At 69.7% G+C, this 55,476-nt stretch carries 53 protein-coding genes and 1 pseudogene (1 of these 54 cut by a window edge); 21 read left to right on the forward strand and 33 right to left on the reverse strand.

The window, feature by feature from the left end:
* Positions 1-169 precede the first annotated feature (169 nt).
* The 3 genes from ACFV9C_RS29010 to gcvT form a co-directional block, all read right to left on the reverse strand.
* Positions 170-1,930, reverse strand: a complete 1,761-nt coding sequence (locus tag ACFV9C_RS29010; protein ID WP_380198634.1) for an ABC transporter substrate-binding protein — start codon at positions 1,928-1,930, stop codon at positions 170-172.
* A gap of 41 nt (positions 1,931-1,971) precedes the next feature.
* Positions 1,972-2,979 (reverse strand): ABC transporter permease, encoded by a 1,008-nt coding sequence (locus ACFV9C_RS29015; protein WP_380198636.1) that lies wholly within the window; start codon positions 2,977-2,979, stop codon positions 1,972-1,974.
* Positions 2,980-3,340: 361 nt separating this feature from the next.
* The gene (gene gcvT, locus ACFV9C_RS29020) at positions 3,341-4,453 is read right to left on the reverse strand and encodes a glycine cleavage system aminomethyltransferase GcvT (protein WP_380198638.1); all 1,113 of its coding nucleotides are present in this window, start codon (positions 4,451-4,453) and stop codon (positions 3,341-3,343) included.
* Between the two features lie 98 nt (positions 4,454-4,551).
* On the opposite strand from gcvT, the gene ACFV9C_RS29025 reads away from it, so the two are divergent.
* Positions 4,552-6,054, forward strand: a complete 1,503-nt coding sequence (locus tag ACFV9C_RS29025; RefSeq protein WP_380198640.1) for a leucyl aminopeptidase — start codon at positions 4,552-4,554, stop codon at positions 6,052-6,054.
* Here the strand turns inward: ACFV9C_RS29025 and ACFV9C_RS29030 are convergent.
* Both ACFV9C_RS29030 and ACFV9C_RS29035 read right to left on the reverse strand, forming a co-directional pair.
* Positions 6,048-6,368, reverse strand: coding sequence for a cupin domain-containing protein (locus ACFV9C_RS29030; protein ID WP_380198642.1), 321 nt, complete (start codon positions 6,366-6,368; stop codon positions 6,048-6,050). The two genes, ACFV9C_RS29025 and ACFV9C_RS29030, sit on opposite strands and share 7 nt — an antisense overlap.
* A 1-nt stretch (position 6,369) precedes the next feature.
* Positions 6,370-7,035, reverse strand: coding sequence for a DUF2848 domain-containing protein (locus ACFV9C_RS29035; protein ID WP_380198645.1), 666 nt, complete (start codon positions 7,033-7,035; stop codon positions 6,370-6,372).
* A 77-nt stretch (positions 7,036-7,112) separates the two neighbouring features.
* Here ACFV9C_RS29035 and ACFV9C_RS29040 point away from each other — a divergent pair, with 77 nt between their 5' ends.
* A complete protein-coding gene (locus tag ACFV9C_RS29040; protein WP_380198647.1) occupies positions 7,113-8,411 on the forward strand; it encodes an MFS transporter in 1,299 nt (432 codons plus the stop codon).
* On the opposite strand, the gene ACFV9C_RS29045 is transcribed toward ACFV9C_RS29040, so the two are convergent.
* The gene (locus ACFV9C_RS29045) at positions 8,398-9,036 is read right to left on the reverse strand and encodes a GntR family transcriptional regulator (RefSeq protein WP_380198649.1); all 639 of its coding nucleotides are present in this window, start codon (positions 9,034-9,036) and stop codon (positions 8,398-8,400) included. The genes ACFV9C_RS29040 and ACFV9C_RS29045 overlap by 14 nt on opposite strands.
* A gap of 29 nt (positions 9,037-9,065) precedes the next feature.
* On the opposite strand from ACFV9C_RS29045, the gene ACFV9C_RS29050 reads away from it, so the two are divergent.
* Positions 9,066-9,836 (forward strand): carbon-nitrogen hydrolase family protein, encoded by a 771-nt coding sequence (locus ACFV9C_RS29050; protein WP_380198651.1) that lies wholly within the window; start codon positions 9,066-9,068, stop codon positions 9,834-9,836.
* Here the strand turns inward: ACFV9C_RS29050 and ACFV9C_RS29055 are convergent.
* Entirely contained in the window at positions 9,833-10,147 is a 315-nt protein-coding gene (locus ACFV9C_RS29055) for a hypothetical protein (protein WP_380198653.1), read from the reverse strand. The two genes, ACFV9C_RS29050 and ACFV9C_RS29055, sit on opposite strands and share 4 nt — an antisense overlap.
* A 183-nt stretch (positions 10,148-10,330) precedes the next feature.
* On the opposite strand from ACFV9C_RS29055, the gene lpdA reads away from it, so the two are divergent.
* The 3 genes from lpdA to ACFV9C_RS29070 all read left to right on the forward strand — a co-directional run bounded on the left by lpdA (position 10,331) and on the right by ACFV9C_RS29070 (position 14,797).
* Positions 10,331-11,710 carry a dihydrolipoyl dehydrogenase gene (gene lpdA, locus ACFV9C_RS29060; RefSeq protein WP_380198655.1) on the forward strand — a complete coding sequence of 460 codons (1,380 nt, stop codon included), beginning with the start codon at positions 10,331-10,333 and terminating at the stop codon, positions 11,708-11,710.
* A gap of 128 nt (positions 11,711-11,838) precedes the next feature.
* Positions 11,839-13,821: a 2-oxoglutarate dehydrogenase, E2 component, dihydrolipoamide succinyltransferase gene (sucB, locus tag ACFV9C_RS29065; protein WP_380198657.1), complete on the forward strand. Its 1,983-nt coding sequence runs from the start codon at positions 11,839-11,841 to the stop codon at positions 13,819-13,821.
* An 88-nt stretch (positions 13,822-13,909) separates the two neighbouring features.
* Complete coding sequence (locus ACFV9C_RS29070; protein WP_380198659.1) at positions 13,910-14,797, forward strand: TIGR01777 family oxidoreductase; 888 nt, start codon at positions 13,910-13,912, stop codon at positions 14,795-14,797.
* A 32-nt stretch (positions 14,798-14,829) separates the two neighbouring features.
* On the opposite strand, the gene ACFV9C_RS29075 is transcribed toward ACFV9C_RS29070, so the two are convergent.
* The 3 genes and pseudogenes from ACFV9C_RS29075 to ACFV9C_RS29085 all read right to left on the reverse strand — a co-directional run.
* The gene (locus ACFV9C_RS29075; RefSeq protein WP_380198788.1) at positions 14,830-15,108 is read right to left on the reverse strand and encodes a hypothetical protein; all 279 of its coding nucleotides are present in this window, start codon (positions 15,106-15,108) and stop codon (positions 14,830-14,832) included.
* Between the two features lie 401 nt (positions 15,109-15,509).
* Complete coding sequence (locus ACFV9C_RS29080) at positions 15,510-15,818, reverse strand: hypothetical protein (RefSeq protein ID WP_380198789.1); 309 nt, start codon at positions 15,816-15,818, stop codon at positions 15,510-15,512.
* Positions 15,819-17,076: 1,258 nt separating this feature from the next.
* Positions 17,077-17,490, reverse strand: a pseudogene (locus ACFV9C_RS29085) (protein kinase); the annotation flags it as partial.
* Between the two features lie 107 nt (positions 17,491-17,597).
* Between ACFV9C_RS29085 and lipB the strand changes: the two are divergent.
* Positions 17,598-18,314 carry a lipoyl(octanoyl) transferase LipB gene (lipB, locus tag ACFV9C_RS29090; protein ID WP_380198661.1) on the forward strand — a complete coding sequence of 239 codons (717 nt, stop codon included), beginning with the start codon at positions 17,598-17,600 and terminating at the stop codon, positions 18,312-18,314.
* On the opposite strand, the gene ACFV9C_RS29095 is transcribed toward lipB, so the two are convergent.
* Positions 18,296-19,669 (reverse strand): sulfatase, encoded by a 1,374-nt coding sequence (locus ACFV9C_RS29095; RefSeq protein WP_380198664.1) that lies wholly within the window; start codon positions 19,667-19,669, stop codon positions 18,296-18,298. The genes lipB and ACFV9C_RS29095 overlap by 19 nt on opposite strands.
* 244 nt (positions 19,670-19,913) lie before the next feature.
* On the opposite strand from ACFV9C_RS29095, the gene ACFV9C_RS29100 reads away from it, so the two are divergent.
* A complete protein-coding gene (locus tag ACFV9C_RS29100) occupies positions 19,914-21,461 on the forward strand; it encodes a hypothetical protein (protein WP_380198666.1) in 1,548 nt (515 codons plus the stop codon).
* Between the two features lie 6 nt (positions 21,462-21,467).
* Here the strand turns inward: ACFV9C_RS29100 and ACFV9C_RS29105 are convergent, their stop codons facing one another.
* The 5 genes from ACFV9C_RS29105 to ACFV9C_RS29125 form a co-directional block, all read right to left on the reverse strand.
* Positions 21,468-22,430, reverse strand: coding sequence for a LysR family transcriptional regulator (locus ACFV9C_RS29105; RefSeq protein WP_380198669.1), 963 nt, complete (start codon positions 22,428-22,430; stop codon positions 21,468-21,470).
* Positions 22,431-22,539: 109 nt separating this feature from the next.
* Positions 22,540-23,706, reverse strand: coding sequence for an ABC transporter permease (locus ACFV9C_RS29110; RefSeq protein ID WP_380198671.1), 1,167 nt, complete (start codon positions 23,704-23,706; stop codon positions 22,540-22,542).
* Complete coding sequence (locus ACFV9C_RS29115; RefSeq protein ID WP_380198673.1) at positions 23,703-24,584, reverse strand: ABC transporter ATP-binding protein; 882 nt, start codon at positions 24,582-24,584, stop codon at positions 23,703-23,705. Before ACFV9C_RS29115 ends, ACFV9C_RS29110 begins: the two co-directional genes overlap by 4 nt.
* Before the next feature lie 130 nt (positions 24,585-24,714).
* Entirely contained in the window at positions 24,715-25,374 is a 660-nt protein-coding gene (locus ACFV9C_RS29120) for a response regulator (protein WP_380198782.1), read from the reverse strand.
* Between the two features lie 4 nt (positions 25,375-25,378).
* Positions 25,379-26,716 carry a sensor histidine kinase gene (locus ACFV9C_RS29125; protein WP_380198675.1) on the reverse strand — a complete coding sequence of 446 codons (1,338 nt, stop codon included), beginning with the start codon at positions 26,714-26,716 and terminating at the stop codon, positions 25,379-25,381.
* A gap of 56 nt (positions 26,717-26,772) precedes the next feature.
* Between ACFV9C_RS29125 and lipA the strand changes: the two genes are divergently transcribed.
* The 3 genes from lipA (at position 26,773) to ACFV9C_RS29140 (ending at position 29,818) form a co-directional block, all read left to right on the forward strand.
* A complete protein-coding gene (lipA, locus tag ACFV9C_RS29130; protein WP_380198677.1) occupies positions 26,773-27,711 on the forward strand; it encodes a lipoyl synthase in 939 nt (312 codons plus the stop codon).
* Positions 27,712-27,728: 17 nt separating this feature from the next.
* Complete coding sequence (locus tag ACFV9C_RS29135) at positions 27,729-28,424, forward strand: DUF4191 domain-containing protein (protein ID WP_380198679.1); 696 nt, start codon at positions 27,729-27,731, stop codon at positions 28,422-28,424.
* A gap of 113 nt (positions 28,425-28,537) precedes the next feature.
* Positions 28,538-29,818, forward strand: a complete 1,281-nt coding sequence (locus ACFV9C_RS29140) for a class I SAM-dependent methyltransferase (protein ID WP_380198682.1) — start codon at positions 28,538-28,540, stop codon at positions 29,816-29,818.
* Here the strand turns inward: ACFV9C_RS29140 and ACFV9C_RS29145 are convergent.
* A complete protein-coding gene (locus ACFV9C_RS29145; RefSeq protein ID WP_380198685.1) occupies positions 29,815-30,276 on the reverse strand; it encodes an RDD family protein in 462 nt (153 codons plus the stop codon). The genes ACFV9C_RS29140 and ACFV9C_RS29145 overlap by 4 nt on opposite strands.
* A 189-nt stretch (positions 30,277-30,465) precedes the next feature.
* Between ACFV9C_RS29145 and glnA the strand changes: the two genes are divergently transcribed.
* Together glnA and ACFV9C_RS29155 are read left to right on the forward strand one after the other, a co-directional pair.
* Positions 30,466-31,890 carry a type I glutamate--ammonia ligase gene (gene glnA, locus ACFV9C_RS29150; protein ID WP_380198688.1) on the forward strand — a complete coding sequence of 475 codons (1,425 nt, stop codon included), beginning with the start codon at positions 30,466-30,468 and terminating at the stop codon, positions 31,888-31,890.
* Between the two features lie 99 nt (positions 31,891-31,989).
* Positions 31,990-32,517: a DUF2231 domain-containing protein gene (locus tag ACFV9C_RS29155; protein WP_380198691.1), complete on the forward strand. Its 528-nt coding sequence runs from the start codon at positions 31,990-31,992 to the stop codon at positions 32,515-32,517.
* Here the strand turns inward: ACFV9C_RS29155 and ACFV9C_RS29160 are convergent.
* Positions 32,514-33,386: an aldo/keto reductase gene (locus tag ACFV9C_RS29160; protein ID WP_380198694.1), complete on the reverse strand. Its 873-nt coding sequence runs from the start codon at positions 33,384-33,386 to the stop codon at positions 32,514-32,516. The two genes, ACFV9C_RS29155 and ACFV9C_RS29160, sit on opposite strands and share 4 nt — an antisense overlap.
* 85 nt (positions 33,387-33,471) lie before the next feature.
* Here ACFV9C_RS29160 and ACFV9C_RS29165 point away from each other — a divergent pair, with 85 nt between their 5' ends.
* From ACFV9C_RS29165 to ACFV9C_RS29180, 4 genes are all read left to right on the forward strand, one after another.
* The gene (locus ACFV9C_RS29165; protein WP_380198697.1) at positions 33,472-34,038 is read left to right on the forward strand and encodes a TetR/AcrR family transcriptional regulator; all 567 of its coding nucleotides are present in this window, start codon (positions 33,472-33,474) and stop codon (positions 34,036-34,038) included.
* Positions 34,039-34,071: 33 nt separating this feature from the next.
* Positions 34,072-35,043 (forward strand): AraC family transcriptional regulator, encoded by a 972-nt coding sequence (locus tag ACFV9C_RS29170; protein WP_380198699.1) that lies wholly within the window; start codon positions 34,072-34,074, stop codon positions 35,041-35,043.
* Between the two features lie 96 nt (positions 35,044-35,139).
* Positions 35,140-36,663, forward strand: coding sequence for a bifunctional 3-(3-hydroxy-phenyl)propionate/3-hydroxycinnamic acid hydroxylase (locus ACFV9C_RS29175; RefSeq protein ID WP_380198702.1), 1,524 nt, complete (start codon positions 35,140-35,142; stop codon positions 36,661-36,663).
* Positions 36,660-37,697: an alpha/beta hydrolase gene (locus ACFV9C_RS29180; RefSeq protein WP_380198705.1), complete on the forward strand. Its 1,038-nt coding sequence runs from the start codon at positions 36,660-36,662 to the stop codon at positions 37,695-37,697. Before ACFV9C_RS29175 ends, ACFV9C_RS29180 begins: the two co-directional genes overlap by 4 nt.
* A 3-nt stretch (positions 37,698-37,700) precedes the next feature.
* On the opposite strand, the gene ACFV9C_RS29185 is transcribed toward ACFV9C_RS29180, so the two are convergent.
* The 3 genes from ACFV9C_RS29185 to ACFV9C_RS29195 form a co-directional block, all read right to left on the reverse strand.
* The gene (locus tag ACFV9C_RS29185) at positions 37,701-39,572 is read right to left on the reverse strand and encodes a glycoside hydrolase family 76 protein (protein ID WP_380198708.1); all 1,872 of its coding nucleotides are present in this window, start codon (positions 39,570-39,572) and stop codon (positions 37,701-37,703) included.
* Positions 39,573-39,659: 87 nt separating this feature from the next.
* Positions 39,660-40,610 carry an aldo/keto reductase gene (locus tag ACFV9C_RS29190; RefSeq protein WP_380198710.1) on the reverse strand — a complete coding sequence of 317 codons (951 nt, stop codon included), beginning with the start codon at positions 40,608-40,610 and terminating at the stop codon, positions 39,660-39,662.
* A 100-nt stretch (positions 40,611-40,710) separates the two neighbouring features.
* Positions 40,711-42,105, reverse strand: a complete 1,395-nt coding sequence (locus tag ACFV9C_RS29195; protein WP_380198712.1) for a DUF2252 domain-containing protein — start codon at positions 42,103-42,105, stop codon at positions 40,711-40,713.
* Positions 42,106-42,182: 77 nt separating this feature from the next.
* Here ACFV9C_RS29195 and ACFV9C_RS29200 point away from each other — a divergent pair, with 77 nt between their 5' ends.
* From ACFV9C_RS29200 to ACFV9C_RS29210, 3 genes are all read left to right on the forward strand, one after another.
* Complete coding sequence (locus ACFV9C_RS29200) at positions 42,183-43,232, forward strand: LLM class flavin-dependent oxidoreductase (RefSeq protein WP_380198714.1); 1,050 nt, start codon at positions 42,183-42,185, stop codon at positions 43,230-43,232.
* An 88-nt stretch (positions 43,233-43,320) separates the two neighbouring features.
* Positions 43,321-44,178 carry a peptidoglycan recognition family protein gene (locus ACFV9C_RS29205; RefSeq protein ID WP_380198716.1) on the forward strand — a complete coding sequence of 286 codons (858 nt, stop codon included), beginning with the start codon at positions 43,321-43,323 and terminating at the stop codon, positions 44,176-44,178.
* Between the two features lie 56 nt (positions 44,179-44,234).
* Complete coding sequence (locus tag ACFV9C_RS29210) at positions 44,235-44,540, forward strand: pyrophosphatase (protein WP_380198717.1); 306 nt, start codon at positions 44,235-44,237, stop codon at positions 44,538-44,540.
* On the opposite strand, the gene ACFV9C_RS29215 is transcribed toward ACFV9C_RS29210, so the two are convergent.
* From ACFV9C_RS29215 to ACFV9C_RS29235, 5 genes are all read right to left on the reverse strand, one after another.
* Positions 44,528-45,088 carry an HAAS signaling domain-containing protein gene (locus ACFV9C_RS29215; protein WP_380198718.1) on the reverse strand — a complete coding sequence of 187 codons (561 nt, stop codon included), beginning with the start codon at positions 45,086-45,088 and terminating at the stop codon, positions 44,528-44,530. The genes ACFV9C_RS29210 and ACFV9C_RS29215 overlap by 13 nt on opposite strands.
* On the reverse strand, positions 45,085-45,426 hold the full coding sequence (locus ACFV9C_RS29220) for a PadR family transcriptional regulator (RefSeq protein WP_344198099.1): 342 nt from the start codon (positions 45,424-45,426) through the stop codon (positions 45,085-45,087). Before ACFV9C_RS29220 ends, ACFV9C_RS29215 begins: the two co-directional genes overlap by 4 nt.
* A gap of 51 nt (positions 45,427-45,477) precedes the next feature.
* The gene (locus ACFV9C_RS29225) at positions 45,478-46,983 is read right to left on the reverse strand and encodes a DUF6297 family protein (protein WP_380198719.1); all 1,506 of its coding nucleotides are present in this window, start codon (positions 46,981-46,983) and stop codon (positions 45,478-45,480) included.
* A 91-nt stretch (positions 46,984-47,074) separates the two neighbouring features.
* A complete protein-coding gene (ccmA, locus tag ACFV9C_RS29230; RefSeq protein ID WP_380198720.1) occupies positions 47,075-47,719 on the reverse strand; it encodes a heme ABC exporter ATP-binding protein CcmA in 645 nt (214 codons plus the stop codon).
* Positions 47,716-48,351, reverse strand: coding sequence for an O-methyltransferase (locus ACFV9C_RS29235; RefSeq protein ID WP_380198721.1), 636 nt, complete (start codon positions 48,349-48,351; stop codon positions 47,716-47,718). The genes ccmA and ACFV9C_RS29235 overlap by 4 nt, the downstream gene beginning before the upstream one ends.
* A gap of 108 nt (positions 48,352-48,459) precedes the next feature.
* On the opposite strand from ACFV9C_RS29235, the gene ACFV9C_RS29240 reads away from it, so the two are divergent.
* A complete protein-coding gene (locus ACFV9C_RS29240) occupies positions 48,460-49,440 on the forward strand; it encodes a carbohydrate kinase family protein (protein ID WP_380198722.1) in 981 nt (326 codons plus the stop codon).
* Here ACFV9C_RS29240 and ACFV9C_RS29245 read toward each other — a convergent pair.
* The 7 genes in view from ACFV9C_RS29245 to ACFV9C_RS29275 are tightly spaced (at most 39 nt apart) and all read right to left on the reverse strand, a layout consistent with a single transcriptional unit that may run on beyond the window.
* Positions 49,437-50,111 carry a GntR family transcriptional regulator gene (locus ACFV9C_RS29245; RefSeq protein ID WP_380198724.1) on the reverse strand — a complete coding sequence of 225 codons (675 nt, stop codon included), beginning with the start codon at positions 50,109-50,111 and terminating at the stop codon, positions 49,437-49,439. The genes ACFV9C_RS29240 and ACFV9C_RS29245 overlap by 4 nt on opposite strands.
* Positions 50,112-50,150: 39 nt before the next feature.
* Positions 50,151-51,404: an alpha/beta fold hydrolase gene (locus tag ACFV9C_RS29250; protein WP_380198725.1), complete on the reverse strand. Its 1,254-nt coding sequence runs from the start codon at positions 51,402-51,404 to the stop codon at positions 50,151-50,153.
* A 20-nt stretch (positions 51,405-51,424) separates the two neighbouring features.
* Entirely contained in the window at positions 51,425-52,249 is an 825-nt protein-coding gene (locus tag ACFV9C_RS29255; RefSeq protein ID WP_380198726.1) for an ATP-binding cassette domain-containing protein, read from the reverse strand.
* The gene (locus tag ACFV9C_RS29260; protein WP_380198727.1) at positions 52,246-53,049 is read right to left on the reverse strand and encodes an ABC transporter ATP-binding protein; all 804 of its coding nucleotides are present in this window, start codon (positions 53,047-53,049) and stop codon (positions 52,246-52,248) included. Before ACFV9C_RS29260 ends, ACFV9C_RS29255 begins: the two co-directional genes overlap by 4 nt.
* A complete protein-coding gene (locus ACFV9C_RS29265; protein ID WP_380198729.1) occupies positions 53,046-54,029 on the reverse strand; it encodes an ABC transporter permease in 984 nt (327 codons plus the stop codon). The genes ACFV9C_RS29260 and ACFV9C_RS29265 overlap by 4 nt, the downstream gene beginning before the upstream one ends.
* On the reverse strand, positions 54,026-54,970 hold the full coding sequence (locus ACFV9C_RS29270) for an ABC transporter permease (RefSeq protein ID WP_380198731.1): 945 nt from the start codon (positions 54,968-54,970) through the stop codon (positions 54,026-54,028). Before ACFV9C_RS29270 ends, ACFV9C_RS29265 begins: the two co-directional genes overlap by 4 nt.
* Positions 54,967-55,476, reverse strand: partial view of an ABC transporter substrate-binding protein gene (locus ACFV9C_RS29275; protein ID WP_380198732.1) — the end only. Its footprint extends 1,185 nt past the window's final position; only the last 510 of its 1,695 coding nucleotides appear in the window; the start codon falls outside the window, past its right edge; it ends in the stop codon at positions 54,967-54,969. Before ACFV9C_RS29275 ends, ACFV9C_RS29270 begins: the two co-directional genes overlap by 4 nt.

Consider the following 55,476-nt stretch of genomic DNA (forward strand, 5'->3'; position numbering starts at 1 on the left):
TTGCGGCGATACATCCCGCCCTCCCCCCCCCTCCCGGCGGCCCCCGGGGGCGCCCCCCACAACTTCCCGCGGGTTTTTTACCCCCCCCGCCGGGGGGGGTCCCCTTATTTGTGGCCGGGCCACCACCCAGGTGTTCAGTGGATCGCTACTGCTTCAGAACGGGTTTGGATCAGGGCTGCTTCAGGAACATCGAGGTGAACTCGAACAGACCCTGTGTCGGGTCGTTGATCGCGTGCCCGATGTTCGTGCCGATCGGCATGTCGCTCTGGCTGTAGTACAGCGGCAGGACCGGGAGGTACTTCTCCAGGATGTCCTTGTCGACGTTCTTCCATTCCTTCAGCTGGTCGTTGGGGTCCTTCGCCGCGACCGCGTCGATCTCGGCGTCGAGGGCCTTGTCCTGCAGCTGGCCGACGCTGTTGCCCAGGCCGATCGCGTCCGACTTGAACAGCACCGGGAACCAGCTGGTGCCGCTCGGCCAGTCGGAGCACCAACCGGTCGGGGTCTTGCCGATGTTCACCGGAGCGTTCTGGTCACCGGTGAAGGTACGGATCTTGGCCTTCGGGACACCGATCGCCCGGACCTTGAAGCCCGCCTTCTCGAACATCTGCTTGCGGAACTGCGTGACCTGCGTCGAGATCTTGTCGTCGATCGAGTAGTACCAGCTGAGCTCGAAGTTCGACTTGCCCAGCTTGGCCAGCTCGGACTTGACCTCGGCGGCGACCGCGTCGTCCTCGGCGCCCTTACCGGTACCGTTCAGGCCCGGCAGCTCGTACTTGTCGAAGCCCGGCACGGCCGGCGGCAGGATCGTCGAGGCCGCCGGGTCGTCGCTCGGGTTCAGGCCGGCCACCTTGCGCCACCCGTCGTACGGGTGTGCCTTGGCGATCAGCTTGCGGACCTCCAACGGAATCTTCCGGGTGTCCATCGTGTACATGATCGTGCACGGCGACGGGCCCTTGACGAGCTGCGACTGGTCCTTGACCTCAGGCAGCAGCGAGACGTCGAGGTTCGAGTAGTTCACCGCGTTCGCGTCCGGACCGGAGCTGGCGAGCACCTGGCGCTGGACCTTGATGGTGTCCTGGGCGAACTTGAAGTCCCAGCCGTCGACGTACTGGTGCCGCACCGGGTCGCTGTTCGGGTCCCAGTTCGGGTTCTTCGTCAGCTTGAGCTCGGTGCCCGGCTGGTACGACGCGACCTGGTACGGGCCGGTCGTCATCGGCTTCTGCTCGTAGTTCTTCTGCGTGTCCTTCGCCTGCGGGATCGGCGTGAACATCGGGAACGCGGCGTAGTACGGCAGGTCGTCGAACTTCTTCGCCAGGTGGATGACCAGGGTGTGGTCGTCCGGCGTCTCGACACCCTTGTAGTCGGCGGCCGCGCCGGCGCCGTACGGGCCCTTGTACTTGTCGCCGTCCAGGAAGAACTGCTGCTGGTACGTCGGTCCGGCGTCGTACAGGTCGTGCGCGAAGGAGCGCTTGATCGCGTACGCGAAGTCGGCTGCCTTGACCGGCGAGCCGTCCATGTACTTGATGCCCTGCTTCAGCTTGAACGTCCAGGTGAGACCGTCCTCCGACTTGGTGCCGAGGTCCTCCGCGAGGTCCGGAACCAGGACCGGCTTGTGGTCCGGGCCGTCCAGCCGGTACTGCGTCAGCGTCCGGAAGAAGAGCTTCTCGATCTGGTTACCGTCGGTGTAGTACGTCGCGGTCGGGTCGAAGGTGTCCGGCGTCACGTCGGACAGGACGGTGATGGTACCGCCCTTCTTCGCGCCGTCGACGTCCGCGGCCGGGCCCTTCGCAGTGGCGTCGGTTGCCTTGACCTGGGCGCCCCCCACGTTGTTGGTGCCGCCCTTGTTGCCGCTGTTCGAGGAAGGGCTGCCACAGGCCACGGCGGCCAGCATGACCGTCGCCGCGACTGCGGTTATCCGTTTCCACTGCATGGTCGGGTTTCTCCTTTTCTGCCGCTGGGGCAATCGCCGAACTACCGGCGAGTCTTGGGGTCGAAGGCGTCCCGGACCGCGTCTCCGAGCAGCGCGAGGGCGAGCACCAGAGCGGTGATCCCGAGCACGGGCAGCCAGAGGTAGAGCGGGTCAGCCTTGAACCAGTTCGTGGCGACGGAGATCGTCTGACCCCAGGAGGGGATCGGTTCGACCAGTCCGACACCGAGGAAGGAAAGACCGGCTTCCGCGGTCACGTACGACGGGACCGCGAGGGAGGCCGAGATGACGATCGGGGCCACCAGGTTCGGCAGCAGTTCCTTGAACAGGACCTTCGAGGTCGGTACGCCGATGGCCTTGGCGGCCAGCACGAACTCGCGTTCGCGCAGCGACAGCACCTCACCCCGGATGATCCGGGCCAGGCCGGCCCAGCCGAAGAACGAGAGCACGAAGATCAGTACGTAGAACCGGATCGACGCCTGCTGGTCCGGAGTCAGGTTGAACGAGCCGCCGCGCATCGACTCCACGATCGGCACCAGCGCGATCGCGAACAGCAGGAACGGCAGGCTCAGCACGAAGTCGATCAGCCAGGAGATGACCCGGTCGGTCCAGCCGCCGAGGAAGCCGGCCAGCAGGCCCATCACGACGCCGATCGCGGTGCCGACCACAGTCGCGAGGAACGCGATGATCAGCGACGGGCGAGCGCCGTACACCCAGCGGGCGAAGTTGTCCCGGCCGGTCTTCGGCTCGACGCCCAGCCAGTGCTGGGCGTTCAGCCCGATCGTCGGGTAGCCGTACTCGTCGACCAGGTCGGTGTGGAAGGTGCCGAAGTCCTGGCCCTCGAGCTTGGCCAGCAACGGAGCAAGGATCGCGATCAGGATGAAGAACAGCACCACCGACGCGCAGATCACCGCGACGCGGTCCTTGCGCAGCCGGTCGAACGCGATCCGGCTCGGCGACTTGCCGTGCGGAGTAGCCGCCGTGCGGACCGGCTCTGCCGAGGCCGGGTGATCTTCGACTCCTACGCTCGAGTCGGGCGACCCAATACTCATTCGCACTCCGTCAGTTCGTCGGCCGGATTTCGGTCCGTTGATCCGGCACATATCGGTGGATAGCGTGCCGAGCCTTTGCTGTTGGGCGGGCTCGCGTCAAATCCCCTTGACACCCGAATACCTCGCAACCGCGCGCTAGCCTGCCTGAGACTGTGACACCAAACCAGCGGTGCCTGGCACCAGTGCACAAATCGTTACCGGAACGGGTACTCGAACGGAACATTTGCCCCGTTTCGTCACCCTTTGCAGTCAATCCTTCGCAAAACGCGTCGGCACAGTACCGACAGTGGCCATTTTGTGCCAGGTTCTTACGGAGGGTGACGATTTGACGCGTTCGGTGGCAGTGGGTGTCAAGTGACCTCTAACGCACGTGCACCGTCACGAACGGTGGTTTCACGACGTCGAAGATTTCCTGCCGGCCGCGGATGTCGACGGCCACCTGGTCGCCTTCTTTCACCGCCGCGTCGAGCAGTGCCAACGCAACGCCTTTCTTCAAGGTCGGAGAGAACGTGCCCGAAGTCACTTCGCCGAGAGTTGCCCCCGATTGGTCCAGAACGGTCATGTGCGGACGGGGAATACCGCGGCCGGCCGCGCGCAGGCCGCGGAGGATGCGGGCCGGGCCCTGTTCCTTCTCCGCGCGCAGGGCCGCGTCGCCCCAGAAGTGCTCCTTCTTCCAGCCGACGGCCCAGCCGGAGCGGGCCTGGACCGGCGTGATGTCCGGCGAGATGTCCTGGCCGTGCAGCGGGTAGCCCATCTCGGTCCGCAGCGTGTCCCGCGCGCCCAGTCCGGCCGGGACGATGCCGTACTGCTCGCCGGCCTTCAGCAGCGCGTCGAAGACCGCCACCGCGGCGGCGTTCGGTACGACGAGCTCGTACCCGCGCTCCCCGGTGTAACCGGTCCGGCAGACGACAACCGGCGTACCGCCGAAGTCGGCCGTCGCGAAAGCCATGTAGTCGTGACCGATCGGGAGGCCGACGGCGGAGACCACCTCGTCGCTGTTGGCGCCCTGGACCGCGAGGATCGCGTAGTCGTCGTGCACGTTGGTGACCTCGACACCGGCCGGCGCGTCCGCCTGCAGCAGCCGGACCACCTCCGCGGTGTTGGCGGCGTTCGGGATCAGGAACACGTCGTCGTCGGCGTGCAGGTACGCGATCAGGTCGTCGACCACTCCCCCGCGCTCGTTGCAGCACAGCGTGTACTGCGCCTGACCGGGCGCGATCTTGCCGAGGTCGTTGGTCAGGCACGCGTTCACGTACGCCGCGGCGCCCGGGCCCTTGACCGTGGCCTTGCCGAGGTGGCTGACGTCGAAGACACCGACCGACGTACGCACCGCGGTGTGCTCGGCCACGACGCCGCTGTACTCCAGGGGCATCTCCCAGCCGCCGAACTCGGCGAACTTCGCACCGAGGGCCAGATGGCGCTCGTGCAACGGGGACTTCTTCACATCGGTCGGCTGTGCAGGTGACGGGGTCATGGAGCGCAAACTACCCGACGCGTAGCATGCGGTGGCAGCTTGCACGTACCGTCACGACCGGCCATCTGAGTGCCTGGTCAAGGAGGACTGAGGATTTCGTGACCACCATCACCCTGAGCAAGTCCGATGCCGCCGGCGTCAAGACCGACGCCGTGGTCATCGGCGTGGTCAAACTCGGCGGCGGCGTCACCCTGCCGGCCGGCACCGAGTCGCTGAACGCCGCGTACGGCGGGAAGCTGGTGGAGGTGCTGACCGGCCTCGGTGCCACCGGGAAGGCCGGCGAGGTGACCAAGGTTCCCGGACCCGCGATGAACAAGCCGGGCAAGTCGGCGACGCTGATCGCGGTCGGTCTGGGCGCGGCGCCGGACGGTTCGCTGAAGACCGAGGACCTGCGGGCCGCGGCCGGCGCCGGCGTGCGGGCCGCGAAGGCCACCCAGTCGGTCGCGTTCGCGCTGCCGACGCCGGACGCCGACTGCGTGCGGGCCGTCGCCGAGGGCGCACTGCTCGGCCGCTACGCGTTCACGGCGTACAAGTCGTCGGACAAGGACGAGACGCCGGGCAGCCTGACCGTGATCACCGACCTCGCGCGGAACAAGGACGCCAGGGCCGCGCTCGAGCGGGCGCAGGTGACCGCCGAGTCCATCGCCCAGGTGCGCGACTGGGTGAACACCCCGCCGTCGGACCTGCACCCGGTCGAGTTCGCCGCGGACGCGGTCAGGCTCGGCAAGGAGTACGGCGTCAAGGTCGAGGTGCTCGACGAGAAGGCGCTCGCCAAGGGCGGGTACGGCGGCATCCTGGGCGTCGGCCAGGGCTCAGCGAACCCGCCGCGGCTGGTCCGGCTGACGTACACGCCGAAGAAGCCGGTGACGCACCTGGCGTTCGTCGGCAAGGGCATCACGTTCGACTCGGGCGGCCTGTCGCTGAAGACGTCGACCGGCATGGTGAGCATGAAGTCCGACATGGCCGGCGCGGCCGCGGTGATCGGCGCCACGCTCGCGATCGCGCGGCTCGGCCTGCCGGTGCGGGTGACGACGTACGCCGCGATGGCCGAGAACATGCCGTCGGGTTCGGCGGCCCGGCCGTCGGACGTACTGACGATGTACGGCGGCAAGACCGTCGAGGTGCTGAACACCGACGCCGAGGGCCGGCTGGTGCTGGGCGACGCGCTGGTCCGGGCGTCCGAGGACGAGCCCGACCTGATCGTCGACGTGGCCACCCTGACCGGCGCCTGTGTCGTTGCCCTGGGCACCAAGGTGGCCGGTGCGTTCGGGAACACCGACAGCGCCCGGGACCGGGTGGTGGACGCGGCGGTCGCGTCCGGCGAGGCGATGTGGCCGCTGCCGATCCCGGCCGAGATGCTGGACAAGCTGAAGTCGCACTCGAAGGTCGCCGACCTGGCGAACATCACCGGCGAGCCGTGGGGCGGCGCGCTGGCCGCGGCCGCGTTCCTCGGCGACTTCGTTGCCGACGGCATCGATTGGGTGCACCTGGACGTGGCCGGCCCGGCCTTCAACGACGGCGCCGCCGCCGGCTACACCCCGAACGGCGGCACCGGATACGCCGTCCGCACCCTGATCGAGCTGGCCGCCTCAGCTCAGTAGCGGATCTCCAGCATGGTGCAGCCGGTCCTGGTGGTGTACGGGCCGTGCGGCATCCCCGGCGGCCGGCACGCGTAGTCGCCGGCGCGGAACGTCTGCTGGAGGGTGAGATCGGTCAGCTCCCCCTCCAGCAGGTACACCTCCTCGACGTACTCGTGCCGGATCACCCCCGCATCCGTCGTCGTCCCGGGCGCCCATCGGGCCAGCCTGGTCAGCATCCCGTCCGGCCCGTGGCTCAGCACCCGCTCCGCCACGCCGCCGCCGGCATCCACCCACTCGTCGCGACCGCTCGGGAAGAACTCCCGCTCGTTCTTCATCTCAGTCCCAGGCCGGCGCGAGCTCTTCGACCCGGTACGCGATTCGGCTGCTCACCCCGCGCGGATCCGTCAGCTCCACCCGCCACCCGTCACCGAACTGGTCCACCCCCGCGATCATCGGGATCGTCCCGCTCAGCAACACGGTGCCCGGCACCAGCCGCTCCCCCAGCTCCTTGATCCAGTACGCCGGCGGCAGCAGCTGCCCGAGCGTCCCGTCCTGGATCAGCTCCTCACGCTCCCCATGCCGGACCCAGGCCCGCAGCGTGAACCTGTCGAGCTCGTCCTCCACCTCCGCGAGCCGCCACGCGACGTCGCCGAGCACGTCCGGCGCCGACTGCTTGCTCCAGGCAACACCGTGCACCTCGAGCGCCCGGTCGGTGTGGTCGCAGGCGACCGTCAGCAGGTAGTCGTCCGGCGTGACGACCAGCGCCCACTCCGCCTCTCCCGACGTCTGCCCGTGCGCGACCTGGACGGAATCGGGACGGCCGACCAGGGACGCGGACAGCGGGTAGAGCGTCGGCACCCGGTTCGGCGCCGGTACGCCGAGGGCCGCGAGCTCGTCGACGTGGTGCCGGACCTCCGCGGTGTCGCGGCCGGCGTACCCGGCGTTCAGTGCGTAGCGCACCGCGACCTCCCGTGCGGTCCCGTCCGGTAGCTCGAATCGCATGGATTCCTCCTCAGGCCTTGCGTGAACACGTTGTATACAGCGAGTATGTAGCAATTCGATCTGGAGGTCCACCCCCGATGCCTACTGCTGACCCTGACCGCCGCGGGCTCGTGAAGGCGTTCGCCGCGAGCCTGTCCGGCACCTCGCTGGAGTGGTACGACTTCGCCGTCTACTCCTCGGCCGCCGCGCTCGTCTTCGGCGACCTCTTCTTCCCGGGCAGCGATCCGCTCACCGGGACCCTGCAGGCGTTCGCGACGTACGCCGTCGGGTACGTCGCCCGGCCGCTCGGCGGCATCTTCTTCGGCCGGCTCGGCGACGTGATCGGCCGCAAGCGCGTACTGGTCGCGACACTGCTGCTGATCGGCGTCGCCACGTTCGGCATCGGCCTGCTGCCGACCCACGCCCAGGCCGGGGCGATCGCGCCGACCCTGCTGGTCGCGCTCCGGTTCGCCCAGGGCGTCGGCGTGGGCGGCGAATGGGGTGGGGCGGTGCTGCTGAGCAGCGAGTTCAGCAAGCCGGATCAGCGCGGTTTCTGGGCGTCCGCCGCGCAGGTCGGGCCGCCGCTCGGGACACTGCTCGCCAACGGAGTGCTGGGCGTGCTGGCCGGCGTGCTGTCCGAGGACGCGTTCCTGAGCTGGGGCTGGCGGGTCGCGTTCCTGCTGTCCGCCGTACTGGTTGCCTTCGGCCTGCTGATCCGGACGAAGCTCGAGGAGACACCGGTGTTCCGCGAACTGCAGGCACGTGGCGAGCGGCCTGCGGCGCCCGTGTCCGAGGTACTGCGGAACGAGACGCGGCCGCTGGTCGCCGCGATCCTGGCACGGGTCGGGCCGGACGTGCTGTACGCGATGTTTGCGGTCTTCGTCCTTACTTATGCGACCAAGGACCTCGGTATGAGCCGCGGCGAGGCCGTTGCCGCCGTACTGGTCGGCTCCGGTTGTCAGGTCGTGCTGATTCCGCTGGCCGGGTGGCTTTCCGACCGGTACGGACGTCGTACCGTCTATGCGATCGGTGCTGTCGGTGGGGCGGTCTGGAGTGTGGTGTTCTTCGCCATGGCGTCGTCGCTGGCGACCCTGCTGCCCGGTGTGGTGATCGGGCTGCTGTTCCATTCCCTTATGTACGGGCCGCAGGCAGCCTTCGTGTCGGAGCAGTTCACGGCACGGCTGCGCTATACGGGCAGTTCGCTCGCCTACACGTTCGCCGGCGTCATCGGTGGTGCACTGGCGCCGCTGGCGTTCACGTACTTCCTGGCGACAACAGGCTCCGGCTACGCGATCGCGACGTACATCGTGGTGGCTTGTGTGATCACACTGGTCGGGCTGCGGCTCGGCCGGGCTGTGCAGGACGAGCCGCAGGACCTGGTTGTCAGCCGTGCATGAGCAGCGCGCCCGTGGAGTCCAGGTGGCTGAGGATCGCCTTCTCGACCACGTTGGGCTTGCCGGCCGCGAGACCGTCGACGATCGCCTGATGCTCGGCGACCACCTCTTGTCTTCTGGTCGCACTGCGTTGCAGGGCAACCAGACCCAGTACGACGTGCTTGGCGCGCAGGTTGTCGTACAGCCGGCCGAGCACCGAGTTTCCGGCCGCCTCGACCAGCAGCGCGTGGAACTGGCTGTCCAGCTCGATGAACTGCTTCGCGTCGCCGTCACCGACGATCGCTCGCTGCTGGTCGAGGACGGCGGACATCGCGTCGACCGGGGTGTTCCCGGCGGCCAGCGCGGTCGTCGCGGCCCAGCACTCGATCACGCCGCGGGCCTGCATCATCTCCGCGATCTCCCGGCCCGGCACCGGCGCCACGAACGCGCCGCGGTGCGGGACCAGTTGCACCAGGTCCTCGGCGGCGAGCATCAGCAGCGCCTCCCGGACCGGCGTCCGCGAGATCCCCACCTCGGTCGCGACCGCTTGCTCGTTGATGAACGTCCCCGACACGGCCGGGTCACTCAGCACGACCGCCCGCAGGTGCTGATACGCGCGATCCCGGCCGGAATCCCCACTCAATTGCATACGTCATGTATACAGTCTCGGAGGTCCTGATGACAGTCCTACGCGTGGCGGCGGCCCAGCTCAGCACCGGTCCCGATCCGGTCGCCAACCTCGCCACGGCGACCGAGGCAGTACGGCGTGCGGCCGCCGCCGGAGCCGAGCTGGTCGCGCTCCCCGAGGCCACGTCAGCCTGCTTCGGCACCGACCTCGCGACCGTGGCCGAACCGCTCGACGGCCCGTTCGCGACCGGGCTGCGGAAGGTGGCCGCTGACCTGGGGATCGTCGTGGTCGCGGGACTGTTCGAGCCGGCCAACGACGGGCGCGTGCACAACACGTTGCTCGCCACCGGCCCGGGCGTCGAGGCGACGTACCGGAAGATCCATCTGTACGACGCGTTCGGGTCGCGCGAGTCCGACACGGTTGCTCCGGGCAACAGCCTGGTCAGCTTCGGGTGGCGCGGGCTGACCGTCGGGCTGGCGACCTGCTACGACCTGCGGTTCGCCGGCCAGTTCACGGAGCTCGGGCGGCTCGGGGCGGAGCTGGTCGTCGTACCGGCGTCGTGGGGTGCGGGGCCGGGCAAGGAAGAACAGTGGGACCTGCTCACCCGGGCACGGGCCGCGGACGCGCAGGCGTACCTGCTGGCCTGCGACCAGGCGTACGTGCCGCCGACGGGGACCGACCCGCTCGGGATCGGGCGGAGCAGCCTCACCGGACCGCTCGGGCAGACGCACGCGCGGCTGGACGGCGCCGCCGGGATCCTGCACGCGACGGTCGACACGGACGTGGTCGCGTCGGTCCGGGCCCGGGTACCAGTTCTTTAGCGGCCGTTCTTCTTCATGCGGGCGTTGTACTCGCGCATCCGGGGCGGGTAGCCGACCACGGCCGCGTCGTACGACGGGATGCCGAGGCGGTTCGCGAAATCGTGCGCCCACTTGACCGACGGGACCCGGCGGCGGGTCCACTCGCCGTCGAGCGCGACCAGCAGCAAGGTGTAGTCGGTGACCGCCGTCTTGGGCTCCACGAAGCCCTCGACGCCCTGGCGGCTCTGAGCGAACTCCCGCAGGTGCGCCTGATCCGGGCTGTCCGACCGGCGCATCGTTCCGGCCTTCCGCCGGCGACCGAACCACTTCATGACGCAAGTGTCCACTATGTGTGCAAGTCGGGGCCGGAATCCTGGATAACGGTTGACCCCGGTCGCGGTCGGCACGCCAGAACCGGCCCGGGCGTGGATCCGGCGGTTATCGGTGAAAGGATGGCGGCGGGCGGGGCCCGCGATCCGGGACCGCCTGCCTCGACCGGACCCACGGAGGAACCTGTGACTGACGCTGGTACGACGTACGACCTGGTGATTCTCGGCGGAGGCAGCGGGGGCTACGCCGCCGGACTGCGGGCCGCGACGCTCGGCCTGTCCGTGGCGCTGATCGAGAAGGACAAGGTCGGCGGCACCTGTCTGCACCGTGGCTGCATCCCGACCAAGGCGCTGCTGCACGCCGCGGAGGTCGCGGACTCGGCCCGCGAGGGCGAGCAGTTCGGGGTCCGGACGACGCTCGAGGGCGTCGACATGGGCGGCGTGAACAAGTACAAGGACGGCGTCGTCGAGCGATTGTTCAAGGGGCTGCAGGGCCAGTTGAAGGCCCGCGGCATCACCGTGATCGAGGGCGAAGGACGGTTGACGTCGGCGACGACCGTGCAGGTCGGCAACACGACGTACACCGGCCGCAACGTCATCCTTGCCTCCGGCTCCTACTCCAAGTCGCTGCCCGGGCTCGAGCTCGACGGTCAGCGGGTGATCGCGAGCGAGCACGCGCTGACGCTCGACCGGGTCCCGGAGTCCGCGGTGATCCTCGGCGGCGGCGTGATCGGCGTCGAGTTCGCGTCCGCGTGGACGTCGTTCGGCACCCGCGTGACGATCGTCGAGGCACTGCCGCGGCTGGTCCCGGCCGAGGACGCCGACTCCTCGAAGGCCCTGGAGCGGGCGTTCCGGAAGCGGAAGATCGCCTTCAAGACCGGTACGCCGTTCGAGTCCGTCACGGTGACCGATTCCGGCGTCCAGGTGCACGTCGCCGGCGGCGAGGTGATCGAGGCCGAAGTACTGCTGGTCGCGGTCGGCCGTGGGCCGAACACCGCCGGCCTCGGGTATGAAGAGGCCGGCGTCGCACTGGACCGCGGGTTCGTGACCGTCGACGCGACCCTGCAGACGAGCGTGCCGGGCGTGTACGCGGTCGGCGACATCGTTCCGGGGCTGCAGCTCGCGCACCGCGGGTTCCAGCAGGGCATCTTCGTCGCCGAGCACATCGCCGGCCTGTCGCCGACCCCGATCGACGAGACCGGGATCCCGCGGGTCACGTACTCCGAGCCCGAGGTCGCGTCGGTCGGACTGACCGAGGAGCAGGCGCGGGCGAAGTACGGCGAGGTCGACATCCTCAACTACCCGCTCGGCGGGAACGGGAAGTCGCAGATCCTCAAGACCTCCGGCTTCGTGAAGCTGGTCCGCGCCCGCGACGGCGCGGTCGTCGGCCTGCACCTGGTCGGCTCCCGCGTCGGCGAGCTGATCGGCGAGGCGCAGCTGATCTACAACTGGGAGGCGTACCCGGCCGACGTCGCGCCCTTGGTGCACGCCCACCCGACCCAGAACGAGGCCCTCGGCGAGGCGCATCTGGCACTCGCCGGGAAACCTTTGCACTTCCATGACTGACCCTGCTGGTTCACCCCAGTAGGTTGGGGCCGCAGGAGCGTACGGGACGGCCGTGACCCGGATCCCACGCGCTCCGGCGGCACCGTAGGCTGACACTCGACCGATCAGACGAAGGAGCAACGACCGTCATGCCGACCTCTGTATCCCTGCCGGCCCTCGGGGAGAGCGTCACCGAAGGAACCGTCACCCGCTGGCTCAAGCAGGTCGGTGACACGGTGGCCGTCGACGAGCCCCTGCTGGAGGTGTCGACCGACAAGGTGGACACCGAGATCCCGAGCCCTGTCGCCGGCACCCTGCTGGAGATCAAGGCCGCCGAAGACGAAACCGTAGAGGTAGGCGCCGAACTAGCCGTAATCGGCGACGCCGGCGAAGCCGCGGCCCCAGCCGCCGCTGCTCCCACCGAGGCCACCGCGGCTCCGGCCGCTCCCGCCGCCCCGGCCCCCGCTCCCGCCGCTGCCCCGGCCCCCGCCGCTCAGGCGCCCGCTGCCGCTGCACCCGCGGCACAAGCGCCCGCGTCCGCTCCGGCCGCTGCCCACGCCGCCCCGGCTCCCGCCGCTGCCCCGGCCTCCGCTCCCGCCGCTGCCCCGGCCCCCGCCGCCGCTCCGGCTGCTGCCACCCCTTCCGCGGCCGCCGTGAACTCGGCCCAGGCAGAGTCCCCGGCCGCTGCGGCAAACGCACCCCAGGCAGCATCCGGCACCTCCGTCACGCTCCCCGCCCTGGGTGAAAGCGTCACCGAGGGCACCGTCACCCGCTGGCTCAAGCAGGTAGGCGACGACGTAGCCGTGGACGAGCCGCTCCTCGAGGTCTCCACCGACAAGGTGGACACCGAGATCCCGTCCCCCGTCGCCGGCAAGCTCCTGGAAATCAAGGTCGCCGAAGACGAAACCGTAGAGGTAGGCGCCGAACTAGCCATCGTCGGCTCCGGCACCCCAGCCGCCGCCCCGGCTCCCGCAGCCCCGGCCCCAGCCGCCCCCGCCCCGGCTCCGGCCCCGGCCGCCGCACCCGCCCCGGCACCCGCCGCCGCACCGGTCCCCGCACCCGCCGCCGCCCCGGTGCCGGCCGCGGCGCCTGCCCCGGTTGCCGCTCCGGCCGCCGCCGCTCCGGCTCCGGCTCCGGTCGCCGCTCCGGCGCCTGCCGCTTCGGCTCCCGCCGTACCGGCCGCATCGCCGAACGGTGCCGCCACCGACGGACCGAACTACGTCACCCCGCTTGTCCGCAAGCTCGCGGCGGAGCACGCCGTCGACCTGAACGCAGTACAGGGAACCGGCGTCGGCGGCCGTATCCGCAAGCAGGACGTACTCGCCGCCGCCGAGGCCAAGAAGGCCGCCGCAGCCGCCGCACCGGCCGCCGCCCCCGCAGCCCCGGCCCCCGCCGCCGCCAAGGCGCCGGCGATCAGCCCGCTGCGCGGTACCACCGAGAAGATGAGCCGGATCCGCAAGGCGATCGCCGCGCACATGGTGAACAGCCTGAAGGTCTCCGCCCAGCTGACCACGGTCGTCGAGGTCGACGTCACCGAGATCGCCAAGCTGCGGAACAAGAAGAAGGCCGAGTTCGAGGCCCGCGAGGGCGTCAAGCTGTCCTTCCTGCCGTTCTTCGCCCTCGCCGCGGTCGACGCGCTGAAGCAGTACCCGAAGCTGAACGCCTCGATCGACGAGGAGAAGGGCGAGATCACGTACCACGCCGCCGAGCACCTCGGCATCGCGGTGGACGTGGAGCGCGGCCTGATGGTCCCGGTCGTGCACAACGCCGGCGACCTGAACATCGCCGGCCTGGCGAAGAAGATCGCCGACCTTGCCGACCGCACCCGCAACAACAAGGTGCTGCCGGACGAGATGGCGGGCGGCACGTTCACGATCACCAACACCGGTAGCCGGGGCGCGCTGTTCGACACCCCGATCCTGAACCAGCCGCAGGTCGGCATGCTCGGGACCGGTGCCGTGGTGAAGCGCCCGGTCGTCATCACCCACCCGGAGCTCGGCGAGACGATCGCGATCCGGCAGATGGTGTACCTGGCGCTGACCTACGACCACCGCCTGGTCGACGGCGCCGACGCGGCCCGGTACCTGACGGCCGTGAAGCAGCGCCTCGAAGAGGCCCAGTTCGACGTCTGATCCGATCGACGACGGCGCCGGTGCCTGTCCTCCGCGCGGGGGACGGCCACCGGCGCCTTCGCGTTCACCCGACAGGGAGTAGTCCGCGATGAAATACGTACTGGCCGGCGCGTCCGGCTTCCTCGGCCGGGCCCTCGCCCGCGATCTGGTTGCCGACGGCCACCAAGTACTGCGGCTGGTACGGCGTACCCCGTCGGCGCCGGACGAACTCCGCTGGGATCCGGCCCGCGGCGACCTGGACCCAGCCGCCCTCGACGATCCCGACGTACTGGTCAACCTCGCCGGCGCGAACATCGGCCGCCCGTGGACACCGACGTACCGGATGACGATCCGCGAGAGCCGTGTCCGTACGACGGCGACCCTCGCGGCGGCCGCGACGCAACTCGAGCGCCCGCCCGTACTGATCACGCAGAGCGGGATCGGCGGGTACGGCACCGACCTCGGTGACCGCATCCTCACCGAGGACTCCGACCTCGGCGATGGCTTCCTCGCCGACGTCGTCCGCCTCTGGGAAGGCGCCCTCGAACCCGCTCGCGCAGCCGGCATCCGGGTGGCCGCCCTCCGCACCGGTGTCGTCCTGGGCCGCAAGGCTCCGGCGTTCCAGCTCCTTTCTGTCCCGTTCCGGCTCGGGCTGGGTGGCCGGCTCGGCTCAGGTACGCAGTACTTCCCGGTCGTCTCCCTCACCGACTGGAGCCGCGCTGTCCGCCACGTAGCCGAGAACGACACGGTGGATGGCCCGGTCAACATCGCGCTGCCGACGCCGGCCACCAACATCGAATTCACCGAGGCCTTGGCGACAGCACTGCACCGCCCGTCCTTCGTCCCTGTCCCGGCCGCCCTGATGCAGCTCGCGCTGGGCGAATTCGCGTGGGAACTCCTCGGCAGCAAACGAGCCCTACCGACTCGACTCCAATCCACCGGCTTCACCTTCCATCACCCCCAAGTAGCTACCGCCATCTCCGCCGCCCTCAGCTGATCGCGCGGGTTGGTGCTGAGGGCGCGGAGCTGTCAGGCTCGGGCGATCGTCGTGATGCGCCATGGCTGGCCGTTCGGGCTGTTCGGGCTGTTCGGGCTCGGAGGCACTGCGGTCAGGGTGATCAGCCGCGCTGACGGCTGACCTACCGGGAGCGGAGTCCTCGCGCCCAGCCGGTCGACGGCCTCCCCGCCAGTGAGGTGATCGACGGTGCGGAGCGTGATGGTGGTCGGCGTACGGGCTGCAATCGTCGTGCTTTCGATCGTGATCCGGAGACCCTGCACACGGACGTCCTGCTTTCGGTAGCTCGTCATCAACGCACGATCAGCAACCCAAGGCGAACTTCTTGGCAGATAGATCTGGTCAAGGGCAGCCAGATCAAGAGTCCAGAACGCCCGTGAACGCTGAGTATCAAGACCCTCCAACGTCCGCAACCAAGCCGCCGGGTCGACAGTCGCAATCGTCGGCTGACCATCCACCCCCTTTCCCTGTTCCGTCCGCTCCGTTCCCTGCGTCGGCTTCCCTGCATGTGTTGGCTGAGTACCGGGTGGCGTTGTGGTGTGCGTGGCGGTAGTCCGGTGTGAGGGTGACGGACTGGACGTGGGGCGCGTGGACGCGACCCCCGTGGTGGGTGGCTGCGTGGGTGTGGCCGGCGGCTGGAGCGGTTCGGGCTGTGCGGTTGTCGCGCTGTCGACGGTGCGGACGGCGGCGATACCTAGTACGAGTACGACGACAGCACCTGCTGCCACCGCCGCGAGTACGCCGTACGCCGGATGCGTGAACCGCCCAAACCGCCGCCCACCCACAACAGTCTGCCGGCCCCGCGGCCGACCAGGCCGATGTCCACTCCCACGCCGCAACTCCCGACCACCCCGAAGCACATCACGCGAGTCGGCATCACCACCGGTTGCGGCGCTGATGGTTGCCGCGCCGCCTGTCCCCGTGCCTCCCGGGCGCGTAGGGGTGGAGCCTGCAGCACCTGTTCCTGCACCGGCGGGGATTCCACCAGCCGGAACCGGGTCATCTGCGGGTGCGTCGCCGGCGGGTGCGCTGCCGTGGATCACACGGCGGTGAGGGGCGCCGTCCGCGAAATCACCTTCGCACGCAGGGTTCAGGATCACGTGACCGTCGGCTGCACCACGGGCGGGTTTGTCAGCCTGCGCTGTGCTGTCGGCGGATGTGTTGGCGCTCGACGTACGGCGGGCTGTGTCGGCGTGGGGAGCTGTGTGAGCAGCAACCGGGCTGCGAGCGGCGGTAGTACTGCGGGGCGCAGCATCACCACGATCAGCTGTTTCTGGGGGCGCGGCGTCGTGGGGTTCGTGGGCGAGGTGTTGGCGATCGAGTTCGAGCGGTTCCCCGGTTGCCGCCTGGTGGCTGGGGTGGGGTGTTCGGCTGGGGGACGTGCTGTGTGAGTGGAGGCGTGCGGAGCGGGTGGTGTGGATTGTGCGGCCGGAAGGGGTTCTGGTGCGGCGGCTTACGCGGGCGCGTTTGGGGTCTGCGGTGGTGGGGGTTGGGTGCTGCGGTTGGGATGGGTGGGTTGGCTCGGGTGTGGTGGGGGCGGGTGGCGGGGGTGCCAGCGGGTTGCGGGCGAGCGAGGGTACGCCGTCATCGTCGGGCGGGGCGGTCGGCGGGCTCGAGCGACGGTCGGCGCGGGTGGCGGGGTTGGATGCAGTACTGGAGTCGACCGGTTGCTGCGCGACGGCGGGCCCGGGGCCGGACGCGCGGTTTGGCGCGATCCGGGGGTTGGGCACTTGCTGCGCGGGGCTGGTCGCGGGGCTGGTCGCGGGGTTGGTCGCGGGGTTGGTCGCGGGGTTGGTCGCGGGGTTGGTCGCGGGGGCGGAGTTGGGCAGTTGCTGCGCGACGGTGGGTGCGGGGTTGGGCGCGGGGTTGGGCGCGGGGTTGGGCGCGGGGTTGGGCGGTGGCTGGGTGGGGTTGGGGGTCGCGTTGAGGGCGGGGGTGGTTGCGGGGGTTGGGTTGGGTTGGGGTGTGGGCAGGGGGGTGCAGGTGGGGTGGTGAGGGTCGGTGGGAGATGCGCGGTGTTGGGGTGGCGGGCTGGTTGGCAGGAGGCCTTCTGGGGGGATGGCTAGTTCTATGGGGTCGGGCTCGGAGAGGGTTAGGAGGCGGGTGGGGATGGAGCTCAGGGGTGGGGTGGTGAAGAGGGTGGGGGTGAAGAGGTGGGGGTCGGCGCCGACTTGGTCGGGCAGGTTCGACAGGGCTTTGGTGTCGGCTTCGGGGGTGGTGGGGCGGAGGGCTGGGTCGGTGAGGATGGGGCGGCCGTCGGCGTCGAACAGGATGTTGTTCGGGGTGATGGAGCCGTGGGTGAGGCCGTAGTCGTGGAGATAGGCGAGGGCTGAGGCCAGCGGGGTGAGCAGGGTGACCAACTCGCCTTTGGTGAGGGGGCCTCGGCGGGTGAGGAGGGCGGTCAGGGTGCCTGCCGCCAGGTGCTGGCTGATCAGGATCCAGCCGGTGTCGGTTTCGCGGAACTCCAGCAGGCGGGCGATGTGGGGGTGGCGGAGGCGGGTGAGATTGGTGAGGTCCGCGCGGAGGCGGTGGCTGTCAGCGAGGATGCCGGTGGGGATGTGTTTGAGTACGGCGTTGCGGCCGGTTGCGCGGTCCCGGACCTGCCAGACGGTGCCGGCGGATCCGGAGCCCAACTGCCGGCGCAGGCTGTAGCCGGCGAGGTCTGCGAGGTCCATGCCCAAGAGGATGCACCGATCGCGAACACCCCCGCGGAAGTTATCCACAGCCCTGCCCAGCCGTACCCCTCGGTTGGCGAGGGTGAGCGGCACCTACACTCGGAAGCGTGAGTGCGATCAGGTACGTGGAGGCTGGGTTCGGCGCGGAAGCGGTGGAGTACGAGGCTGCTTGGGCTGAGCAGCGGCGATTGCACGCGCAGGTCGCCGAGGGTGCCGACTCCGGCACGGTGATTCTGCTGGAGCACCCGCCGGTCTACACCGCAGGCAAGCGCACCGAGCCGCACGAGCGGCCGCTGGACGGTACGCCGGTCGTTGATGTGGACCGCGGCGGCAAGATCACCTGGCACGGGCCCGGACAGTTGGTCGGGTATCCAATCGTGAAACTTGCCTCACACGTGTACGTCGTGGACTACGTCCGCCGGCTCGAAGAGGCGCTGATCGCGGTCTGCGCGGAGCTCGGTGTGCGGACCGGGCGGGTCAAGGGGCGCAGCGGTGTGTGGGTGGCTGCCGACGAGCGCGGTCGGGAGCGCAAGATCGCGGCGATCGGCATCCGGGTGGCGCAGGGCGTGACCATGCACGGGTTCGCGCTGAACTGCAACAACGACCTCGCCTGGTTCGACCGGATCGTGCCGTGCGGGATCTCCGACGCGGACGTGACCACGCTGTCCAAGGAACTCGGTCGTGAGGTGACGATCGCCGAGGTTCTCGAGCCGGTACGGCGGCAGCTCGACGAGCTCCTCGCGTGGAACGAGTACGAGCGCAGCCCGGACATCGACCATCACGAGGAGCCGCCGACCGCGATCACCTACGGGTTGACGGTCTGAAGCCCCACGGCTGCGCACCAGTCGGCGTGCAGCGCGCGCAACCGGGCCGCGATCTCCGGTTGCACTGACAGCTCGTTCTGCAGTTCGCCGATGTCGTCGGCCAGGTTCGCGAGGAACCAGCCCTCCCCCATCGGGGCGTGCTCGTAGTCGCGCAGATGCCGCGTGCTCTCGTTGTCATCGACCCAGCTGAGCTTCCAGTCGCCCGACCGGACTGCCCACTGGAATCCGCAGTCCCAATGCAGGTTCTCGTGAGCGACGTCGACCGACCCGGTCAGCACCGGCAGGATGTCGACACCGTCCGTACCGTCGACCGTTGCTCCGGCCGCTGCCGCGAGCGTCGGCACCAGGTCGAGCGTGCTCAGGAGTGCGTCCGTACGGCGACCCGCCGGCAGCTGCCCTGGCCAGCGCCAGAGCATCGGGATGCGGATGCCGCCGTCCCAGAGCGTGTACTTCGTCCCGCGCAGCGGAGCGTTGTCGCCGAAGTTGCAGGTGGAGCCGCCGTTGTCGGTCACGTACACGACGATCGTGTCGTCGCCGGCCGCGTCGAGGAGCCGGCCGATCTCGGCGTCCATCAGCTCCAGCTGCGCCAGGTAGTACTCGCGGCCGTGCGGGAGGTTCGGCACGATCACGTCGTCGTACCACTCCATGAACGGGCCGTCCGCGTCCGGCGACCAGTCGCGGAACGCGGGCAGGCCGCGAGCCTTCAGCTCGGACTCCGGCAGCTGCCAGCAGAAGTTGTGGACGGCATTGAACGCGACCATGCAGAAGTACGGGCGTTCGTCCTCCGTGGTCATGAACTCCGCTGCGCGGCGACCGAACTCCGCTGTCAGGAAGCCCTCGTGCTCGACGGGCGCGTCACCGGACAGCAAGGGCTGCACAGCCATGTGGTGTGCAGCGGGCTGCCCGTAGGACTCCACTGCGTCGTCAGAGTGGTGCAGGTAGTTCAACCGCCCGAACGACTGCCCTGCCAGGCCGTAGAGCGTCTCCTCGAAGCCATGGTGCGGTGGGCAGGCCCTGTCCCCCACGTCCTCCTTGCCGTAGTGCACCTTGCCGAAGTAGCCGGTGCGGTAGCCGTGGTCACGGAGCACTTCGGCCAGCGTTGGTACGTCGTCCGGTGGGAAAGCGGCCGAGTCGAACCATTGGCCGCCCCATCGCTGCTGGTAGCGGCCGGAGATGATCGACGCTCGCGACGGGCTGCAGATCGGCGCCGTCACGTACGCGTCGGTGCAGGTCACGCCCTCGGCCGCCAGCCGGTCCAGGGCCGGTGTCTGTACATCGGGATGCACGCCGAGGCCGCCGCGGTCGGCGTAGCCGTGGTCGTCGGACACGATCAGCAGGATGTTCGGAGCGGGCAAGGGCTCATCCTCTCGAGAGACGTACGGCCTGGTCTGTCGCGGCGCGGGCGTCGGTGGCGTTCTGGGTCGAGTAGCCATCTGAACTCAGCGTCGAGGCGTTGCACCAGAGGCGTCTCAGCGGAGAGGTCGTGGACGACCAGGATGTTGGGCGGTCGCGTGGTCCACAGTAGGCAAGCGATTGCCGGTCCGGGGTGTGCCGAAGTGTCTGCGGGGTGTGACGGCGGTTCGTCGCTACCGTGGGGTTGTGTCCAAATTTCTTGGGTTCTTGCTCGGCGTAGCCGTTGCTCTGGCCGGACCGGCCGTGTTCGGGGTGCTCGCGGCGCCGGGTGGTATCGAGCTGAACGCTAAGGGGATGGCGCTGGCCTACGGCATCGGCGCGCTCGTCTTCTGGGCCGTCGTGTCGTACTTCTCCGGCGCCGGCGCGCTCGGGGCGTTCGTCGCGTTCGGCACCCTGGTCTACTGCTGGCTCTGGATCCCGAACCGGACCACGAACTTCCTGAACGGCGTCCCGGGTGTGACGAACGGGATGGTCGACGGGTCGAAGCAGTACACGCTGAACGGCGTCGTACCGGTGCTCGGGGTGATCTCGCTGGTGTACTCGATCCAGCTGATCGTCCGCGGGGTGCAGCGGCGGCGCCGGGACCGGGTCGAGGCCGAACGGCTGCAGCGCGAGCAGGAGGCGGCGCAGGCGCAGCAGGAGGCGGACGTCGCCGCCGTGTATCCGGTTGCCGGGGGCACCTATCAGGAGCCGGTGCCTTATCAGCCGCACAGCTCGTACGACGATCTGTTCGACGAGCCGGAGGCGCCGCAGCCGCGGAACCAGGCGGACGAGCAGACGCGGCAGTTCCCGGTCGGCGCGGGTGAAGGGTTCGAGCACACGCGGCAGTTCCCGGCCGCGGATGCCGAGAGCAACCAGTCCGACGAGGAGACAGTCGTAGCCGCCGCCCCGGCAGCCGAGCCACAGGAGGAGCCGTCCTCCGGGCAGCACGAGGAGCCGGCGGCTCCGGTCCCCGGGCTGCACGAGGAGCCGCAGACCCCGGTGCGTGCGGCGGAGGCGGCGGCTCCGGTGGGAGCGAAGGGCGAGCCGACGCAGTCTGGTACGGCGCAGTCGCCGGCGGGCGAGCAGGCGGAGCACCAGGAGCCGGCACCTCCCGTGGCCGAACAGCCGAAGGTGGAGCAGGACCAGGAGCCGACGCAACCCACGCAGGCGCAGGATGCTGCTGCGAAGCAGGAGCCCGCCGCGGGCGCAGCTCCCGTGCCCGAGGCAGCTCCCATGGCCGAGGCAGCTCCCGTGGCCGAGGCAGCTCCCGTGGCGGAGGCAGTTGCTGTGGGCGGGCAGTCGAAGGTGGAGTCGGACGACGAGCCGACGCAACCCGCGCACGCGCAGGAAGCTGCCGCCAAGCAGGAGCCCCCGGCGGAGGCGGCTGCGGTCGCGGAGGCAGCTCCCGTGGCGGAGGCCGCTCCCGTGGCCGACCAGCCGAAGGTGGAGCAGGACGACGAGCCGACGCGGCCCGCTCAGGCGCAGGAAGGCCCTGCGAAGCAGGAGCCGGTGGCGGAAGCAGCTGCGGGTCCGGCGGCGGAGTCGGCTGGTGGGGAGACGAAGCCGGTGGAAGGCAAATCGGTGGAGGGGAAGCCTGTGGCTGGGGAGGGGCGGGTGGTGGAGGGTTCGGCTGGTCGGGTGATGCCTAAGGAGCAGATGGGGTCGCAGTATCGGGAGCGGATGGAGGATCCCGAGGACACCGGGGAGTTCTTCTTGAGTGCGTTCGAGAACCCGGCCGTCAAGCCGGCCTAGTACGACCTACGCGACGTGCATGCGCTGCGGATGATCGCCCCGCCGCGCATGCTCCGTGATTGCCTCCGAGTACGCCGTACTCGCCATCTCGAGCACCTCGCCGGCGATCTGCGCCCGGGGTGAGTCGGTGCTCCAGGCAAGCACCAGCTTCCGGTGGATCGGATCCCCGACCAGCGTCCGCGTGGTGACCTCCGACGACAGCATCCGGTACGACGTGGGCGAGATCAGCGCCACGCCCTGCCCGCTGGTGACGAACCCCATCAGTACCGACGTGTCGACGGAGTGATGCTCCACCCGCGGCTGGAACCCGGCCGCCTCGCACGCCGCCCGGAACAGCACATGGAACCCGCTGTCGTCCGGCGGCTCCCCGATCCACTCCTCGTCGCAGAGCGCACCGAGCTCGATCTCGCCACGCGTCCGGACGGCGACCGGATGGTCCGCAGACAACGCGACGTACGCCGACTCCGACTCGATGACCGTGGTCGCCTCCACACCGGACGGCAGCCGCAGCTCGAACCCGGGGAACTCCCGCAGCAACGCGAAGTCCAGCCGCCCGCTCTCCAGTTGCTGCAGCAGCACGCTCGACGACCACTCGACCTCGATGCTGACCTGCTCGATCTCGCCGTGGTCGCGGAGCCGGGACGCGATCCCGGACATCGGCGCGGTCGGGAACCCGCCGAGCCGGACCGCGGACGACTCGACCGCGGTCATCGCGGACACGGTCGCGGACAGGTGGTCGACGTCGACCAGGATCGCCCGCGCGCGGTCCACGGCGTACCGCCCGAGCGGGGTCGGGGTGACGCCGGTACGCGAGCGTTCGAAGAGCTCTCCCCCGAACGCGGCCTCGATCCGCTTCAGCTGCGCGGTCAGGCTCGGCTGGCTGACCTTGAGCCAGCGGGCGGCCCGTCCGACGGACCCCGCTTCTGCCACCAGGACCACCACCCGCAGGTGGCGCAGCTCGACGTTCATGCGTTGAGACCGTAGTCGAGGTCTACGCACAGCTCACAGGCGCCCTACATTGCGGTTTCGTCACAGCCAGGTCCTCCCCTGTAACGCCGGACCCGGCTGTGACGATGAGCTACGACATCTTGAGGGCCAACGCCTCCCGGTAACCGAGCCGGCGGCCGGTCTGCAGCAGCGTCCGCTCGTACAGCCGGGCACCGACCCGGACGATCAGCACGGTCGCCAGCAGCAACAGAGCGATCGAGACAAGCGGCTGCCACAGCGGCACGTCCTCGGTGAGCATCCGCCCCGGCATCGACATCGACGACGCGATCGGGACGAACGACGCGACCGTCTTGGCCGACGTACCGGCGAACACCGAGAAGAAGAACGGGATCATCAGGATCATCTGCCCGGGCAGCGTGGTCGACCCGAGGTCCTCCTGCCGCGTGGCCAGCGACCCGGCAACCGCCCACAGCCCGGCCAGCGCGACGAACCCGAGCACGAAGAACACCACGAACCACCCGGCGACCGGGGCGATCACCTCGAGTACGGCGGCCTGGTCGGTGGCGAGCAGCCCGATCAGCGACGCTCCGGCGATCACCACGATCTGCGCGAGCGCCAGCACCGTGTTGCCGAGCACCTTGCCCCACAGCAGCGCCCGGATCGGCACCGCGGCAGCCAGGATCTCGACGACCCGGCTCTCCTTCTCCTGGACGACGCTCTGCGCGATCATCATGCCGAACCCCAGCGCGGTCATGTAGAACACCAGCGCAAGCCCGATGTTGACGAAGTGCGACACCAGGTCCGGCAGCGGTCCGGGCTTCAGCAGGCTGACCTCGACCTTCGTGCCGGCGTGCAGTTCGGCCGGTGTCAGCCCGGCCTTGGCCGCGTTCGCCGCCGTACCGACCGTCGACGCGGCCTCGCGCAGCGCGCTCTCGATGCTGCTGTCGACCTGGTCCTTGCCGAGTACGACGTACCCGTCGGCGCCGGGCAGCAGGGCCGCCTTCACGTCGCCGTCGGTGACGGCCTTCTTGGCGGCGGGCCGGTCGGCCAGCCGGACCACGTCGTACCCCTTGCCGCCGACCGTCGTCGACGCCTGCTGCACCACCTTCGCGGCCGCGTCGTCGACCACGCCGATCTTCGATGCGCTCCCCTTGCCGACCAGGACCGCCGGCAGGATCGTCGCGGCCATCACGATCAGCAGCATCACCACGGTCGAGCCGACGAACGTCCTGTCCCGCAGCTTCGTGCTGATCTCGCGCTCGGCGATCAGCACCCACGGCCTGTCGAGTGCGTTCATCGGGTCGCCTCCCGGAAGACGTCGCTGAGCGCCACCCGCTCCGGCCCGAACTCGAGCACCCGGCCGCGGCTGATCGCCTCTTGAAGGATCTTCTGCTCCAGCTCGCCGTCCAGTACGTCGAACAGCGCCGTACCGCCCGCCACGTCCCGCACCTCGATGCCGCGCAGGTCCCGCAGCCAGCCCGCGTCGCCCTCCACCACCAGGCGGTACGTCGCCGCGGACCCGGCGGACAGCTCCGCGACGGACCCGGCCGCGACCACCTTGCCGCGGGACAGTACGACGAGGTCGTCGCACAACCGCTCCACCAGGTCGAGCTGGTGGCTGGAGAACAGCACCGGCACCTCCGGCGTGACCTCGTCGCGGAGCAGGTCGACCATCGCGTCGACGGCGAGCGGGTCCAGCCCGCTGAACGGCTCGTCGAGGACCAGCGCGATCGGCTCGTGCACCAGCGCGGCCGCGATCTGCACGCGCTGCTGGTTGCCCAGCGACAGCGTCTCGAGTACGTCGGTGGCGCGCTCGGCCAGCCCGAGCCGCTCGAGCAGCCGGTCGGTCCGCTCCAAGGCCCGGTCCGGGCCGAGGCCGTGCAGGCGGCCGAAGAACACCAGCTGGTCGCGGATCTTCATCTTCGGGTACAGGCCGCGCTCCTCGGGCATGTACCCGAAGTCGCGGCGGACGCCTGGCGTCAGCGGTCCGTCCTGCCAGCGCACCTCGCCGGCCGTCGCCGCCAGGACGCCGAGGATGATCCGCATCGTCGTCGTCTTCCCGGCCCCGTTGGCCCCGACGAACCCGGTCATCCGTCCCGGTACGACGTCGAAGGTCACGTCGTCCAGCGCCAGATGATCACCGAACCGCCGGGTGAGTCCACTCACCCTCAGCATGTGTCACCGTTCCCATCAAGGTCAGCCCCCAGCCGGGCTGGTCCACCCGACGATGACCAAGCTAGTGAGGACTACCGTCCGCCCACGTCGCCCGCGGGGCTGACCGAACGGGTCATTCGCAGGGGGGACCTCAGCTGGAGGCGTCGTCTCCCGGGGTGACGAGGCCGCACTCGTAGGCGAAGACGACGGCCTGGACGCGGTCGCGGAGGCCGAGTTTGAGCAGCACCCGGGACACGTGCGTCTTCACGGTCGCCTCGCCGACGTACAGCTGGGCGGCGATCTCGGTGTTGGTGAGGCCGCGGGCGATCAGGCCGAGGACCTCGCGTTCGCGTTCGGTCAGCTCGGCCAGCAGGTCCGGCCGGTACACGCGCTCCCCGCCGCCGGCGAACCGCTTGATCACCCGCCGGGTCACCTCCGGCGCCAGCAGCGCGTGCCCCGAGTGCACGATCTGGATCGCCTCGACCAGGTCCTCGGGCGCGGTGTTCTTCAGCAGGAACCCGCTCGCCCCGGCCCCGAGCGACTCGAACAGGTAGTCGTCGCGGTCGAACGTGGTCAGGATCACGACCTTCCCGGCGTCCTCGGCGACGATCCGCTGGGTCGCGGTGATCCCGTCCATGCCGGGCATCTGGACGTCCATCAGTACGACGTCCGGGCGCAGCGCGAGCGCCAACTCGATCGCCTTCTCGCCGTCGGCCGCCTCGCCGACCACCTCGATCTCCGGCTCGACGGACAGGATCATCCGGAACCCCGCCCGCACCAGGTCCTGATCGTCCACCAGCAGCACCCGCATCTGCTCAGCCACCTGTCGCAACTCCAATCGGGATCCGCACCCGGACCCGGAATCCTCCCACGGGCCGCGGGCCGATCTCGCTCTCGCCGCCGAGCAGCGCCACCCGCTCGCGGATCCCGACGTGCCCGAGCCGGCTGCCGACCGGCGCGTGCTTCGGCCGGCCGTCGTCCAGCACCTCCAGCTCCACCGCGTCCCCGAGGTACCGCAGCGTGAGGTGGGCGCTGCGGGCGGTCGAGTGCTTGCGGACGTTCGACAGCGCCTCCTGCGCGATCCGGTACACCGACACCGAGACCGTCTTCGGCAGCTCGACCGGCGCCCCGATCTGGTGGAACCCGACCTCGAGACCGAGCCCGTTCGCCTCCGCGATCAGCGCCGGCAGCCGGTCCGCGCCCGCCTGCGGCGCCTTCGGGTCCGGCGTACTGACGTCGATGTCGGGGTCGGCCGCGCGGAGCATGCCGAGCAGCTGGCGCATCTCGTTCACCGCGCTCCGGCTGGACTCCTCGATCACGTTCAGCGCGTTCTTCGCCGCCGCCGGGTCGGTGTCCATCACCCGGCGCGCGCCGCCGGCCTGGATGCCGATGCTGCTGATGTGGTGCGCGACCACGTCGTGCAGTTCGCGGGAGATCCGCAGCCGTTCGTCGATCACCGCGCGCCGCGAGTTCGCCTCCTGCTGCGCGGCGAGCTCGGTCGCCTGCTGTTCCAGTTCGTACCGCTGGCGCGCGGTGGCCCACGCCGTACGGCCCCAGAAGTACGCGCCGAAGAAGTACAGGGCGTTCAGCGCGACGGTGATGATCACGTTCGAGACGTACGGCGAGAACAGCCCGTGGTTGGGGCCTTCGATCGCGTTCGCCTGCAGCGCCTTGACGAAGTTGATCGTCAGCCAGCTGAACATCCCGACGAAGACCAGCGCGACCGCGGCCTTCATCACCCGGCGGTCCCGCGACCAGGCCACCGCCGCATAGATCGACATGAACAGCGCCGACTGGGTGACGAGGTTGCCCGAGAACGCGAAGATCGACCGCTCACCGATCACCACGAAGAGCACCGCGACCGTGAGCATCACCGGGACCGGCCACCGCCGCCGGAAGCACAACGGCAGCGCGATCGCCGCGCTCAGTACGTACGGCTCGACCCCGCCGATGCCCAGGCTGACGTGCTGCGGGGCCCCGCCGCGGGCCAGCTCGGTGCCGAACACCCCGGCGACCGCCATCCCGAGACCGAGCAGTACGTCGTACCGCTGCTCGCGGGCCGTCGGCGCCGGCCGGGTCCAGCCGCGAACGCCGCTGCCGGACGCGGGTGGCGCCTGCGGTTCGGCATCCGAACGCAGCTCAACGGTGGACATAGCTCATCAGCCTACGGGTGGAACCTTCCTGAACGGCGGCGCGTACCCTTGGACGCGTGACGATCGCCCCAGAAGGACGGAAACTGCTCAGGCTCGAGGTGCGCAACGCGGAGACCCCGATCGAGCGCAAACCCGAGTGGATCAAGACCCGCGCCAAGATGGGCCCGGAGTACCAGGCGCTGCAGAAGCTCGTGAAGTCCGAGCAGCTGCACACGGTGTGCCAGGAAGCCGGCTGCCCGAACATCTTCGAATGCTGGGAGGACCGCGAGGCGACCTTCCTGATCGGCGGTGACCAGTGCACCCGGCGCTGTGACTTCTGCCAGATCGACACCGGCAAGCCCGAGGCGCTGGACCGCGACGAGCCGCGCCGGGTCGCCGAGTCCGTGCGGACCATGGGCCTGCGGTACGCGACCGTCACCGGCGTCGCCCGCGACGACCTGGACGACGGCGGCGCCTGGCTGTACGCCGAGACCATCCGGCAGATCCACGAGCTGAACCCGGGCACCGGCGTCGAGATGCTCGCGCCGGACTTCAACGCCGTACCCGAGCAGCTCGCCGAGGTGTTCTCGTCCCGGCCCGAGGTGTTCGCGCACAACGTCGAGACGGTGCCGCGGATCTTCCGCCGGATCCGGCCCGGCTTCCGCTACGAGCGCTCGCTGGACGTCATCACCCAGGCCCGCGACTACGGCCTGGTCACCAAGTCGAACCTGATCCTCGGCATGGGCGAGACCCGCGACGAGGTCAGCCAGGCGCTGAAGGACCTGCACGCGGCCGGCTGCGAGATCATCACGATCACGCAGTACCTGCGGCCCTCGGTGCGGCACCACCCGGTCGAGCGCTGGGTGCGGCCGGAGGAGTTCGCCGAGCTCGACGCCGAGGCGCAGGAGATCGGATTCGCCGGTGTCATGTCCGGTCCGCTGGTACGGTCCTCGTACCGCGCCGGTCGGCTGTACCGTCAGGCGGTCGAGTCACGGATGAACGCCGCTCAGGCATAAAACAGGACAGGGTAGAGATGGCCAAGAACGACGCCCCCGAGGAAAAGACCAGCAGGCTGAAGCAGATCCTGCAGGCCTACCAGATGACCAGGAAGTCCGACCCGAAGGTCGGACTGGTGCTCGCCGGGATCTTCCTCGGCATCCTCGCGGTGTTCGTCGTGCTCGCGCTGGTGGTCGGGCCGCTGCTGGTCTGGCTGCCGCTAGGCGTGGCGCTCGCGTTCCTGGCCACCACGATCATCTTCGGCCGCAAGGTCGAGAAGGCGGCGTACAGCCAGATCGAGGGCCAGGCCGGTGCAGCCGCGTCCGCGCTGCAGACGCTCCGCCGCGGCTGGAACGTGACGCCGGCGGTCGCAGTCACGAAGAACTCCGACATCGTGCACCGCGTGGTCGGTCGGCCGGGCATCGTGCTGGTCGGCGAGGGCCAGGCCAGCCGGGTGAAGAACCTGCTGGCCGCCGAGGCGAAGAAGCACAGCCGGGTGGCGGGCGGCGCCCCGGTGACGCAGATCATCGCCGGCAAGGGCGAGGGTGAGATCGACATCCGCAAGCTCACCAAGCACGTGATGAAGCTGCCGGCGGTCATGCAGCCGTCCGAGATCACCGACCTGCTGCAGCGGCTGAAGGCATTGGACGCGGTCCGTCCGCAGGTGCCGATGCCCAAGGGTCCGGTGCCGACGAGCCTGAAGGGCGCCCGCCAGGCCATGCGCGGCCGGTGATCAAACTGTAACCAAGAGGCATGTTGGGCAGTTGAACTGTTCAGACATGCGCCGCGGGGAGGCTGGTTGCCCTTAGAGTGCGACCAGGACGGGATTACAGGGGAACAGAAGACATGACGGACCTCATGCCGGCGGTCCATCAGCCGGAGACCGAGACGTGGCCGACGCTGGCCCGCCCGCGTTCCAATCCGGTACGCCGGTACGGTGCGGCGACCGCGATCCGGCTGATCGCCAAGGACCTGCCCGCCACGATCCACCTGGACAGCAACCGGTCGTACGGGCTGGGTGGCCCGGCGATGCGCGTGCACCGTACGGCGGCGTTCCTCGACCGGCTCGGGCAGGACGCCGGGTCCGGGTTCGGCGAGGCGTACCTGGCCGGCGACTGGGATCCGGAGCCGGGCACCGACCTGGCCGACCTGCTCGTGCCGTTCGCGGAGCGGTTCAGCAACGAGGAGACCCGGCACCTGCTGCCGAAGTGGGCGCAGTCGCTGCGCTGGCTGGTCACCAGGTCCCAGCCGGGCGAGCAGGAGAACGACCGGGCCGGCGCCCGGGAGAACATCAGCCGGCACTACGACCTGAGCAACGCGATGTTCTCCGAGTTCCTCGACCCCACGCTGACCTATTCCTCGGCGTACTTCGGTGCCGACGCGGGCCTCGATCTGGCGTCCGCGTCGTACGACGAGCTCACCGCGGCCCAGCTCCGCAAGCTCGACTCGATCCTCGACGCGGCCGGGGTGCAGTCCGGGTCGCGGGTGCTCGACATCGGCTGCGGCTGGGCCAGCCTGGCGATCCGGGCCGCGCAGCGCGGTGCCTGGGTGACCGCGATCACGATCGCCTCCCAGCAGGCGCTGCTCGCCCAGCGGCGGATCGCCGAGGCCGGCGTCGGCGACCGGGTGCAGGTCGCGCTGCGCGACTACCGCGACCAGATCGGCGAGTTCGACGCGGTGCTGAGCGTGGAGATGATCGAGGCGGTCGGCGAGAAGTACTGGCCGGTGTACTTCGACGCGATCGAGCGCCGGCTGGCGCCGGGCGGGGTCGGCGTGGTGCAGGCGATCGTGATGCCGCACGAGCGGATGCTCGCCACCCGGAACACGTTCACCTGGGTGCAGAAGTACATCTTCCCGGGCGGACTGATCCCGTCGATCAAGGTGATCGAGGAGGTCACCGCCCAGCACACCGGGTTGCGCGCGGAGGTGATCCGGCACCTGGGCGCGGACTACGCGCGGACGCTGCGGATCTGGCGGAACCGGTTCATCGAGCACTGGCCGGCGATCGGCGCGCTCGGGTTCGACGACACGTTCCGGCGGATGTGGGAGTTCTACCTCGCGTACTCCGAGGCGGGCTTCCGCACCGGGTACCTGGACGACGTACAGCTGCTGCTGACGCGGCGTTAACGCCGTACGACGATCGTCTTCGCGGCGAGGTCGTGGAGGCCGCGGCGTTCGCGGTCGAAGATCACCGCGGGGATGAGCAGGCAGATCAGCAGGGTCCGGATGATGCCGGCGAGCAGACCGGGCGGGCCGGCGTACGTCTGGCTGTCGCGGACCGGCGCGACCCGCAGTCCGAAGAGACGGTGGCCGATCGTGCTGCCGGCCAGCCCGACGAGGATCGCGGACATCGCGAAGAACGCCGTCGTGTGCATAAGGCTGTAGTTGTTGCCGCCCGCCCACATCGGCCGGCCGGTCAGCGCGGACGCGATCAGACCCGCCAGCAGCCAGTCGATCAGCAGCGCCAGCAGCCGCCGTCCCCAGGTCCCGACCGAGCCGGAGCCGTCCTCGGGCAACCCCAGCCGATTGCCCGGGTAACGGAATTCTTCCGAGGGTCCCGTTGCGGGCGACGCGGATGATGCCATGATGTCTAGCCTACGGACCTGCCCGGAGGCGGCCCCGCGTGGGCTGCGATATCTCAGGGCGTAACCGCCGTACACCAGTGGGTCAGCGCGGACACGCTGGGCGTAACATCCGCGAAACATCAGGGTCACGACGGAGAAACCGGCAGGCCCTACGTTCAGATGAATCTCTGAGCCACCCTAGGAGTACGTATGTTTTCCAGCGCGGAGGAGCTGCTCGCCTACGTCAAGGACGAGGGCGTCGAGATCGTCGACATCCGGTTCTGTGACCTTCCGGGCATCATGCAGCACTTCACCGTCCCGGTGTCGTCGTTCGGTCCCGAGGTCTTCGAGGAGGGCCTGGCCTTCGACGGTTCGTCGGTGCGCGGGTTCCAGCAGATCCACGAGTCGGACATGAAGCTGCTGCCGGACCCCACCAGCGCGTTCATCGACGAGTTCCGCAGCGCCAAGACGCTGGTCGTGAACTTCTTCGTGCACGACCCGCTGACCGGTGAGGCCTACAGCCGGGACCCGCGCAACATCGCCCGGAAGGCTCAGGAGTACCTGAAGTCGACCGGCATCGCGGACACCGCGTTCTTCGCGCCCGAGGCCGAGTTCTACGTCTTCGACGACGTCCGGTTCGAGACCAGGTCGAACTCCGCGTCGTACTCGATCGACTCGATCGCCGGCGCCTGGAACACCGGCCGGGTCGAGGAGGGCGGCAACCGCGGCTACAAGGTCCGCTACAAGGGTGGTTACTTCCCGGTCGCGCCGACCGACCACTTCGGCGAGCTGCGCGACGACATCACGCTGGCGCTCGAGCGGTCCGGCCTGATCGTCGAGCGCGCCCACCACGAGGTCGGTACGGCGGGTCAGGCCGAGATCAACTTCCGCTTCGACGAGCTGCTCAAGGCCGCCGACGACGTGATGAAGTTCAAGTACATCGTCAAGAACACCGCGTGGAAGGCCGGCAAGACCGCGACCTTCATGCCGAAGCCGATCTTCGGCGACAACGGCTCGGGCATGCACTGCCACCAGTCGCTGTGGAGCAACGGCGACCCGCTGTTCTACGACGAGTCCGGGTACGGCGGCCTGTCCGACGTCGCCCGCTGGTACATCGGCGGTCTGCTCAAGCACGCCCCGTCGCTGCTGGCCTTCACCAACCCGACCGTGAACTCGTACCACCGGCTGGTGCCGGGCTTCGAGGCGCCGGTCAACCTGGTGTACTCGTCCCGGAACCGCTCGGCCTGCATCCGGATCCCGATCACCGGCTCGAACCCGAAGGCCAAGCGCATCGAGTTCCGCTGCCCGGACCCGTCGGCGAACCCGTACCTGGCCTTCTCGGCCCAGCTGCTGGCCGGCCTGGACGGCATCCGCAACAAGATCGAGCCGGCCGACCCGGTCGACAAGGACCTGTACGAGCTGCCGCCGGAGGAGCACGCGGGCATCGCCCAGGTGCCGACCTCGCTGCCGGCCGTGATCGACTCGCTCGAGGCCGACCACGAGTTCCTGCTCGAGGGCGACGTGTTCACGTCCGACCTGATCGAGACCTGGATCGACCTCAAGCGCGACACCGAGATCGCCCCGATCCAGCTCCGCCCGCACCCGCACGAGTTCGAGCTGTACTACGACGTGTGAGTCGTACCTGATCCGCTGACGAACGGCGGCCGGCCTCTCGGGGCCGGCCGCCGTTCTCAGTTCTTCCACAGGTGGCGGCCGGGAGCGTACCGTCAAGGCGTGGCGTCGAGATCCCTGCCGCAACGGGTGGTCCGCGCGATCGGCGAGAGTCCGCTGGTCGAGCGGCTCGCGCATGCCCAGGAGGTGTTGTACGGGCCGTTGATCGAGCGGGTGCGGCAGAGTCCTCTGCACAGCGACGTACTCGGTCATTCGTTGCATCCGTCGCTGACCGACGTGACCACCGGGTGCTGGCTCGGGGCGTCTCTTCTCGACGTTGCCGGCGGGTCCCAGTCGTGGCGCGGGGCGACGCTGCTCGCCGGGTGCGGCGTACTGGCGGCGGTTCCGACCGCGCTCGCCGGGGCCGCCGACCTGTCGGAGCTGTCCGGCGAGGAACGGAGGATCGGCGCCGTCCACTCGCTCGGCGCTGACACGGCGATCTTCCTCTTCACCGGCTCGCTCATCGCCCGCCTGCGCGGCCGGCACGGCCGCGGCCTCAAGCTCGCCCTGGCCGGCAACCTGGTGATGGCCGCCGCCGGCTTCCTCGGCGGCCACCTCGCCCTCCACCGCGGAACCGCCCGCCGCGACTAACCGAGCTTGTCGAGTTCCGTGAGCGCGTCGGCGTCGAGGTGGACCTCGGCTGTGCGGATGTTGTCTTCGAGGTGGGGGATGGTGCGGGTGCCGGGGATGAGGGCGGTGTGGTCGTTGTGGGCGAGGATCCAGGCCAGGCAGATCGCGGCCGGGGTAGTGGCGAGTTGGGTGGCGAGGTGTTGTACGACGGGGTGCTCGGTCGGGGACGGGATTTGGTCGAAGGCCGAGCCGAGGGGGAAGTACGGGATCCAGGCGATGCCGTTCGCGGCGCAGACCTTCAGCTGCTGCTCGGAGGAGCGGTCGAGCAGGCTGTAGGCGTTCTGGACGCAGACGATTCCGGCGGGCAGGGCCTGGGTGAGTTGGTCGGCGCTGACGTTGCTGAGGCCGATCGCGCCGATCAGGCCTTCGTTGCGGAGGGCAATCAGTTCGGCGAGCTGGTCGTCGAGCGGGACGACCTGGTCGCCGTCCGCGATCAGGCCCGGGCCTTGGTCGGCGCGGCGGAGGTTGACGACCGGGATCTGTTCGAGGCCGAGTGAGCTGAGGTCGAGGTGGACCTGCTCGCGCAGTTCGTGCGGCCGCTGGGCGAGCGTCAGCGGTACCGGCGCGTCGACGCGGCGGGCGCCGACCTTGCTGACGATGACGAGGTCGTCCGGGTACGGCCGGAGGGCCGCGCGGATGTGCCGGTTGACGGTCGTCTGCCCGTAGAACGAGGCCGTGTCGAGGTGGTTGATGCCGACCTCGACGGCACGACGCAGTACGGCGGCGGCCGCGGGCGTCTCCAGGTGCTCGAGCTGCATCGCGCCGTACCCGATCCTCGCAATCTCGTGCTTGCCGAGTTCCACGGTGCCGCCCGGTCGTTCGGATGTCATCAGCTGATGTCCTCAGGTAGAGTCGACGGAAACGGAGAATTCTCCGGTTTCTCGACGATAGCACTAACTGGAGGTTTCTCCACTTATGCGGGCGGATGCGGCACGTAAACGCGAACAGGTGGTGGCGGCCGCCGGTGACGAGCTCGCCGACCTCGCCGTGGCCGCCCGCAACGGCGAGCCGATCCGCCTGTCGCTCGACAAGGTGGCTGCCCGGGCCCGGGTCGGCGTGGCCACGCTCTATCGGCACTTCCCCACCCGGGAGGCACTCCTCGAAGCGGTCTACCACCAGGAGCTCACGCGGCTGTGCGACGCCGCACCGGAGCTGGCAGCGACCGCAGCTGCCGACGAGGCCCTGCTCTCCTGGATGTACCGCTACCTCGACTTCGTCGACTCCAAACGGGCGATGGGCCTGGACCTGCGCGCACTGGTTGCCTCCGGCGCCATCACCCAGGCCAACACCCGCGCCCGCCTCACCACGGCCGTCGCGCCGTTCCTCGACGCGGGCGTGGCGGCCGGCGTCTTCCGTTCCGACGTACCACCCGGCGACGTCGTCGCGGCCATGGCCGGCGCCGTCTTCGCCGCCGACCCGGCCCAGCAGCGCGAGCAGAGCGAACGCCTGCTCGCGCTCCTGATCGCCGGTCTGCGCGCCTAGGCAGCGGGTCTTCCCGGGACTACCGTCGTGTACGTGCTCGAGCACTATGCGGTCGTGGACGGCGCGGAGCTCGACCGGTTCCGGGCGACGGTGGCGAGCTTCTTGACGCCGCACCGGTTGTCGCCGGCCGGGCGGTCCGTGGAGCGGATCGAGGGATCCGTCGCGGTGGCGCGCCTGGGGCCGTTGTCGCTGGTGTACGGCGAGCATCGCGGAGCCGAGCTCGACGTCGCACTGACCGAGCAGGTCGACTACTACGACGTGAACCTGTCGTGGCAAGGGCACAACCGGATCACCTGCGGGGACGAGGAAGTGGTCGTGGACGGGCGGACCGCCGCGATCATCTCGCCGCGGATGCGGGCCACGATGCGGCTGAGCGACTCGTACCACCAGCTGCACGTGCGGATCGAGCGGTACGCGTTCGAGCGGCACCTCGAGCAGTTGCTCGGCCGGCCGGTGCTCGCCCCGATCCGCTTCGGGCAGGCGATGGACCTCCGCAACCCCGCGGCCGCCACCTGGGCGAGTTCGGTACGGCTGCTCGTCGACGATCTCTCGGCGCTCGACGGGCTGGCCGCACAGTCGACGAACGAGTCGCCGTGGAGCTCGTTCCTGATGACGGGTCTGTTGCTCAGCCAGCCGCACAACTACACCGATCAGCTCACCCAGCAGCACAGCGCTCCGCGGCCCGGCGGTCTCCGGCGGGCCCTGGATCTGATCGAGCAGCATCCCGAGGACGACCTCTCGGTCGAGCGCCTCGCTCTCGCCGCCGGCATCGGTGCCCGGTCGCTGCAGCGGCAGTTCCACGAGTACGTCGGCGTGACGCCGCGGGAGTACGTACTCCAGGTCCGGCTGGCCCGCGCCCACGAGGACCTGGTCGTCGCGCGACCCGGCACGACCACGGTGGCAGACGTCGCGTTCCGTTGGGGATTCAGCCACGTACCGCGCTTCGCTGCGGCGTACCGGCAGCGGTACGGCGAACTCCCGTCGGTCACTCTCAACGCCGGCTGAGATCCCAGTCGCGTCGCGGATCACGTCGTCGCGAACCGGATCGCCCGCGTGGTCCGCCGTACCTAGCGTCGTCCCATCACCGATGGGGAGGCCATCATGAACTACGACTACGACGTCGCGATCGTCGGGTACGGACCGACCGGCCTGGTCCTGGCCGCCACGCTCGGGAAGGCCGGCCACAGGGTGGTCGTCTTCGAGCGCTGGCCCGGGCTGTACGGCCTGCCCCGGCTGACCCACATCGACGGCGAGACCGCGCGGATCATCCAGGGCGCCGGGGATCTCGAGCACGCCCTGCGCGACGCGTACCCGGTGCCGAGCTACCGCTATCTCAACGGTTCCGGCGAGCTGCTCGTCGAGCTCGACTGGCACGGTACGTCGGCCGGGCACCCCGCGCACATCTCGATGTTCCAGCCCGACATCGAGGACGCGATCGACCGGCATGTCCGGAGCAGCGGCGTCGAGGTGAACCAGGGCTGGGCGGTGGTCTCGGTCCGCCAGGACGACGACCGCGTGCGGGTGATGGCGCGGCCGTGGTCGAAGGACCGGACCGGCCAGTGGTCGCATGCCGGCGAGGAACGGACGGTCAGCGTGCGCTACCTGGTCGGCGCGGACGGCGCGGGCAGCTTCGTCCGGGCCACGTCGGGGATCGGGCGGAGCGACAACGGCGTCGACGACCGGTGGCTCAACATCGACACCGAACAGTTGCGAGAGCTGCCCGAGCGGTTCCGGACTGTGACCCAGTTCTGCGATCCGGCGCGCGGCCACATGTACATGCCGATCGGGCGCAGCCGGCAGCGGTTCGAGGTCGCCGTACTCGCGGGTGAGGACCAGGCCGCGTTCGAGGCGGACGAGTACGCCTGGAAGTGGCTGAACGAGACCCACGGCCTCGGGCCGGACGACGTGAAGATCCTCCGCCAGATCGTGTACACGTTCCAGGGCCGGATCGCCGAACGCTGGCGCGACGGGCGCGTGTTCCTGGCCGGCGACGCGGCGCACACCACCCCGCCGTACATGGGTCAGGGCGCCTGCTCCGGGATGCGCGACGGCGTCACGCTCGGCTGGAAGCTCGATCTCGTACTGCGTGGTCTCGCGGGCGACGCGCTGCTCGACACGTACGAGACCGAACGGCGTCCGCACGCGACCGCGATCACCGAGATCTCGACGGCCTTGGGCAGGGTCGCCAACACCCACGACCCGGTCGAGGCGGCCGCGCGGGACGAGGCGTTCCGGACCGGCAACGTGCCACCGCCACCGCCGTTCCCGACGATCGGAGCCGGGGTCGTCACCGACGCTCCGCTTGCCGGGTCGCTGACACCACAGGGCGTCGTCTGCCGTCACGGGGTTGCAGGTCTCTTCGACGACGTGATCGGGCGCGGCTTCACTCTGGTGAGTAGCCGCGACCCGCAGCTCGGCGCGGATCAGCTCGCGTTCCTGGCCGACCTCGGGGTGACGACGGCCGTCGTCGGTCCGGCGGAGGATGCCGGCGGCACGTACGCGGCCTTCTGGGCGGACAACCGCGTGGAGGCGTTCATCGGCCGGCCGGACTACCACCTGTTCTGGGCCGGCGCGGTCGCAGATCTCCCGGCCGCGGTCGACGAGTTGCGGGAGCGACTGGCATGACTGTTGGGCTTGCACCGACGGAGGTGCTGTGGCGGGCGATGCCGGTCCCGCGGCTGCTCGACTGCGGGATGGTGCCGAGCGACGTGGCGGGTCTGCGCGCCGCGACCGACGAAGGCGTGCCCTGGGATGTCGCGTGTGCCGAGCTGGCCGAGGCGCAGCTCGAGCGAGCCGACGGCAACAGGGTCACCGCGGTCGAGGCACTCCGGGCGGGTGCGGCCGACCTGTTGTTCGCGCAGATGGCCCACAACTTCGACACCGCACGGAAGCGCGAGTTGTACACCGGCTTCACCGCCGCGGTCGGGCGGGCCGGAGCGTTGGCCGGCTGGGAACGCGTGCAGCTTCCGTTCGCCGGCGGCTACCTGGTCGGGTGGATCGTTCGGCCGGCCGCACCGCGTGGCACGGTGATCCTGTTCGGCGGCCAGAGCGGCTGGGGCGCGGCATACCTGCGGCTCGCGGACGCGCTCGTCGCGCGCGGCCTGACCGCGTTCCTGGTCGAGGGTCCCGGTCAGGGCGAGCCTCGGCTCGAGAGCGGGCTCTACCTCGACGTCGACGTGCGGGCCGCGTACTCGACGTTCGTCGACCACGTACTGGCGCGGCCGGACCTGCCCGGTCCGGTCGGGCTCTGGGGCAACAGCATGGGCGGCCTGTACGCCGGTACGACGGCGGCGTCGGACCGGCGCGTGACCGCGGTGTGCATCAACGGCGCCCCGGCACAGCCTCGGCTGCTCGGCATGCGCACGTTCGACGACCAGGCCGCCGCGATGCTCGGTACCACCGACCCGGACGCGATCCAGCGGAACTTCGACCGGCTCGCGCTGCGACCGGGCGACCGGATCGAGTCGGCCCTCCTCGTCCTGCACGGTGGAGCCGACCCGATCGTGAGCCTCGCGGACCAGCAACCGTTCCTCGACGCGGCCGGTCCCGACCGGTCGACCCTGCGGATCTGGGTCGACGGCGAGCACGTCGTCACCAACCACGCCGAGGAACGCAACGCCTTCGTCACCGACTGGTTCTGCGAGCAGTTCCAGCGCTGAGCCTCAGTTGTACGTCGCGGTGACGTGGTACGCCCGGCCGCCCCAGCCGTCGTTGGGGAACGAGTCGGCGATGCGGACGTAGCCCGCCTTGCCGGCACCCAGGTACGGCGTGAGGTCGAAGGTGCGGTCGGCCTTGTTCTGGCCGTCGTGGTACTGGTTCGTCTCGGTGGCGACCGTGGTCCAGGTCTTCCCGTCGCCGCTGAGCTGGACCACGAACTCATTGTCGATTGTCAACAATACTGATGCTGACGATGCGTCGGACGGGAACGGGAAGCGGTAGACGAAGTACGAATTCCCGTCCGCGAACCGGTTCTGTACGCCGTTGCTCTGCGACCCGTCGGCGTCGTACAGCCACGGGGTCTCGGCCGCCGTACCGGTGTCGAAGTCGGCCTTGTGGGCAATGAGGATGTCGGACCGGGTGCTGTACGAGAGCAGCGGGCCGGACGTCACCGTCGCGGTCACCGAGTGCGTGCCGTCCGCCGCACCGGCGGGGATCGTCACGTCGAGCTGCACGGCGGAGTGCACGGGTACGGCGTTGCCGCGGGTCGTCAGGGTCACCGTCGACCGCGCCGGGGTCACCGTCCAGCCGGCCGGGGCGGCCGCTTGGACGTTCGCCGTGATGCGGTCGCCGACCGGGCCGGTTGCCTGGACGTCGACCGTCACCTTCACGTGAGTACCCGCCGAGGGCATCACGACCGGAAGCGCCGGATCAGTTGTCGCGGACAACGATCGGATCGGCGGCGTGGCCGGTACGGCGGCGAGCAATGCGCTCAGGGCGCTGGCCTGGGTACGCCAGTCGAAGACGTTCGGGGTCTGCCCGGACCACCGCTCCCCCAGCCGGTCGGACGCGTCGCGGTCGTTGTCCCAGATCGTGGCGGCCTGCCGCGCGACGAAGTCGGCGTACCGGCTGTCGTGCGTGGTGTCGGCCAGATCCGTCCAGTACCGCAGGAAGATGCCCTTGAACTGCTTGCCGTTGTCGTCGCACGTCCGGCCGGGCGCGTCGCAGTACTCGCTCAGTACGCCGTCCGTGACGAGTCCACCAGGGGCAATCGCGGCGTCCGCGAGCCGGCGCACCGCGGTCAGGAGCTTGGGGTCGTGGGTCGCACGCCACAGTTCGAGGCCGGCGCCGATCGCGAGGCCCTGGTTGTAGGACCAGACCGTGTCGCCGTTGCTCTGGCAGTTGTCCTTCAGTCCGTCGTTCACCAGGCCGGCGGAGTTGATCATGCCGCTGTTCGTGAACCAGTTCCAGCCTTCCTGCGCGCGGCCGAGCCAGCGCGTGTCATGCGGCATCCGGTTGTGCAGCTCGGCGGTCAGGCGGATCCAGAGGCCGTTGGTGACGGCGTTCTTGTACGTGCGTTCGCCGTTCCACCAGACGCCGCCGCCGCAGGTGCTCGGGTCCCAGTAACCCTCGACGTACTCCGCGATCTTGACGGCCATGTCGAGGTACTTCGGGTTCTTGGTCAGGTCGTACGCCTGCACCCAGGTGAGGCCCCACCACTCGGAGTCGTCGATCGCGCGGCTCGTGAAGTTGCCGAGCAGCTCGTCGCCGGACAGGTACCCGGCGGGGAACGCGCCCTTGTCCTTCTCGAACGTGTTGTCCAGCTGCGGCAGGTAGCGCCGGTCGCCGGTGCGCTGCATGTAGTCGCCGATGGTCTGCAAGGCGACGGCCGAGTTCCACCAGCTCGACGGGAACCAGGCCTTGTTCGGTTCGTAGGAGCTCATCAGCTGGTCGGCGGCGACACGCGCCCGGGCGACCGCGGCCGGACCGGAGGCGGCCTGGCCGGGGCTCGCGCCGGCCGGTGGCGACACCAGCCCGAGGGCGAGCGTCACCGCCCCGGCCAGCAGTAGACGGAAGGTACGGCGGTGGACGGGCATGGGCGGATCTCCTCGAGCTTGGAAACGTTTCACCGAGCGTCGAGCAAGAATCGTCGTCGCGTGAGACAACGATGTCAATGGGTCGTCCTACTGCAGAATGTCAACAATCTGCAGCAGCTGCGCCGGCGAGAGCGGTCCATACTGCAAAGCGCCCGCGTTCTCCTCCACCTGCGCGACCGTCTTGAACCCGGGGATCGGGACGAACGCCTCGCTCCGGCCCCACAGCCAGCCGAGCGCACCCTGCGCGAGCGTCCGCCCGTCCGAGGTCAGTACGTCGCGGATCGCCTCCAGCCGGCGCAGCGACTCGGCCTGGTCACCGGTCCGGAAGTCCCACCGGTGCCGTACGTCGTCGGCCGGCAGCGTGCTGTCCGCGGCGAACTTCCCGGTCAGCAGGCCCATCCCGAGCGGACCGCGGACGATGCTCGCCAGCCCCCGCTCCTCGCACAGCGCGAGCACGTCCGCGTTGCCACCGAACACGTTGAAGTGCTGCTGGATCGCCTTGCAGTGCGGGCTTTTCGCGAACACCGCCGCCCGCTCCGGGTCGTCCGTACTCCACCCGATTGCCCGAACCTTGCCCGCGGCAACCAGTTCCTCGAACACCGCGAGTACGTCGTCCGCCAACGCCTGGTCGTACCCGCCGAGGTGGAACTGGTACAAGTCGATCCGGTCCGTGCCGAGCCGCCGCAGCGACTCGTCACACGCCCACCGGAGGTACGCCGGATCGCCGTTCTCCCCCGGCGCCTCCCGGGTCTCCTCGACGTACGTGTACCCGGCCTTCGAGGCGATCACAATCTCGTCCCGGACGTCCCCGAGCGCCTCCGCGATCAGCTTCTCGCTGTGCCCGCACCCGTAGACGTCGGCCGTGTCGAAGAACGTCACCCCGAGCTCGTACGCCCGCCGCAACGCCCGTACCGACTCGCCGTCGTCGATGACACCCCAGCCCACCGGACTCCCCTGCCGGGCATGCGGCCCGCCAATGGCCCAGCACCCCATCCCGAGCCCACTGACCTGCACCGCGCCGATCGACCGCCGCACCATGAGAACCTCCAGAACGGGAACGTTTCCAGCATCGTGCGCACAGACCCGTTCCGGAGTCCAACAAGCGTTCCTGCTGACCCCGACAACTCCTGCTACTGAGTCACACCCCGGTCTGCGCCTCGACGCGGCCGGAGTCGACGGCTTCGGTGAAGGTCCGGTGGTCGGATTCGTTGAGGTCGGCGTACGTCGTGGCGAACGTGGTGATCGCCTCGTCGAAGCGGGTGGACTTGCCCAGGTAGGCGGACAGCGCGAAGCGGTCGCCGGAGCGGGCGTGGGCGCGGGCGAGGGTCCAGCCGCAGAGGCGGGCGTACAGCGTCATCGCCTCGGGGTTGAGGTTTTCGATGTCGGCGGAGAGTTTCCAGTCGCGGAGCTGACGGACGTAGTAGTCCTGTTCGCCGTCGGCCGCGTCGGCGCGGAGCCAGCCGAGGAAGATGTCGCTGGCGGCCTGCATCAGGCGCTGGCCGGCGACGACCCGTTCGCCCTGGTTCGCGTGCGCGGACGGGACGGCGTACGTCGAGAGCGCGGACGGGCCGGCCTGCTTCGCCTGCAACAACAGCGCCTCGTCGGCGTTCGTCGACTCGAGCAGCATGATCCACGCGCGGGTACCGACGCTGCCGACGCCGACGACCTTGTGCGCGACGTCGGTGAGGCGATAGTTGTCGAGCAGGTGCCGGCGATCCTGCTGCAGCGTGCCGCGGTACCCCTCGACGAGCTGCTGCACCTGCCCGAGCACCAGCGAGCCGTCGATGTCGGTCAACTGCTCCATGGGAACGACCAACGGTGGGTCCGAGACGATCCGGCGGCGACCGTCGACCACCGCGGTGAGCTTGCCGATCGCCTGCATGCTGGTCCGCGTGTATGCCTTCGCCAGCTTCTTGTCGGCGACCTTCAGCCCCTTCCGCTCCGCTGCAGGCACGGTCGCCTTGTACCGCTGGACGAGCTCCTCGATGTCGAGCCGCGCGTACCAGACCGCCAGGACCGGCTGCCCGGCGAACTCGCGCATCGCCTCCCGGTAGTTCCGCACCACGGCCTGCACAACCGTACGGCACTGCTTCGCGCTGAACCCGTTGTCCCGCCCCGCCACCACGAAGCTCGCCGCCAGCCGCTTCACATCCCACTCGAACGGCCCGGGCAGCGTCTCGTCGAAGTCGTTGATGTCGAACACCAGCCGGCGGTCCGGCGACGCGTACGCACCGAAGTTCGACAGATGCGCGTCTCCGCACAGCTGCACGTCGAGCCCTGTCGGCGTCGTCTCCGCAAGGTCCGACGCCATCACCAGCGCCGCGCCGCGGTAGAAGGTGAACGGCGACACGAGCATCCGCCCGTGCCGGATCGGCACCAGCGCGGGCACCCGCCCCTCGGCCTGCGTGAGCAGCAACTCGACCGGGTCCCGCGTCGTACTCACCCGCACCTCGGCGTGCGCCTCCAGCGGGACCTTCTTGCGTACGGCCTTGCCGCGCGCCGCCCGCTCCGCCGCCGTCACCTGCTCGTCCATGACCTCAGCGTCCCACGGATCGCCCACGTCGCGAGACACCTAAAGTCGACTAATCGAATAGACTTACGCTGCTGATCATGACTTTCCTCTGGTACATCCCGAACCAGGTCGACCCCGGGCACCGCGGCGACGACACCGTCCAGGGACACAACAGCATCGAGCGGCTGACCGAGCTCGCCCGTCTGACCGAGGACCACGGCTGGTCCGGCGCATTGCTCGGCACCGGCTGGGGACGGCCGGACACCCTCACGGTCGCGACCGCGCTCGCCGCCCGGACGACGACGTTCCAGCCGCTGGCCGCGATCCGCCCCGGGTACTGGCATCCCGCGCACTTCGCGTCCGCCGCGAGCACGCTCGACCAGCTCACCGGCGGGCGGCTGCTGATCAACATCGTCTCCGGCCAGGACAACCTCGCCGCGTACGGCGACAGCGAGGGCGACCAACCGCAGCGGTACGCCCGGACCAAGGAGTTTCTCCAACTGGTACGGCGATTGTGGACCGAACAGGACGTGACATACGACGGCGAGTACTTCTCGGTCAGCGGATCCACCGTCGCCACCCGGCCCGTCGTACGGGAAGGTCGCCCGCATCCCACGCTGTACTTCGGTGGCGCGTCCGACGCGGCGCAGCGGGTCGCGGCGACGGATGCGGACGTACAGCTGTTCTGGGGTGAGCCGCTGGACGGGGTGGCGGCGCGGATCGCGAAGCTGCGGGAGCTGGAGGACGAGCTCGGGCGGGAGCATCCGCCGCTGGAGTTCGGGCTGCGGATCACCACGCTCGTCCGCGACACCACCGAGCAGGCGTGGGCCGATGCCGAGGCGAAGGTCGCGAAGATGGCGGACGGGCCGGGCCACCGGGACCCGCTCCGGGTGAAAGCCGTCGGCCAGCAGCGCCTCCTGGAGCTCGCCGAACGCGGCGAGGTCCTCGACGACAACCTCTACACCACCCCCGGCAAGTACGGCGGAGGCGGCGCCGGCACCACCTGGCTGGTCGGCTCCCCCGACGACGTCGCCAAGTCCCTCCACCGCTACCGCGACCTCGGCATCACCCACTTCATCCTCTCCGACACCCCGTACCGCGAGGAAACCGTCCGCGTCGGCGACCAACTCCTCCCCCTGCTCCGCTGAGCTGATTGGATGTGATCACCGCTTGACGCTCGCATGCCCTGTGTGATCGGTTGATTACCAGGCGCTGTGAGGCATGTGAGGAGCACAGATGGTCGAATATCTGCCCCGGTCCGCGTGGAACGCGCGGCCGCCGAACGCCGGGCCGGGCAACCTGATCGCGTCCCACGTCGACGGCGCGGTCATCCACTGGCCGGGCACCGGCTCGACGAAGGTCATCCACACCAAGGCGGCGGTCGCGTCCGCGTTGCGCGGCTGGCAGGACTACCACATGGACACCCGCGGCTGGTCGGACATCGCGTACCAGATCGCGGTCGACCAGGAAGGCCGGGCCTGGACCCTGCGCGGCATGCGCACCAAGTCCGGCGCGAACGGCGACGCCGACGTCAACGACCGGTACGGCGCGATCCTGCTGGTGCTGGTCACCGGCGAGCAGCCGTCCGCCGCGATGAAGGCGACCACCCGCGCGGTGATCGCCGACTTCCGCACGCTCTACCCCCGCGGTACGGCGATCCGGCCGCACTCCGCGGTCCGCCCGGAGCCGACCGACTGCCCCGGCGACCCCGCCCGCGCCGCGATCGCCCGCGGCGACTTCACCCCAGGCCACCCCGGCACACCGGAGGACGAGATGACACCCGCCCAGATGCAGGAACTCAAGAACTTCATCGAGGCCCGCACGCAGGCGTACGCCCTCTGGACCCACCGGCAGCTCCGCAAGGACCTGTCCGCGGTGGTGCGGGCGTACGCACTCGACATCAAGAACTACGAACGCCAGACCGACGCCGCCGACGCCGCCCGTGCGGCCGCCGCGGTCTGGGCCACCGCTCCGAAGAGCCTCGCCGCGGACGCGCCGGCCCAGCAGGAGCCGCAGGTCCCGGACCCGAACACCGACCCGGCACCCGAGGACCAAGCCCTCGACCCGTTCCCACCGGTCGAAGAGGCCAAGTAGGACAAAGGACCAGGCCCCACCGGCGTTCTGTCGGTGGGGCCTGGTTTCCTGTCCGGGTGGACCTCAAGCACCTGCAGGACCGGCTCGAGAAGATCTCCGTCGGGTACGGCGTACGCCTCGGCTTCGAGCGCGACCCCGACTGGTTCCTGCTCAAACTCCAGGAGGAGGTCGGCGAGCTCACCCAGTCCTACCTGCAACACACCGGCCGGGCCCGCGCGAAGGGCGCCACCGCGGACCAGATCCGCGACACCTTCCACCAGGAGTTCGCCGACGTACTGTGCCAGCTGCTCCTGTTCGCGAAGCAGCACGACGTCGACCTTCCGGCCGAGGTCGAGCGCAAATGGCTGGTCTACGAGGCCTGACGCGGCGCGCGGGCGTTCAGCAAGAGGGCGACGAGCAGCCCGAGCGTGACCACCGCGTCGCCCGCCATGCTGACCCAGACCGGAGCCACGAAGACGATGTCCAGCGCCATGGCGACGGCGTACCCGATCGGCCAGTTCAGGGTGCCGAGCAGCTTCCAGATCACGGTCCAGCGGTTCGAGGTCCAGAGCAGCCCGAGGCCGACTCCCCAGGCGATCACGGCCACGATCAGGCTGAACGACAGCAGGTACGGGCCGAAGAACACCAGCCCGACCGCGACGAAGTCCTGCGGGCGCAGCCGCGGCGGGATCTCGACCTGCACCAGGCCGTCGGTGGCGGCGGCAACGATCTCGCTCGGCCGGCCGAGCCGCTGCAGCACCTCGCGGATCTCGTCCTCGGACGTCGCACCGCCCGCCCGCGCCTCGGCGATGTGTGCCTTCATGTCGGCGAGCAGCTCGTCCCGCCGGCCGGCCGGCAGCACCTCCGCCTCGGTGGCCAGCTCCTTCAGGTACGCGTCGACCAGGCGGTCGCTGTCCAGTTCCATGTTCATCCCCGTCTCCCACTCTGCAAGATCTTGTCGACCGACGCGCAGAACCGTTGCCAGTCCGCGGTGAACTCGGCGAGTGCCCGGCTGCCCTCGGGTGTCGAGGTGTAGTAGCGCCGCGGTGGTCCGGACCCGGACTCCTGCCAGCTCGTCTCCACCAGACCCTCGCGCCGCAACCGCGCGAGGAGTGGGTAGATCGTGCCTTCGGTGGTGACCAGTCCGTCGACCTCACCGAGCGCCTTGACCAACTCGAAACCATAACGGGGCTCTCCCTGCAACAGCGCGAGAACGCAGTACTCCAGCGTCCCGCGGCGCAGCTGCGTGAAGACCTTCTCCGCTACCATGCGACACAAGGTACCTGTTCGCACCAAGATCCGGCAAGAACGCCTGATCCGTCAGGCGGTCTTGGGGCGGACGCTGAACATCAACATCAGTACGACGGCCGGGATCACCGTCACCCACAGACCGGGGAGGTTGAGCAGCACCGGCGCGAGGCAGACCACCAGCAGGTCGAACCCGCGGGCCGGCTGCGAGAACAGGCCGGGCGGGATCGCCCCCATAGGCGACGTCACCAGCGGTCCGGCGTACGACGGCGGCCGCGCGGACGCCTGCCGGACGGTGCCGGAAATGATGCCCGCGGCAACGGCGAACGTCGACGCCGCGCTGCCGATCGCCGGGGACGCGCAGACCGTCCAGACGACCGCGACCGCCGCCGGTACGACCGCCATCACGATCCGCAGGTCCCGGAGGTCCCAGCCGAGCGCCCGCACCAGCCCGGTCGAGCGGCACGCTGTCCGAAGACCGTCGAGCAGCGGCCGTACGGCGATGAAACCGGCGATGGCGGCCGCGATCGGAACGAGTACGTGGAACCCTGCGCCGTGGACGGCGTACGGCACCACGAGCAAGGCGAACGCGACGGCGAGGCGGCGCGGCCAGCGGAGGATCCGCCAGAACTCCCGCTGAATGATCGCGGCACCGTTGGCGCCCCGGCCGCGGTGGGAGCGGACGCGCCCCTTCAACCGCCAGTGCCGCCCGGCGATCACGTCGCCGAGCATGCTGATGTCGAGACTGCTCGCCGCACCCGCAAGCCCTGCCAGCAGTTCCCCACCGGCGATCACACTGATCCGCCCGAGCCGATCGAGCCTCCGCGAGAGGACGAACGCCAGCGCGAGCGCGACCACCGCGAGCGCGACGCCAACCACGAGCCACCCGTTCGCGGAACCACTCCCGTCAAGGGAAATGGGCTTCTCGCGGGGACGGAACGCCAGCAGCAATGCCGGCACCACCGCGACGATCAGCAGCACGTCGGCGACCCGCAGGGCGACCGAGGAGCGGCGGGTAGTCTGCTGCGCCCAAACGGTTGCGACCGCCGCGCACACCAGCGCCGCACCGATCAGCACAGCCGCTTCGAACACGTCGAACACCGGCGCGCCGAGCAGCGCCCAGATGAGGGCGCCGACGATCACACCGATGACTGCGACGGCGGCGATCACCAAGCGATAGGCCGGGCGAAGGAGCGGAGCGCGACTGACCGGCGTGGCGAGCAGCCAGAAGCCGGTGGCGCGCGACGCCGACACCGGGCCGACGGCCAGCAACACCCGGAGCGTTGTTGCCAGCAGCAACGGTATGACGATCCACGGGAACCACGAAGTCAGCTGGTGACAGGTCAGCGACGAGCACCCGGCCGCGTTCGAGTTCAGGTGCCGTACGACGTTGCCGCCGGTGGCGCCCGCCATCGCCAGCGTGAACAGGACCAGGTAGATGTCCTCGAAGATCTCCCAGAACGACCGGTCCGCGTGTTTGCGCCGGGTGGTCCGCATCCACTGCCGCAACGACCGCGACGACGGGATCGCCCCGAAGTCCGCCGAGTCGAACTCCACCGGCCCGTCCGCCGCGCTCATCCGCGCCCCCCGCTCCGGGCCGGACGGCCGCACTTCGGAAAGAAACCGTCACCAGGCGACGAATATGTTCCGGAAACCCCACGGTCACCGGTCATGGCAGCGGGGTGAGGGTGACGACGGAGTCCGCGACCGTCTCGACCAGGCCGGGGTCGTGGCTGGCGAACAGGATCGCCGTACCGGACTTCTTCTCCTGGACCAACCGGTCGGACAGCCACTGCACGCCGTCGGTGTCGAGCCGGGCCTCGGGTTCGTCGAGCACCATCAGCTTGCGCGGGCGGACCAGCGCGGTCGCCAGCGCGAGCCGGCGGCGCTGCCCCGAGGACAGCGACCCGGGGAGCTGGTCGGCCGCAGGCAGCAGGCCGATGTCGTCCAGGACCGTGTCGACGAGATCCTCCGGTGCCGCGTTGCCGTGCGCGCGGGCGAGCAGGTCGAGGTGCTCGGCCGCGGTCAGGTCCGGGAAGAAGTCGAGGTCGTCGAGCAGCGTCGCAACGTCCCGCCGTACCGACTCGGCGCGTTCGTCGATCGGCTGGCCGTCGAGCAGGATCTTCCCGGCCGCGGGTGCCGCCGCGCCGACAATGCACTTGAGCACGGTCGTCTTGCCGGCGCCGTTCGGCCCGACCAGTGCGATCGCGTGCCCGGCGGCGAGGGTGAAGTTCAGTCCCTCGATCACCGGCCGGTCGCCGTACTTGTGCTGCAGCCCCTGGACCGCCAGCCGGGGCGCCGCCTTCTTGCTCACTTCTTGCGGACCAGGGTCAGCCCGTCGCCGATGCCGAGCATGATGACGTCGACCCGGTCGTCCGCGGCGACGTGCGCGTTGAACTCCTTGCGGTCCGCCGGGCCGTCGGCGTCGATCACCCGCCCGCCGGCCAGCGTGTTGTCGAACAGCAGCAGCCCGTTCGGCCGGATCAGCGGCAGCACGGTCTCGTAGTACCTGACGTACCAGTCCTTGTCGGCGTCGACGAACGCCAGGTCGAACGTGCCGTCGAGCTTCGCCACCGAGTCGTGCGCGTCGCCGATCCGCAGGTCGATCCGGCCCGCCACCCCGGCGCGCTCCCAGTACTTGCGCCCGATCGAGGTCCACTCGTCGGAGACGTCCAGGCAGATCAGCTCGCCGTCGTCCGGCAGCCCGCGCGAGATCGCCAGCGCCGAGAACCCGGTGAAGGTGCCGATCTCGACCGCGCGGCGGGCGCCGATCAGCCGGGTCAGGGTGGTCAGCAGGCCGGCCTGGTCAGCGGTGGTCAGCATGCCCGCCGGGCTGCCGAGCCGCTCGGTCTCGGCGCGCAGCTCGGTCGCGATCTCGTCCAGCGGCATCCCGTGGGCGAGCATGTAGTCGTGCAGTTCCTCGGTCACCGGTACCTGATGGCCCATGGGAGTTCCACCCTCCGTGTATTAAGTCGTCGCCTTGTAGTCTCTATGGGTTGCCCAAAGCGTCTTCAACCACCCCAGCTCTGCACACATAACGAGGGAGCACCACTCATGCGAATCGCCGTCGCCGGATCGATCGCGACCGACATCCTGATGACGTTCCCGGGCCGGTTCAAGGACCAGTTCCTGGAAGAACAGATGCACAAGGTCTCGCTGTCCTTCCTGGTCGACGAGCTGGTCGTGCACCGCGGCGGGGTGGGCGCGAACATCTGCTACGGGATGGCCCAGCTCGGGTACCCGTCGCTGCTGGTCGGCTCGGTCGGTGCGGACTTCGGCGAGTACGGCGCTGCGCTGACCGAGGCCGGCGTGGACGTGTCGCACGTCCGCGTGTGCGAGAACGTACACACCGCCCGGTTCACCTGTACGACGGACCTGGACGCGAACCAGATCGCCTCCTTCTACACCGGCGCGATGGCCGAGGCCCGCGAGCTCGACCTGGGCGCGATCCACCAGGCCACCGGCGGCGTCGACCTGGTGCTGGTCGGCGCCGACGACCCGGACGCGATGCTCAAGCACACCCAGCTCGCCAAGCAGCACGGGATCCCGGTCGCGGCCGACCCGTCGCAGCAGCTCGCCCGGATGGAGGGCGACGCGATCCGCACGCTGGTCGACGGCGCGGCGTACCTGTTCAGCAACGAGTACGAGGCCGGGCTGATGGCGCAGAAGACCGGCTGGAGCCACGACGAGATCCTCGAGCGGGTCGGCGTCCGGATCACCACGCACGGCGGCGACGGCGTGGTGATCGAGGACACCAGCGGCATCCTCGCGAAGGTCCCCGCCGTACCGGCGCCGAACCTGGTGGACCCGACCGGCGGCGGTGACGCGTTCCGCGCGGGCTACCTCACCGGCCGCGCCGCCGGCCTCGACCACGAGGCGGCCGCCCATCTCGGCTGCACGCTCGCGACCACGGTCCTGGAGACGGTCGGCACCCAGGAGTACACGCTCGACCATCCGACCTTCCTCGACCGGCTGACCAGCGCGTACGGCGCGGGCGCGGCCGCTACCGCGAAGCAGGCCCTGGCCGCTCGCTAGCGGGCCCAGAGGCCGCGGACGTGGCCGATGTGGCGGCGCATCAGCTGCTCGGCGCCTTCGCCGTCGCCGGACTCGACGAGGTCCAGGAGCTCGTGGTGTTCGGCGGCGGACGGGACCAGCCGGCCGCTCTCGACGAGCGGGGTCAGGCCGAGCAGCCGGGTCTGTGAGCGCAGGTCCGACACCACCTCGACGAGCTTCGGGTTCCCGGAGTACGCGAGCAGTGTGACGTGGAACACCCGGTCGGCCTCGATGTACGCGATCAGGTCGCCCGCCTCGGCCGCCACCACGATGTCCTCGGCCAGCGCCCGCAGCCGCGGGTAGTCCGCCGCCGGGATCGCCGCGACCACGTCCCGGACGGTCGGCGGCTCGATCAGCTGGCGGAGCGCCGCCAGGTTGTCCAGGTCCTCGTCGGACACGTCGGTGACCCGGAAGCCCTTGTTCCGCAGCGAGATCACCAGGCCCTCGCGGACCAGGTCCAGCATCGCCTCCCGGACCGGCGTCGCGGAGACGCCGAACCGCGCGCCGAGCGTCGGCGCCGAGTACACCTCCCCCGGCTTCAGCTCGCCGGAGATCACCGCCGCCCGGAGCGCGTTGGCCACGCTGTCACGCAGGTTCTCGCGCTGCGCCAGCCGCCGTACGCTCGGCAGCGGCCCGATCGAATCGGCAGTCATCGCTCCACCTCCCTGGACGCCTATTGTGAGACACGGCGGTCAGTTGTCCCGGATGCCACCCCCGATCGCGGCGACCAGCTCGGTCAGGCGCTCGAAGACCCGGTCCGAGCCGAGGCCGTCGTGCTCGTACTCGTTCGTCACCCAGGCCTGGACGTTCCCGACCCGGCGCGCGGTGTCCAGCTGCAGCCCGGAGTCGACGTACATGTCGTCGAAGTACACCGCGGCCGCCACCGGTACGTCGTTCGCGGCGAGCTTCTCGTGGTCGTACAGATCGGGCCAGCTCGGCCGCTGCGCAAGCAGCTCGACGGCGCCCTGGAACGGCCGCAGCCCGCGGATCTCGGAGAACATCCAGGGGTACATCATCTCGCCGGTGAACAGCAGCGGCCGGGCGTCCTCGGCGAACTCCGGCCGCCGCGCCCGCTCCGCCTCGGCCGCCCAGCCGGTCGCCCCGTCGCCGGATCCGTAGATGCTCTCCTGCAGCGCCGCGAACAGCGGATTCCCGAGGTACGACGACTGCGCCTGGACCTGGCCGAGGAACGTGTCGGACAGCTCGTCGCCGTCGAACGCCTCGTCGAGCAGCCAGTGGATCCGCTCGTACCCGGGCTGCATCCCGAAGTCGATCCCGAGCGACTGCAGCCGGCGTACGGTCAGGCGGTCACCGTCGGGCAGCCGTACATCGTCCGCCGCGAGCCGGTCCGCCAGCCGGCCGACCCGCTCGACGTTGTGCGGGTACCGCCGGTAGAACTCGCGGTTCTTCGCCGCGACCCGCGGGTACGTCCGCCGGTACACCTCGGCGGCCGACGGGTCGATCGACGCGAGTCCGCCGGTGACGTAGCACGCGCTCAGACCTTCAGGCGCCTGAGACAGGTACGTGAGCGTGAGGAATCCGCCGTAGCTCTGGCCGAGCGTCGACCAGCGCTTGCCGCCGAACACGGCCTTCCGCAGGTGCTCCGCGTCCGCGACGATCGAGTCCGCGCGGAAGTGCGCGAGGTAGCGGGCGCCCTCCTCGGCCGTCATCGCCGCCATCCGCCGGGCGCTGACCGGCGTACTGCGGCCGGTGCCGCGCTGGTCCATCAACACGACCCGATGCGTCTTCAGCGCCTGCCCGATCCACCCTGACGCACTGACCGGCCGCGGTCCCTTCCCGCCCGGTCCACCCTGCAGATAGACCAGGTACGGAAGCTCCTCGTCCTTCCGCACCGGATCGACCAACTCCCGAGCGAACAGGCTGATCGACTCCCCCGGCTCTTCCCAGTTGAGGGGAACGTCAACGGTGTGCTCCCGTACATGCATTCGGGGAATTGTGTAGCTCGTCATCTCCTGCCTTTCTCCCGGCGGCGCGCGTCCCACTCCGGGTTGATCCGCGGTACGGCCGCCAGCAACGTTTTCGTATAGGAGTCGCGGGGCGCGCCGAACACCTGTTCCCGCGACCCCAGCTCCACGATTCTGCCTCGGTTCATCACCGCGACGCGCTGGGATATCTGCCGGACCACCGCCAGGTCGTGCGCGATGAAGACGTAGCTGAACCCGCTCTCCCGCTGCAGCCGCATCAGCAGCTCCAGGACCTGCGCCTGGATCGACACGTCGAGCGCCGACACCGCCTCGTCGCAGATCACCAGCTTCGGATTCACGGCCAGCGCGCGGGCGATGCCGATCCGTTGCGCCTGCCCGCCGGAGAACTGCGCCGGGTAGCGCCGGCAGTGGTCCGGGTTCAGCCCGACCCGCTCCATCAGCTCCTGCGCGAACGCGCGCCTCGAGCCGGCCGGCGTGATGCCCTGGTAGGTGAGCGGCGCCGTGATGATCCGCTCCACGGTGTACCGCGGGTTCAGCGACGAGAACGGGTCCTGGAACACCACCTGCACGTTGTTCCGGAACGTGGCGAGATCCTTGCCCTGGGCACGGGTCACGTCCTGCCCGTCGAACACGACCGTACCGCTGGTGGGCTCCAGCAGCCGGGCCGCGATCCGGGCGGTGGTCGACTTCCCGCTGCCGGACTCGCCGACGATCGCGAGTGTCTCACCGAGCTCGACCTCGAAGCTCACGTCGTCCACCGCGGTGAACGTGGTCTTCCGCGCCCGCGCCCCTTCGCCCCGGGTGGCGAACTCCTTCGTCACGCCTCGTACTTCCAGCAAGGTCATGGCGCTACCTCGTCGTCGATTCTGGGTACGGCGTCCAGCAGCATCCGGGTGTACTCGTGCCGCGGGTCCGAGAACACCTGCTCCGCGGTCCCGTACTCGACCGGGTCGCCGGACCGCATCACCAGCACCCGCTGGGCGATCGAGCTGATCACCGCGAGGTCGTGGGTGATGAAGATCATCCCGGTGCCGGTCGAGGCCTGGAGCTCGGCCAGCAGTTCGAGGATCTGCGCCTGGACGGTCACGTCGAGCGCGGTCGTCGGCTCGTCCGCGATCAGCAGCGACGGCGAACAGCACAGCGCCATCGCGATCATCACGCGCTGCCGCTGACCGCCGGAGAACTGGTGCGGGTAGTGGCCGGCCCGGCGGCCCGGATCGGGGATCCCGACCCGTTCCAGCGCCTCGATCGCGACCCGGCGCGCGTCCTTGCGGGAACCGCCGCGGTGCGCCCGGTACATCTCCTCGATCTGCAGACCCACGGTGTAGTAGGGATTCAGCGACGACAACGGGTCCTGGAACACCATCGAGATCGCGTTCCCGCGCACCGACCGGAGCTCGCGGTCCGTCCGGCCGAGCAGTTCCGCACCGTCGAGCCGCACGCTGCCCGACGTACGGGCGCCACGCGGCAGCAGCCCGAGGACCGCGAGCGCGGTCATCGACTTGCCCGACCCGGACTCGCCGACGATGCCCACCGTCTCGTCCCGGCCGACGGCGAACGACAGGTTCTTGACCACGTCCACCGGACCACGCCCGGTCGGCAAGGTGACCGTAAGATTGTCGACAATCAACAGTTCGTCGCTCATACCGACACCACCCGTACCCGCGGATCCAGCGCGGTGTAGAGCAGGTCGACCACGACGTTGCCGATGACAACGAAGAACGCGGCCAGCAGGGTCACCGCCATGATCACCGGCTGGTCGTTCTTGGCGATCGAGTCGGCCGCCAGCTTGCCGATCCCGTTCAGGCCGAACACGGTCTCGGTGATCAGCGCACCGCCGAGCAGGCCGGCGAAGTCCATCCCGAAGATCGTGGTGATCGGCGTCAGCGCGGGCCGCAGCGCGTGCCGGCGCATGATCAGCGCGCCGCTCAGGCCCTTCGCCCGGGCGGTCCGGAAGTAGTTCTCCGACAGCGTGTCGATGACGTTGCTGCGGGTCAACCGCGCGTACAGACAGGCGTAGCCGACCGCCAGGACCACCCACGGCATCAGGTACGACTCGAACCAGACAATCGGATTGTCAACAAAAGACACCACCGACGGGAACGGCAGAACCTGCAGCTTCACGACCAGCACGTACTGCAGGACCAGCGCCAGCACGTAGTTCGGCACGCTGACGCCGCCGAGCGCGAGCGCCATCGCGGAACGGTCCCACCAGGTGCCCTGCTTGACCGCGCTGATCAGTCCGCCGATCACGCCGGCGAGCAGCCACAGCACCGCCGCGCCGACCGCGACCGTGATGCTGACCGGCAGCCGCGCGGTGATCATGCTCCACACCGACTCGTTGGTCTGGAACGAGTACCCGAGACACGGCGCCGAGCAGTGCACCGAGCCGTAGTCACGACCGGCGAAGATCCCGCTCAGGAACTCCCAGAACTGGGTCAGGATCGGCTGGTTCAGCCCGAGCACGTCCCGGATCGAGTCGATCCGCTCCGGCGTACAGGTCTTGCCGCAGATCATCACCGCGGGATCCGGCGACAGCTCGAAGAAGATCAGGTACGTGAACAGACAGACGGCGAGCAGGATCAGTACGACGCCACCGAGCCGGCCGAGGACGTAGCGCATCATGCCGCCTCCCCCTGGTCGATGGCCGTACGGATCTTGTCGCCGAGCACGGTCAGCGAGAGCACGGTCAGGAACAGGAACGCGCCCGGGATCGCGAAGAACATCGGGTCCACCGAGTACCAGCTCACCGAGCTCGCGATCATCTGACCCCAGGACGCGGTCGGCGGCGAGACCCCGACGCCGAGGAACGACAGGCCCGCCTCGGTGCCGATGTAGCCCGGGATCGCGAGCGTGGTCATCACCACGATCGAGCCGCGCAGGTTCGGCAGGATCTCCCGGAACACCACCTGGGTGTCCTTCGCCCCGGACGCCCGGGCCGCCTCGACGAACTCGCGGTTCGCCAGCGTCATCGTCTGGCCGCGGATCACCCGGGCCAGGTACGGCCAGCCGAACGCGCTGATCACCACGACCAGCAGCACCGGCCGGTTCCCGGACGGCAGCGACGACAGGATCGCGATCATGAAGATCAGCGCCGGGAACGCCATCAGGAAGTCCATCAGCCGGGAGATCACCTGGTCGACCCAGCCGCGGTAGAACCCGGCCAGCATGCCGAGCACCACCCCGAGGATCCCGGTCAGCAGCGTCGCCGACAACGAGATCGTGATCGACACGCGGGCGCCGTACACGATCCGGGCGAACAGGTCGCGGCCGTTCTGCGGCTCGACACCGAACCAGTGCGAGCCGCTGATCCCGCCGAGCGCACCGCGCGGCAGCCCGCCCAGGTCGGAGTTGATCGCCGCGGAGTCGAACTGGTACGGCCCCCAGCCGCTGAGCTTCACGATCAGCGGCGCCGCGACCGCCATCAGCACCACCAGACCGAGGAACACCAGGCACGCCAGCGCACCCCGGTCCCGGGTGATCCTGGTGAGCACCCGCCGGCCCGAGGCAGGCGGTGCCGCCGGCACCACCTCCTCGATCTCGGCCAGCGCCGGACTGGTTGTCACTTGCTCGCGTCCTTCAGGCCCACCGACACCAGATCGATCCCGCCGGAGAACCCGTCGTGCAGGTAGGCGCCACCAATGTTGCCGCCGACAAGCATCAGCACCTTTTCGTAGAGCAGCGGCACGACCGGCGCGAGCGCCATGATCTGCTTGTCCAGTTCGCCGTACGCCTGGTTGGCGGCGTTCACGTCGGTGAGCTTGGAGATCTCGTCGATCTTCGCGTTCACGCCCGGGTCGTTCAGCTGCGACAGGTTCGTGTTGCCCTTCGGGGTGATGTTGCGGCCGTCGAACAGCGGCGGCAGGAACGTCGCGCCGGACGGCCAGTCCGGGCACCACCCGGTGATCGCGGCGTCGTGCTGCTGGGACGTCGTACCGATCACCTCGTAGTACGTCGCGGTGTCGATCGTGTTGATCTTGACCGTGATCTTGAGCGGCTCCAGCGCCTGCTGGATCGCGACCGCCATCGCCTGCATCTTCGGTTGCGCGCGGGTGTCGAGCGTCATCGTGAA

This window comes from Kribbella sp. NPDC059898, assembly GCF_042730855.1.
GTDB lineage: Bacteria > Actinomycetota > Actinomycetes > Propionibacteriales > Kribbellaceae > Kribbella.

Excerpts from the sequence above, each read along its gene's own strand:
- ACFV9C_RS29235 (WP_380198721.1), bottom strand. The coding sequence starts at position 48,351 with ATGGGCCATCAGGTACCGGTGACCGAGGAACTGCACGACTACATGCTC.
- ACFV9C_RS29190 (WP_380198710.1), bottom strand. The coding sequence starts at position 40,610 with ATGGTGCGGCGGTCGATCGGCGCGGTGCAGGTCAGTGGGCTCGGGATG.
- ACFV9C_RS29080 (WP_380198789.1), bottom strand. The coding sequence starts at position 15,818 with ATGACCCGGTTCCGGCTGGTGGAATCCCCGCCGGTGCAGGAACAGGTG.
- ACFV9C_RS29070 (WP_380198659.1), top strand. The coding sequence starts at position 13,910 with ATGAAATACGTACTGGCCGGCGCGTCCGGCTTCCTCGGCCGGGCCCTC.
- glnA (WP_380198688.1), top strand. The coding sequence starts at position 30,466 with ATGTTTTCCAGCGCGGAGGAGCTGCTCGCCTACGTCAAGGACGAGGGC.
- ACFV9C_RS29185 (WP_380198708.1), bottom strand. The coding sequence starts at position 39,572 with ATGCCCGTCCACCGCCGTACCTTCCGTCTACTGCTGGCCGGGGCGGTG.
- ACFV9C_RS29240 (WP_380198722.1), top strand. The coding sequence starts at position 48,460 with ATGCGAATCGCCGTCGCCGGATCGATCGCGACCGACATCCTGATGACG.
- ACFV9C_RS29180 (WP_380198705.1), top strand. The coding sequence starts at position 36,660 with ATGACTGTTGGGCTTGCACCGACGGAGGTGCTGTGGCGGGCGATGCCG.
- ACFV9C_RS29125 (WP_380198675.1), bottom strand. The coding sequence starts at position 26,716 with ATGTCCACCGTTGAGCTGCGTTCGGATGCCGAACCGCAGGCGCCACCC.
- ACFV9C_RS29075 (WP_380198788.1), bottom strand. The coding sequence starts at position 15,108 with ATGACGAGCTACCGAAAGCAGGACGTCCGTGTGCAGGGTCTCCGGATC.
- sucB (WP_380198657.1), top strand. The coding sequence starts at position 11,839 with ATGCCGACCTCTGTATCCCTGCCGGCCCTCGGGGAGAGCGTCACCGAA.
- ACFV9C_RS29010 (WP_380198634.1), bottom strand. The coding sequence starts at position 1,930 with ATGCAGTGGAAACGGATAACCGCAGTCGCGGCGACGGTCATGCTGGCC.
- ACFV9C_RS29120 (WP_380198782.1), bottom strand. The coding sequence starts at position 25,374 with ATGCGGGTGCTGCTGGTGGACGATCAGGACCTGGTGCGGGCGGGGTTC.
- ACFV9C_RS29055 (WP_380198653.1), bottom strand. The coding sequence starts at position 10,147 with ATGAAGTGGTTCGGTCGCCGGCGGAAGGCCGGAACGATGCGCCGGTCG.
- ACFV9C_RS29265 (WP_380198729.1), bottom strand. The coding sequence starts at position 54,029 with ATGATGCGCTACGTCCTCGGCCGGCTCGGTGGCGTCGTACTGATCCTG.
- ACFV9C_RS29200 (WP_380198714.1), top strand. The coding sequence starts at position 42,183 with ATGACTTTCCTCTGGTACATCCCGAACCAGGTCGACCCCGGGCACCGC.
- ACFV9C_RS29115 (WP_380198673.1), bottom strand. The coding sequence starts at position 24,584 with ATGCTGAGGGTGAGTGGACTCACCCGGCGGTTCGGTGATCATCTGGCG.
- ACFV9C_RS29145 (WP_380198685.1), bottom strand. The coding sequence starts at position 30,276 with ATGGCATCATCCGCGTCGCCCGCAACGGGACCCTCGGAAGAATTCCGT.
- ACFV9C_RS29260 (WP_380198727.1), bottom strand. The coding sequence starts at position 53,049 with ATGAGCGACGAACTGTTGATTGTCGACAATCTTACGGTCACCTTGCCG.
- ACFV9C_RS29035 (WP_380198645.1), bottom strand. The coding sequence starts at position 7,035 with ATGCGATTCGAGCTACCGGACGGGACCGCACGGGAGGTCGCGGTGCGC.
- gcvT (WP_380198638.1), bottom strand. The coding sequence starts at position 4,453 with ATGACCCCGTCACCTGCACAGCCGACCGATGTGAAGAAGTCCCCGTTG.
- ACFV9C_RS29250 (WP_380198725.1), bottom strand. The coding sequence starts at position 51,404 with ATGCATGTACGGGAGCACACCGTTGACGTTCCCCTCAACTGGGAAGAG.
- ACFV9C_RS29255 (WP_380198726.1), bottom strand. The coding sequence starts at position 52,249 with ATGACCTTGCTGGAAGTACGAGGCGTGACGAAGGAGTTCGCCACCCGG.
- ACFV9C_RS29135 (WP_380198679.1), top strand. The coding sequence starts at position 27,729 with ATGGCCAAGAACGACGCCCCCGAGGAAAAGACCAGCAGGCTGAAGCAG.
- ACFV9C_RS29205 (WP_380198716.1), top strand. The coding sequence starts at position 43,321 with ATGGTCGAATATCTGCCCCGGTCCGCGTGGAACGCGCGGCCGCCGAAC.
- ACFV9C_RS29165 (WP_380198697.1), top strand. The coding sequence starts at position 33,472 with ATGCGGGCGGATGCGGCACGTAAACGCGAACAGGTGGTGGCGGCCGCC.
- ACFV9C_RS29015 (WP_380198636.1), bottom strand. The coding sequence starts at position 2,979 with ATGAGTATTGGGTCGCCCGACTCGAGCGTAGGAGTCGAAGATCACCCG.
- ACFV9C_RS29045 (WP_380198649.1), bottom strand. The coding sequence starts at position 9,036 with ATGCAATTGAGTGGGGATTCCGGCCGGGATCGCGCGTATCAGCACCTG.
- ACFV9C_RS29225 (WP_380198719.1), bottom strand. The coding sequence starts at position 46,983 with ATGAGCGCGGCGGACGGGCCGGTGGAGTTCGACTCGGCGGACTTCGGG.
- ACFV9C_RS29030 (WP_380198642.1), bottom strand. The coding sequence starts at position 6,368 with ATGAAGAACGAGCGGGAGTTCTTCCCGAGCGGTCGCGACGAGTGGGTG.
- ACFV9C_RS29110 (WP_380198671.1), bottom strand. The coding sequence starts at position 23,706 with ATGAACGCACTCGACAGGCCGTGGGTGCTGATCGCCGAGCGCGAGATC.
- ACFV9C_RS29215 (WP_380198718.1), bottom strand. The coding sequence starts at position 45,088 with ATGAACATGGAACTGGACAGCGACCGCCTGGTCGACGCGTACCTGAAG.
- ACFV9C_RS29040 (WP_380198647.1), top strand. The coding sequence starts at position 7,113 with ATGCCTACTGCTGACCCTGACCGCCGCGGGCTCGTGAAGGCGTTCGCC.
- ACFV9C_RS29140 (WP_380198682.1), top strand. The coding sequence starts at position 28,538 with ATGACGGACCTCATGCCGGCGGTCCATCAGCCGGAGACCGAGACGTGG.
- ACFV9C_RS29195 (WP_380198712.1), bottom strand. The coding sequence starts at position 42,105 with ATGGACGAGCAGGTGACGGCGGCGGAGCGGGCGGCGCGCGGCAAGGCC.
- ACFV9C_RS29050 (WP_380198651.1), top strand. The coding sequence starts at position 9,066 with ATGACAGTCCTACGCGTGGCGGCGGCCCAGCTCAGCACCGGTCCCGAT.
- ACFV9C_RS29220 (WP_344198099.1), bottom strand. The coding sequence starts at position 45,426 with ATGGTAGCGGAGAAGGTCTTCACGCAGCTGCGCCGCGGGACGCTGGAG.
- ACFV9C_RS29175 (WP_380198702.1), top strand. The coding sequence starts at position 35,140 with ATGAACTACGACTACGACGTCGCGATCGTCGGGTACGGACCGACCGGC.
- ACFV9C_RS29105 (WP_380198669.1), bottom strand. The coding sequence starts at position 22,430 with ATGAACGTCGAGCTGCGCCACCTGCGGGTGGTGGTCCTGGTGGCAGAA.
- ACFV9C_RS29160 (WP_380198694.1), bottom strand. The coding sequence starts at position 33,386 with ATGACATCCGAACGACCGGGCGGCACCGTGGAACTCGGCAAGCACGAG.
- ACFV9C_RS29245 (WP_380198724.1), bottom strand. The coding sequence starts at position 50,111 with ATGACTGCCGATTCGATCGGGCCGCTGCCGAGCGTACGGCGGCTGGCG.